Below are 57,071 nucleotides of genomic sequence, written 5' to 3' on the forward strand. Positions count from 1 at the left end.
AATCCGCCGTGCCTTGAAGCAGCGATTGCGGCAGCAGCACCTTCACAGCGCGAGCACGCAGCTTCTTCAAGCTTTTCGCCGCAGATGCCCCCAGATCTCGAAGCTCATCGGCAGCAGCACCACCGCTGAAGCCGACTGCCAGCACACCGCTGCCTTCGTGCAGACCAAGCGTCGCGATCGCTTCCTTCTGCCCTTTCTCCCCAGTAAACAATCCTCTTGCATGCAGTCTCCGAATCTCTGCATCCAGCTGCGGCTGAATGAATGCTGCATCATTCTCCAGCTGTGTCCGCGAAATAAATTTTACGACTACGTCCGGCGCCTGCGCCGAATTCGCCCCGTATGTAAACTGGAATTTCATTCTCTATCATCCTTTCATTCCCTATAAGAGGTTGCGGAGTCCGGAGGTTATGCTTCCGATGTAGGTTTCCGCTGGAAACCTTGTACATGTAGGGTTTGCCTACACTCCGTTCCTCCTGAAGTTATTTGCGATACTTCAAGTGTTACTACCTGCGAGCAAATAACAGCTTCGTAAGCATAAGCTATTCAGGTTCTTGCAATCTTCTCGGTGCTGACAACCGAACTTTTTGAACTCGCATTATAAAAAAAGAATCGGGATCTATCTATCCCGATTCTAAGGCTTTATCCGATCAATGGCAAATGAATCGTAAACGCTGTCCCTTCGCCAGGCTTGCTGTCTACGCCTATCGAGCCGCCATGGTTGCGGATAATTCGATAGCTGACGGATAGACCAAGCCCTGTTCCCGCTTCCTTCGTCGTGAAGAACGGATCGAAAAGCCGATTCAGCGTCGCGCGATCCATCCCTTTGCCGTTGTCGCGAACGATAATTTCAACCCCGTTACTCGACCGATGAACGATAATATCGATAAGCCCGTTGCGAACACCGCTAACATCCTCAATAGCGTCGAGCGAATTTTTGACAATATTCAATATGACCTGTTTAACCTGTTTCACATCAATCGACACCATCATCGATTCTTCGTACGCTTCGAGCTGAATCATGCAGCCGCGCATGAGCGCTTCGCTCTCCGTCAGCAATATGACTTCCTTCAGCAAAGCAGTTATCGATATCTCTTGCTTCATCGGAGCGGTCGGTTTGGACGAATTAAGAAATTCATAAATAATATCGTTAGCACGGTCGATCTCAGCAACGATAATTCGCGCATACTCGTCCTTGCCCAGCTGCAGCAAATGGGGACGAAGAAGCTGGATAAACCCACGTATCGACGTTAACGGGTTACGAATTTCGTGCGCGATCGCCGCTGCGATTTTGCCAAGCATCGCAAGCTTATCGTTCTGATAAGCGGTATGTTCAATCGCTTTATATTCGGATACATCCTTGACGCTGATTAGAAAATCGCCTTCAAGCTGATCACCATATGTAATAGTCGTTAGAAAATGTCGGCCTTTATTGTCTTGGAACTCGAAATAAGGATTTCGTCTCATAATCGTCTCTTTATACAGACGAATGATCATTTTGCGCATGCTGCGCTTGAGCTTCGGATGCAGCATCAAGCCCCGCAGCGTACAGCCAACAAGTGCTTTACGCGGCAAATCCAACATACGGGCAAGCATCAAGTTGACGAATGTCAGCGTTCCGCTGCTATCGAACAACGCAATGCCAGAGTCCATATGCTGCAGCACATTCTCATATTTGCTTCGTACTCGCTCCGATGAACGATGAGACTTAAACAGCATCTCTCTCATTTCCGTAATCTTCTGCTCCGTCGATTTCTCGGTATCGTTACGGAAGCGATACGCAACCATCAATTCGATCAAGAAGCTGAATGAACGATTATGGAGCTTGCCTACATCCTCCTGCTCCATGTTCATTGCAAGCGCTTGTACACATTCGGCATGAACTGCGACGATCTCCTCTGGATGAATGTTCCCTAACATCTTGCCAAGCTCAGTTGCTTGGTACAGGGAAGCCTCACTCTCGCTGCGAATATATTCGGCAAGCGCAGGAAAATAGCGCCTACGAATCGCTTGCATAATTACTCCTCCCCGGCAGCAAGAACATACGGACCAGCCTGCTTCTCCAACCCTTTGAACGACTTCAACCATTTGCGAAATACGATCGTAGTACCTCTTGCTTCGTGATAGTGCACTTCAAAATCATCAACCCAATGCTGCAGCCAATTCGAATTGATTAGGCTCATATCTGTCGAATGATCATAAAGGCGTACCTCGACCCCTGATTCGAACCAGCTCCGATGAATCGACTTCATAACCATATGTCCGCGATGCGTGGATTCTAATAATTGATAGGCTAGCTCCGATATCGTAAATGCAATGCGAGTCTGGTCGACATTTGAAAACCCAACGCTTCTGGCAAGCTCTCTCCCCTGCTGTCTAGCTTTGATTGCATCTATCAGCTCATTCATGAGGAACATGTCCATCATTGCATCGCTCTCCCGTCTAATTCGTCACTCCTGCACCGCTTCAGACAGACGATTACATCCTGCGACTTGTACTCATATGATGTATGAAACTGGAATACTTGTCAATCAGAGATCTTGTCGAAAATTGGTGCGCCGCGCGCTTACAGGGACCGATTATCGCTCCATTTTCGAAAACGTTTACATATTTATAAAGGAGTCGACAGAGCACTCCCTAATCAGACGGAAAGAGAAACGATGCCGCTCGCTGTGCTTGCGACCTGGAATCCTTTCTCTCTCCCTCCTAATTCAGTCCTTGCTGTTATCGCTCTGGCCTTTATCATTGTTGTTGCTATTGCTGTTTTTGCTGTTATTACTGTTATTACTGCTATTACCATTACTATTACCATTATTCTTGTTGCTATTATTGTCTTTATTGTTGTTCTGACTGCTGTTGTTGTTCTTGCTGCTGTCATTATTCTTGTTGTCACTGTCTTTGCTGGTGTTCTTATTATCATTGGTTTTATTGTCACTGTTCTTGCTGTTCGTGCTATCGGTGCTTTTGCCATTGTTGTTCTTGCTGCTATTACTGCCATTGTTAGTGCTGCTCTTGCTGTCGTCGTTCTTGTCGCTGCTGCTGTTGCCGCTATTGCTTCCGCTGTTCGAAGAATTACTTGTATTGTTGTTCTGTTTACCGCTGCTGCTATTGTTAACCCCGTTATTATTTATAGAGTTGTTAGGATTGTTGTTCCCCTTATTGTAACCGGGCTTTACAGTTGGGCGACTATCCTTGCCTTGCTCGTTTTGCTTCAATCCAGACTGTTCGTTTCCGGATGGTTTCGGTGGGTTAGGTTTAATATTTTCGTGCTTCCCGCCGTTTTTCTTCGCCGCACGTTCAGCTCTTGCCTTAGCCCGCTTCTCCCGTTCCAGCAGTGCCTTCAGCGCTTCCTTCTCCTGTTTATTGGAGGCAGCCTTATCCTTCAATTCCGACTGCTTATCGTCTGTACTCGCAGCTTCAGGTTCAGGCGTCGATGTTGTTGCTCCAGTTGCTCCAGTTGCTTCAGTTGCTGCAGTTTTCTTCTGCTTCGAAGACACGATCGACTGAACGCCGCCCTCTGATGCCGTCCATTCTTGAATCGATTGATCCTTGAGTGAATCAAGCTTCATCTCTGGATTTTGGCTCTTCGCCATCAAATAAACAGCCATTTTCCCTGTCGATACACCATTCTTCTTCGCCTCTTCCCGAACCTCCTTCGGTACAGAGAGCACTGTTACATTCTCGATAGACGGAACAACCTTATTAACAGCTTCATGAATATCCGACTCCAGCTGAACCTCGAACTGATCCGGATCATCCAGCTTATCGCCAACGACGACGCTCGCAATGACGATATCATGATCTTCTGCAGCCAGAGCGTCTGCGTTGCTTGCCGCCGTCTTCTCAACGAGTGACGCTACGACATCAGCCGCTTTCTCTCCCTTGTAAGCAATACCGCTCGCAAGCTGCTTCCCTTCCTCGTTAAGTCCACGTAGCTCACGTACTTCCTCTTCATCGTTAATACCTAACTCAATGCTCGGATTAACATCAAGCGTGACATACGCAACAATGGGCTCCGCCTTTGAGGTTGGCACCATGACGATTGGAAACAGGAGCAGAACAACAAGTGCCGCTGCTGACCATGTCCACGCACGACGTGGTACACGCCGCCTGCTTACAAGCTCAATCTCATCGCCGATATCGATGTCAGCTCGACCGGAACGCGGCACACGCCGAAACTCGCCGCTTGGCGTTAGAACAATGAGATGCTTCTCGCTCATCTCCATTACGATTGCTCGTCTGCTCACCATTTCACCTCCTGTGCTGTATGCTGCTTGATTGCCTGTGGTGGCGTTTGTTGAACATAAGCCTGTATATAGGGGTAGTTGCCCTTATGAATCACGGCGAGTGCAATAATATACTTACGATTGCGTTCAATGGTCTTGCGTGAAACGCCGGCTTGCTCGGCCAGCTCTGTAACCGGAAGCCTCCCTTTGTCCATAATGGAATCGTAGAAACGAGCTTCAGTCGCCATGCGTCCTATGCCGAACAACATCGCGCGCGTGTCCGTATGCTTCGGAGCTTGGTCAACCAAATCCGAGAACGCAATGCCAAACTGCTGCAGCTTAGCGGACAACTCCAAAATTTCCTGCTTCCGCTCTTCCTTCTCTCGATCGCGAGAATATTGCTGCTGCGCCTGACTTGTCTCGATCGGGTTCGTAACCGTCTGCTCGTCATCCTCCATATCGAATGCACTGTATGGAACCGACTGCGTGTGACGCTGCTCCTTACGCACATAGTCAATGAGCCGTCTGCGTATGACCGTTTCGGCGAAGCCCAAAAACGACCGGCCTGCGGATGAAGAAAAACCGTCAATCGCTTCATTAAAAGCGATAAGTGCAACGCTGTACTCATCATCCTGAACCGGATCGATATAGCGCTTGCTGAATTGGCTCGTTACTTTGAGGATGTAGGGCTCGTATTGCGCAATAAGCTCCGCTCTAGCCTGCTCATCGCCACTGCGAATCCGCTCGATTGTTTGCTCCGGCGTGTCAGCCGTCTGCTTCTTTGAAGACCGTTCGCCGCTTACTTTGCTGATGAACCTTTTGAAGAGTACAAGCAGCAACCGTGTCACCTCACTTACATCATTCGTTTGCCCCTCAATAAATGAGGGGGTTCTCATAATTGTTTTGAGAAACCTTTTTTCAAAGGCTCTCGAATTAGTTATCGGAATCTATGCTATGTAAAAAGAGCCCCCGAAACCGGAGGCTCACGATCCAACCTTACAAGTTTTCCGTTAAGACAATAGTCGTTGGCGCAGCTTCGTACGTCTTGCGCTTAATACGCCGAGCCGTTTCTTTAGGTCATTTTCCCAATCTGAATCGTCGATTTGCTTGGCAACAGAAAGAAGATCAAGCGCCATATCAATCTGACTGACAACGATGTCGAGAGGATCTTCATTCTCATTGTTCACGCAATTCTCGAAGAGCACCTTCACGTCTTTATCGACGTAATCCTGGAAATCGATTTCGGACGCGCCGTCACCATGTGCAAAATCAGCCAACACTTCGTACTCATTCTCAACCATATGATGAACCTCAACCCGTTGGCATACCGGACAGAACGTAATCGGAACGTTATGAATGTGTGTGCGGAAATGTTTGAGTGTTCCTTTCGCGCCGATCATGCTTGCTCCACAGCAAAAACTCATCGACTCTCACCTCTTCGCGTTCGTCCAATTTATGGACGATCATTAAGGCTTTAAGGTTGCACAAATAGAAATCTACCCTAAACGTATTCGCTTCCGCCGCACGAAATTCCTGCCAACTTTACATTCCAATTATAGGAAAGCAAGAAATGGCCTTCTTAGAATTAAAAAAACGGCATTGTCCGCGTAGTTGCAGACGATGCCGTTCTTCTCTATCCATGCATTAATTCGTACTCAGCGTACTCTGACCAGGCTTCCAGTTGATCGGACATAAGCCGCCAGACTGCAGTGCTTGCAGCACCCGCAGCGTCTCATCGACACTACGTCCCACATTGTTGTGGTTCACAACCTGATACATCATTTCCCCTTCCGGGTTCATAATGAACAGGCCACGAAGCGCTACACCCTCTTCTTCGATCAACACGCCATACGCCCGAGCAACATTCTTCGTAATGTCCGAGGCAAGCGGAAAGTTTAACTTCCCGACGCCGTTATCGCCGGGGTCGGTACGAATCCAAGCACGATGGCTGTGGATGCTGTCCGTACTGACGCCAAGCACTTCGGTGTTCAGACTTTGGAATTGCGGATAGGCCACGCTCAATGCTGTAATTTCCGTCGGACAGACGAACGTGAAATCAAGCGGGTAAAAAAACAGGACGAGCCATTTGCCTCGGTAATCAGCTAAAGACACTTTGCCAAATCGCTCGCCGTCTCCAGATGCCGTCTCCATGTTAAAAGGTGGCGCCTGTCGGCCTACCAGTCGTTCCGCCATCATCGAACAACCTCCTTGTTGCCACGATTCCCCCGTCAACAAGAATGGTATCATCCCGATTAGAAGCCGGTCAATGCGAGTGCCTGTACGAAATTACGATTGCATTCAATCGATTACTTCACCATTGCAGCAACGATCAGATCGCCCATTGCCGTCGTGCCGATTGCTTTGCTCTTATCGACAGCGATATCGCCCGTGCGGTGACCAGCATCGAGAACGGACTTAACAGCGTCTTCGATGAGTTGTGCTGCTTCATGGTAGCCGAACGTCAGGCGGTACATGAGCGCAACCGACAGAATCGTTGCGATTGGGTTCGAGATGCCTTGACCTGCGATGTCAGGAGCGGAACCGTGTACTGGCTCGTACAGGCCGAAGCTGCCTTCGCCCATCGATGCGGAAGACAACATGCCGATCGAGCCCGTCAGCATTGCTGCTTCGTCGCTCAGGATGTCGCCGAACATGTTCTCCGTTACGATAACGTCGAAGCTTGCAGGACGGCGGAGCAATTGCATTGCGCAGTTGTCTACAAGCACGTGCTCGAGCTCAACGTCCGGATACTCAGGAGCGATCCGGTTTACAACTTCACGCCACAGACGGGACGTCTCAAGAACGTTCGCTTTGTCAACCGACGCCAGCTTTTTGCGGCGCGTTTGTGCGATTTCGAACGCTTGGCGAACGATACGCTCAACTTCTTGTACATTGTATACGCAAGTATCAACTGCTTCTTGACCGTTCGCGCCTTCACGACGGAACTTCTCGCCGAAGTAGATACCGCCCGTCAGCTCACGAACAACGATCAGGTCCGTGCCTTCGAGAACTTCTGGCTTCAGTGTCGAAGCATCCATCAAGCAGTCAAATACGTTAGCTGGACGAATGTTGGAGAACAGGCCGAGTGCTTTGCGAATGCCGAGCAGACCCGTTTCTGGACGAAGCTCTTTGGAGTTGTTGTCCCATTTAGGACCGCCAACTGCGCCAAGCAGAACAGCGTCAGCTGCTTTACAAATATCAAGCGTTTCTTGCGGAAGCGGCGTGCCTTTCTCGTCGATAGCGATACCGCCGAACAGGCCATGTTCGAACTCGAATTGGTAGCCGAACAGCTCCTCCGTCTTCTTCATTACTTTAAGCGCTTCGCCGACAACCTCTGGTCCGATGCCGTCACCGGCGATAACCGCGATTTTTTTCACGTCTGCCATAATCGTATAGACACTCCTCTTCTAATTTACACTATGAAAATTTCATGCTCCCTACAGTTTACCCTAAACCACTGCTCTGAGGAAAGATATAAAAGCTATCGCGTTTATAGTCTGTGCCTATCACGCCTTCAGCTTCGCTTTCCACTTCGCATTAATCCAGCTAATGCTCATCGAAATAATGCCCAGCGCCAGGAACACGATGATTTTGTAGATGGAGTCTTCGCCGCTCAGGTCGAGCAGGATTGCCTTCAATGCAACGATTACAAGGACAGCCGATCCGAACCAGCGGAAAATGCGTTGGCTGCTATATGCCCCCCAGACAAAGAGCAGCAGCGCATGAATGGCCCATACAACCGACAGGAACAAGTCTACATGACCTGACCAGTGATATTCATCGAACCAATCCATGACTTGGATCGTCAGCAAACCGCCAACAATCAAATGACCTGCAATGGCGTATACGACCGAGATAAATGACTGGAATTCTGGCGTTGGTGCAACTGCCGCATAGGTTACTTTCCTCGACATATAGAAGCCAAGTGCTGCAAGAGCAATCCAAGCCAATGCACCTCCGTTGAGGAATGGCACATACATATCGCCAAACCAATTGAGCCGCGGAACATCCCACGCAGTGCTGAACCAGTACAAGCCTGTCACGAGCCAGATGAATGTGCCGGAAGCAAGCAGCCAATCGTTGCGAAGGCGGCGGCCCAGCCATACCACTACGGCAGCGATCGCAACCCAGATGAATACGGCAACGAGCGGACGGTACAATGAGCCGGTGCCAAGGCCAGAAGCGCCGATAAGCAATGCAATGGCGCCGAGCGCCCCATGGATATAGCCAGCGGCAGCAGGTTTCGCTGCCGTGCCTTTAATGCGGTATAGCAGCAATGCCAGCGATCCATATGCCACGCCGATCACGAGCATTAGGGTGGTCATGCTGGCGTGACTTTGCAGCAAACCTGCCGCCCACGCTCCGAACAAAACCGTATTCGCGAAGCTGATGTAGATATCCGTGCAGAGGAAGCTGTTATGCGTCCGCCAGGCAGCAGCGTAGAATGCAATCAAATAGAAGACGAAGGCAGCGATCAAGTAGCGCATCGGCATGCTCCACCAGCCATCCGAAATCGGATCGAAGTGGACATAATAAACCGCGTACAGCAGCCAAGTGAATCCGAATGATGTCCAGCGAAGTTCTACCCAGCTTTTCGCGATGCTGACAGCAAACATAACCGCATTGATGACTAGCAAGTACAGAAACAGCTGCAGCACTTGATCCGATTCCGGACGCATAACGAGTGGTGCCATCATAGCTCCGGCAAGCGATACGATCATCAACATGCGGGAATTGCGCACATAGGCGTAGGATGCAATCGCAACTGTAATGATCGACATCACGATAAGGACGAGCATCGGTTCCCACAATCCGGTGTAGATACCCGCGTATGCCGACGTGGAGTACCAAACCGCCGCGCCAAGGCCGGCGCCGATTTCGCCTGCCAGCGCTATAGATCCGCCTCTTCTATGGAGCGCGAGTCCAACGCCCCCTGCCGCTGCTCCAACGAGCAGTCCAGCACCAATCTTGATCGGATCCGTGATCCAGCCTTGATCCGAACCATATTTTAACAGCGTAATGAATGACACAAGAACGAATACAGCACCCAGTACCGTCGTCCAATGCTTCTTCCATGCTTCCATCCTGCAAGCGCCCCCTACTTGGGAAGATTGTTTAGGATCAGGTCCTAACAACCTTAATTTACCTTGCGGATGGAAGATGGAATAGTACCATCTTTGTATGGTACCGCGCCTAGGTCCTCCCTCTAGGGAGAACTCCAGGGGCTCGGCTCCTGGAACCCCGGTTTTGAATAATTATTAATTTCTGCCAAAATAAAGAGTTTCTACCCGCCTAAATCAACATTTCTACCCACCTAAATCCTCCCTGCTAGGGAGGACCCCATGGGTTTCCCAACCCCTGGACCCCGGAAGGAGAAACGTGAGATGAATAGAGGCGCGGATAAGTAACTGTCTGCTGGGAGTCGCGTGCCCCGTTGGGGCAAGCTTACTTTGGGTTGTGATAGAAAGCGTGTAGAGGGAAGAGTGCATGTAAGTATCTTAACTACCTATATACCTTCTGCTCGCCAACGTGCCAGTTAGGGTACTTTTTTGTATCCTAACCACCCGTCGTCCGATCATCGTGCATGATAGTGTATTTGTAAATATTCTAACTACCTTCCGCTCGCCAAGCGTGCCAGTTAGGATACTTTTTTGTATCCTAACCACCCGTCGTCCGATCATCGTGCATGATAGTGTATTTGTAAGTATCCTAAGCTTCTTGGAATCTAGGAATCTAGAATAAACCCATGTCCTTGGCCTTATCGGCTGCTTCTTTGCTGCTGCCGACGCCGAGTTTCTTTAGGATGTTGCCGACGTGGTTCTTTACTGTACGAATGGATAAGAAGGAGCGCTCGGCTATCTGTGATTGGCTGTGGCCGTCGTAGATCATGGATAGTACTTGCACTTCGGCCGGTGTGACTTGACGCTTGAACTGATCGACCTCATAGTCGCGCTCAACGCCGCGCAGACGCCGCAGCTCCTCCAACACCAGCTTTGCTGCTGACGCATCAATCTCGGAGCGGTCTGCTGCTGCGCGGCGTACGGCTGTAGGAATACCCGCGAAATCTGACTTCACTATATAGTTCACCGCACCTGCCCGCAGCGCATCGGATACGAAGCTGCCGTTTTCCATCGAGGTGAGCATAATAATCCGAGCAGATGACTGAACGGATAGCTGCTCTGCCAACTGCAAGCCTGCCGGGCTATCCGCCATCATAATATCGAGCAAAATAACAGACGGCTGCGAACTCGCGCACAGCGCCGCTGCTTGCTGCGGGTCACCTGTTTCAGCCACGACGGTCATGTCAAGCTCTGCATTGAGATAGGCTGACAGCCCTCTCCGCCAATCCTCATCATCCTCCACGAGCATGATGCGAATCGGAGTCTGCTGTTGTTCCAATACTCCTCACTCCTTACATCAGGATCTTTGAACGGAGTTCAAAGTCACTCCGCTTTACATCAGGACCTTTGAACGGAGTTCAAAGATCCTCTACTTAGCATTTTGCTATTTTCTTTGAACCTCACTGCCAGCAGGCATATTACTTGCTTTGTAAGCATGCATATCCCAAGACACCTGCATCGATCGCTTAACGGCTGGAAAAGCAAACGTAACCGACGTCCCTTGTCCCCGTTCGCTTCGAATTCGAAGCTCTCCGCCCTGACGGTTCATAAGCTGACTGCTATACGCAAGGCCTAGCCCGAAATTCATCGTTTTGCTGCTGCCCTTCGTCGTAAAGAACGGCTCTGTTACTTTATGCAAATGGCTTCGCTCAATACCGTGGCCCGTATCACTGATCTCAAGGATCGATCCGCGTTTGCCGCCTGTAAGCGTGATGGTTAGCTGCCCGCCACCAGGCATCGCCTCGATTGCATTGTTCAGGACGTTGCGAATAGCCTCCTCTGTCTGAGCAGCGTCAGCCAGAATTAAGATTGGGCCTGACTGTTCCGGAATGTTCAGAATTACGCTTACTTTCGACGTTGTCGCAGCGGACTCGATCATGGATGCCTGTCCACATACTACATCGGTTAAATTAACCGCAGCTGCTCGAAGCACAAGCTCCTGTGTCCGTTCATGCACACTGCGAATCATCGCTTCAATATGTTCAGCCGAGCGGATAATAACAGCAGCATCCTGCTGCAAATCTGCACCTTCCGCTCCAGCGCGCTTTATTTTATCAGCGAACAGCTTGATCTTCGCCATGTCGTTCTTGATCGCATGGTTCAACATCGCCGTTCCGCTTGTAATTGCCCGCATCGAATAGTCCAAACGGCGCCGCTCGATCATCAATTGAACGCCCATGAAGCCATATTTGAACAGTGAAATAATAAAAATGAGGAAAGCAATCGGAATCGACCATACGTTATAGCGCCACAGCCGATACACGCCGAACAGCGGCATCGCATAGTTCATCGCCAGCGCAAACAAGACAGCAGGCAGCACAGCTGCAGTCACGATCAAATGCGCACGCCGCTCCGCCGGATGATTCACCCGCTTCGTCAGCACAAGCACTGTACCGATCAGCATATAAGGAAGCGCCCAACAAGCCAGCGGGATGTAGGATACCGGATATCCACCTTCGATCGGAAGAGCAAACATGACCAATACCGGAATCAACGCCACCCACGGCAGCAGCTTGCTCAGCCGAGCAGGAATCACATTCGGATGATACCCTGCGCCGAATAACAAGTACGCATAAGGAAGCCCATAATAGCTCGTCCACGAACAACCTTGTTGGATATGCCGCAGCACAGCTGCCGTATGTACACCATCAGGGTCTATCTCATACCCCGTGATCCAGCCCTCCATTACAGACGCCAAAGCACCCGTCCCACCGCAAAATGCGACCAGCCCAAGCCACCGAAACGCCGCACTGTGTCGATTTATCACCACTAACAGCAGCGCCGCGATCCACAATACCGCCCAGACGATAAGCATCCCTGTTCTTCCTCTCTTAACTAGATAATATGCTATTCCATGAAGTCCCGGTATGCACAATTGTAAAGCGTGTCCCGAAGGGACGTAAGCGAGTATCTGCTCGCAAGATGTATTCGCTCGAACAAGTACGCAGACGAACAAAACGTACCTAGTCACAATCAACATTAAGCGTGTCCCGCAGGGACGACAAGCGAGCACACGTTCCACCGTACCTAGACCAGTCCTGCGGGTGTCCAGAGGGTGCAACCCTTGGGGCCCTCCCTCACAGGGAGGGTTTGGGTGGGTGAAGATTCACCCTGAGGGTTTGGGTGGGTAAAGACTCCCCCTCGAGGGGGACTAGGGAGTAAAACAAACAAAAAACTGCCAATCAATCATCATATAGATCATTGATCGGCAGTTCGAGTATTACTTATTATAGCTAATAGTTTCCGAGCAATCGGAAGCTATTACTTCTTGATCCAGTGCATAAGTTCACGGAGTTGACCGCCAACTTGCTCGATTGGATGCTCAGCTTCGCGGCGACGCGTAGCCGTCATCATTGCTTTGTTGGATTGGTTCTCGAGGATGAAGTCGCGTGCGAAGCGGCCGGATTGGATGTCATCCAGAACTGCTTTCATCGCTTTCTTCGTCTCGTCCGTTACAACGCGTGGGCCTGTAACGTAGTCGCCGTATTCAGCTGTGTTGGAGATGGAGTCACGCATCGAAGCGAGACCGCCTTCATACATCATGTCAACGATCAGCTTCAGCTCGTGCAAGCACTCGAAGTAAGCCATTTCTGGAGCATAGCCAGCTTCTGTAAGCGTTTCGAAGCCTGCTTTAACGAGTGCCGTAGCACCGCCGCAAAGTACAGCTTGCTCGCCGAACAGATCCGTTTCCGTCTCTTCGCGGAACGAAGTTTCGATAACGCCTGCACGCGTACAGCCGATACCTTTTGCATAAGCAAGGCCGATTGCTTTAGCGTTGCCCGTAGCGTCTTGCTCGATTGCGATCAGACCAGGAACGCCGAAGCCTTCAACATACGTACGACGAACCATGTGGCCCGGCGATTTTGGAGCTACGAGCAGAACGTCCGTGTCTTTGCTAGGAACGATTTGGCCGTAGTGAACGTTGAAGCCGTGGGAGAACATGAGCGCTGCGCCTTTTTTGAGGTTAGGCTCGATTTCTTCTTTGTATACTTTTGCTTGCGTTTCGTCTGGCATCAGGATTTGAACAACGTCAGCCACTTTAACTGCTTCACCAACAGTAAGTACTTCGAAACCGTCGTTTTTCGCTTTGTCAGCGGATTTACCAGGACGGAGGCCGATAATAACTTTCAGGCCGCTGTCGCGAAGGTTTTGTGCTTGTGCGTGACCTTGGGAGCCGTAGCCGATAACTGCGATTGTTTTGCCTGCGAGAACGCTTTGATCTGCGTCTTTTTCATAGTACAAAGTAACTGCCATTGTAGAATTGCCTCCTTTAAATTAAACCCTCATTGAGCGGGTGTTTAAACGGAGAAGCGGCGTTTGACGCATGAGCGTCCCGTCGTATTCCCTGCTTAAACACCCGCCCAAAGCGGGAATTTGCATAAATGGGTCCGATGCGGCTTGTCCCACATTCGGCTCTGGATTGAATACGATTATTGCTCGATAACTTGCGTCTGCCTATCTCTATTGTCTAGGATAAGCAGAATGATTTCAAACACCAAAACGTGGTGATTCGATGCTTACTTCACGCTGCCGCGAACCATCGCCGTAACGCCTGTGCGAGTCAGCTCACGGATGCCGTAAGGCTTGAGAAGCTCAACCATTGCGTCGATTTTCTCCGTATCGCCAACAACTTGTACGATCATCGACTGCGGGCCGATATCAACAACTGCCGCACGGAACGTCTCAACAACGCCAAGAATTTCTGGGCGAGCCGCAGGCTCCGCGCTCACTTTAATGAGCGCGAGCTCGCGGGCAACCATTGGGTTGCTGCTGACGTCGACAACTTTGATTACGTCGATCAGCTTATACAGCTGCTTCGTGATTTGCTCCAGCGTATTGCCATCGCCTGTTGTGACGATAACCATGCGGGACAGGCCTGGCTCTTCGCTGGAACCAACCGTAATGCTCTCGATATTAAAGCCGCGGCGACCGAACAAGCCAGATACACGCTGCAGAACGCCGGGCTGATCGTTGACGAGAATTGCTATTGTATGTTTTTTCATTCCGCATCCCCCAAGATCATGTCGTCGATCGTGTTTCCTTGCGTTACCATCGGATACACGTTCTCACCTTTACGGACGACGAATTCAACGACCGCAGGACCTGGATGACGAAGCGCCGCTTCCCATGCTTCACGCGCTTCTTCCTTGTTCGTAGCACGGAAGCCTTTTACCCCGTATGCATCCGCAAGCTTCACGAAATCCGGGCTGCCTGCCAGGTCGATGTGGCTGTAACGGTTGTCATAAATAATTTCCTGCCATTGACGAACCATGCCCAGCACTTGGTTGTTAATAATCGCGACTTTAACCGGAATGTTGTTGATGGCACAAATCGCGAGCTCTTGCGCGCACATCTGCATGCCGCCGTCACCGTTAATAGAGACAACTACGCGATCCGGATTCGCCATCTGAGCACCAATTGCCGACGGGAAGCCGAAGCCCATCGTACCGAGACCGCCCGATGTAACGAAAGAACGCGGTTTGTTGAATTTGTAATATTGAGCAGCCCACATCTGGTGCTGACCTACGTCTGTCGTGACGATCGCATCGCCGTTCGTCGTCTCGTGCAGCATTTCGATTACCCATTGTGGTTTGAGCTCTGTGTTCGAATCCACATACGTCATCGGGAATTCCGCCTTGAGCGCTGTGAGATGTTCACGCCATGCAGCAGCCTTAGCAGCCGGCTTCGCTTCAGCGTTTGCAGTCTCGAGCACCGTCTTCACATCGCCAACGATCGGAATGTCTGTCGGCACGTTCTTGCCGATCTCCGCTGGGTCAATATCAATGTGAACGATCTTCGCATTCGGAGCAAACCCGTCCAGCTTCATCGTTACGCGGTCGTCGAAACGTGCGCCGATGTTAATGAGCAGGTCCGAGCCTTGGATCGCTTTGTTCGAAGCGTAAGCGCCGTGCATACCTGGCATGCCTACCCACAGATCGTTGCCGCTTGGGAAACCGCCAAGACCAAGAAGCGTCGTCACAACTGGAATACCCGTCTTCGTTGCGAATTCAAGCAGTTCTTCATGAGCGCCGGAGTATACAACGCCGCCGCCTGCAAGAATGAGCGGACGTTCTGCTTCTTCGATTGCTTTGAGCATTTTGTCCACTTGCTGCTTCTTCGGCGCTACCGTTGGGTTATAGCCGCGCATGCTTACTTCGCCACTAGCTGGTTTGAAGAGCGTCTTCGCTGCGGATACGTCCTTCGGAATGTCGATCAGAACGGGACCTTTGCGACCCGTGTTCGCAATGTGGAATGCCTCATGAATGATGCGCGGCAGATCTTCAGCGTTGCGTACCAGGTAGCTGTGCTTTGTGATTGGCATCGTGATGCCAACGATGTCCGCTTCTTGGAATGCGTCCGTACCCATAGCGGATTGAACAACGTTACCCGTAATAACAACGAGAGGAACGGAATCCATATATGCCGTTGCGATACCCGTTACCAGGTTCGTTGCCCCTGGACCTGACGTTGCGATACATACGCCAACATTGCCGCTTGCACGAGCATAACCGTCCGCTGCGTGAATAGCGCCTTGTTCGTGGCGTGTCAGGATGTGATGGAAATCATCAAATCCGTGCATCGCATCGTAAATATATAAGACGGCGCCGCCCGGGTAGCCGAATACACACTCGACACCTTCAAGCACCAGACTACGAAGCAATATTTCGGAACCGGTAATGACCTCCGGTTTGCTCATTTTCTCGATCAGTTCTTGTTTCGAACGCAGTGTTGCGCCTTGCGTCGCCATCCTTCATCTCTCCTTTCATTAAACCAAACAACAAAACAACAAAAAAGCCTTCCGTCTCCGTCTACTCATATTCTGAGCTACGGGACGAAAGGCATTATCTTCCGTGGTACCACCCAATTTCGTTACGTACTTCGCAGTACGCAACCTCGGCAGGTAAAAACGGCGTGCACGCAAAACGCTTTTACCTTCAGCACAGTAACGTGTGCCACGCGATGCCCCCTAATACGCGAATCTGAATTCGCTTTTCAAGGGAATAGCTCCGAGGTGAGCTCGTCGAAAAGGGATTTTGGCGATGGTTGCAGCAAGTTCCATCCGCTCTCTGAGCAAAAGAGCCCTTAACACTTCGTCCTCATCATTGCCGATAACGTATTAGCTTAGAACCTATTATATGCTTGCGGTTACGGTTCGTCAAGCCTCGGATTCCCGCTTACGAAATCTTATGTATCGGATGCGCCGCAGGCGATCATACCGCATACACTACCGTAGCACAGTTAAGGAGGCTTTCATGGCCGTGAGCGTGTCCATTCGTCCAAGATCGCCGCGTCAGGATGATTCCGCAATTCTTCAACTCATCCGTGACGAGATCATTCCGTACTCTTACCTTTACTCCCTTCAGGACGCCCCTACGCAAGATGAGCTGCGCAAACGGCTTGATCTGGGAGCAACTTATTCCGCCGTCTTCCCATCGACAAGCAAGCCGTACGGCTTCGTCCATGCAGTAGCTCAGGGCCACCTTTTATATGTTGACCTACTTGCCGTACTTCCATCCTGCCGAAAACGTGGCGCGGGAAGGCTTCTGATGGAAAATGCGGAGTCTTATGGCATTGCAGTCGGCTGCCAGGAGGCACTTCTGTTCGTCGATGAAGGCAATGACGCGGCGCGGCGCTTCTATGAGAAGCTTGGCTACCGCGTCACCGGATTCTCAGACCGTGTACGCTGTTATGAGATGCGCAAGCCGTTCAGTGGGTTTGGCGTGCTAGGCATGAGTAGGCGTACAAGAAGAGGTTAATAATACCCGCCGCTCTTTGGTCCATACGGTCCGCCGCCGTATGGACCATACTGTCCACCTCCGTAAGGGCCGCCACCGCCATAGCCTTGGCCCTGACCACCGCCGTAGCCGCCATAGCCAGGGCCGCCGCCGTAGCCGCCGCCATACGGCGGGCAGCATTTTCCACCGCCGCCGCCCCAACCCCAGCCGCCGCCAGCAAACAAACCGATCGCCAGCAGATCAAACAAAATGAGCGGCAAAATCGCCCGCGTCTGCACGCCACCGCTATTGTTGCCAATTGTCTCTACATAAAGTGTATGATCATCAACACGCATGAGCCTGCCAACGACAGTCGTCCCGTCACGCTTCGTTGCGTAAATCGTTTTGCCAACCAGTTGCTTCGCCTCATACTCGGAAACATTGCGTTTCATAAAGAACACCCTCCCTTCCCGTAGTCCTGTAGACTATGTGAGGGGAGTACATTGTGCTTGTACGTTTGTACCGTTTCACCCCACCCAAACCCTTCCCTCGTAAGGGAGGGCTCCAAGGGCTCTGCCCTCTGGACACCCGAAGGACTGGTCTAGATACGCTGGTACGTATGCTTGCTTTTGTCCCTTTGGGACACGCTCTACGTTATATGGGACTAGGTACGGTTGTGTAATTGCACCATGTTCGAGATGGTGCATCATACGAGCGGGTACTCGCTTTTCGTCCCTGCGGGACACGCTTTACGTGTAGCAATCGAGTGACAAGAGAAGCAATTAACTGGTGGTCTTCAACATAGGAATCAATTCAGTTAAGGAATATACGATGTAGTCCGGGGTGCAATGCTCTGGGTGAGGTTTGTTTTTGCGATTAATCCATGCTGCCTTGATGCCGACGTTATGGGCACCTATGATGTCGTTGGTGAAGGAATCGCCGATGTGAAGAACTTCGAAGGGCTGCAGATTATAAGCAATCAATGCTTCTTGAAAGATATCAGCTCTTGGCTTATAGGATCTTACTTCTTCACTTGTAATGATTGAATTGAGTTGCATGTTGTTATGTTGTATAGCAGCCTCTATATCTCCACGATCAATGTTGGACACAATGACAGTCGGGACCTGAATAGCTCCCAAGAACTCGATCGTATCCTCGAACAGAGCTGGTGTTTGCCAATGCTCAAATAATATTTCACTTAATTCTCTAGGATTTTCACTCGATTGAACAAATGCAATTGTATCCTCAAGCGATGCGATCTCGATATCACGCTGCGTCTTGAAATCATGTCCATAGGCCAGATCAAGCCGACTCGAGAATGCATGCCACCAGTATCGCCCTATCTCCTTTGTGCTTGTAAGAACGGTTGACGAAGCCAGAATCCTATCGCATATCTCCTCAATAAACAGATCATCCTCATGAACGAGCGTTCCATAAAAATCTAGAAAAACAGCCTTATACATCTTGTTTTATCTCCCGTGATAAGAGCTTAGATTCAGAGCTTAGGCATTTCCAACTTTAGCCCCTCCTACGTTAGATGCATGTTTAGAAATGAAAGAGACTTTAGAATAAGAACTGGAAGCGCTTTAATATTCTTTCACTTCCCCTGCTCTATCAGCAAAGGAGGAACTATTATAATTTCAACATCTCACGGCCTGATGCTTCCCATTAGCCAGCCGCCAATAGCCTCGTGGGCAAATCAAGCTCATCTTATGTCCATCATTCTTCGGCAGCCTGCCAGTCTGGAATGGATCTACTCGCACTATATTCAGCTGGAGCTTCTTCAAGGCTTGTCCGGAGTAGATTATCTCATCAATTACACTTTTCCAGATGCACCTGAAGCCGTATGTCCCTGGCTGGAAGTCCGTCATGTTCCAAGGACAAGCATCGAGGGCAATATTGTGCCATGGCTGCAAGAACGCCTTATGGAAGGATACTACATCTACTTATTCCTAAATACCTATCACTTGCCCAGCTACTCCTCCTATCACGAAAGCGATTATGCACACGATCCACTTATCGTTGGTTTTGACAGCAGTGCCCACACCTTCGCTATCCGAGATTTCCATTCCAACCCCAAAGGCTATTTCAAATACGAAACATTTAACGTCGATTTTGCTTCACTGGAGAGGTCATATAACACGATGTCGGAGGACATGGATAAGCTCGGCGGTGTTCAGTTGCTCCGTGTCAACGCTAATTGCACGTATCAATTCGATTCAAAGCTTGCAGCTAACTCGATTGCAGACTATCTAGAAAGCAGGTGCTCCTATCCCAAAGTCCGCAACTGGCTCACCACACCTGTGTTTTCTTACGGTTTACAGCTATACGCCCATCTTTCTGAGCATTTTCGCAGCGTAGCAGAAGGCAAGGCCTCACCAGACTTCCGCCTGCTTCACGTGTTCCACGATCACAAGCTGCTCATGCGGCATAGACTCCACTTCATGGCGTACCAGAAGCACCTTATTCCCGAGCATCTTGCAGTTAATTACGACCAAGTACTCACAACCAGCCTGCGTCTACGAAGCATCGCCCTCAAATACTACCTCACCCGAGACACAAAATATCTTCATAAATGCGACCCACTCCTATCTGATTTACAAAATAAAGAGCACCAAACGCTGCTCGCCATCATCGACGCTCTCCGCTCCTGAAAAACAAAGGTAGCTGTAGCTCCACCACTAAAGTAAAGCGTGTCCCACAGGGACGTAAGCGAGTACCCGCACGTATGACGCGCCCGTCGAACTAGTCTGCAGACCCACAACCCTATCAAGTCTCCGTCAACATAAAGCGTATCCCGCAGGGACGACAAGCGAGCGCACGCTCCGACGTACCTAGACCAGTCCTGCGGGGTCCAGGGGGCCAGCCCCCGGAGCCCTCCCTCTAGAGGGAGGGTTTGGGTGGGTGCCTCACTCCCCCTTGAGGGGGCCAGTTGGGGTGAAACAAAAACGAGCCTCGCTCCACTTAAGGAACAAGGCTCGTACATCGCGTATATGACTACGCGTTGATTTTTTGTTTTGCTACGCCTGCAAGCGAGTTGAACGCGTTGATGTCGTTGACTGCGAGGTCAGCGAGGATCTTACGGTTAACTTCGATGCCAGCCAGCTTCAGGCCGTACATGAATTTGTTGTACGACAGACCGTTTTGACGCGCTGCTGCGTTGATACGAACGATCCACAGTTTGCGGAAGTCGCGTTTAACTTGGCGACGGTCGCGGTATGCATACAGCAACGATTTCATTACTTGCTCTTTAGCTGTTTTAAACAGGCGATGTTTCGAACCGAAGTAACCTTTCGCCAGCTTCAAAATCCGTTTACGACGACGAGCGCGGACGAAGCCGCCTTTAACTCTTGCCATGAGTGAAGACCTCCTGTAGGTTGTTTTAGTTTATAAAGTGCATCGCGAGTGCTCGCGATTATAGACTATTTCAGGTTAGCCAAACCTTGTTGAATACGACGAACGTCGCCAGCAGCCATGAGTGGTTGGCCAGCGAGAACGCGTTTTTGACGACCGGATTTGTGCGAAAGCAGGTGATTTCTGTACGCTTTGTAGCGTTTTACTTTGCCCGTACCAGTAATTTTGAAGCGGTCTTTCAGACTGCTGTGCGTTTTCATCTTAGGCATTCGAGTGTTCCTCCTTGAATTTATGTTAGCTTGTAGTTTTTGGCGCCAAAATCATGATCATACTGCGGCCTTCCAATTTAGGGAAACGCTCAACGCTGCATAATTCGGCGACTGCAACTTCTTTCGCAAGGCGGTCAAGGATACGCTGTCCGATCGCTGCGTGCGCGATTTCGCGACCGCGGTAACGAACAGAGCATTTGACTTTGTCGCCTTCCTTCAGAAACTTCACAACATTGCGCAGTTTCGTCTGGTAGTCGTTTTCTTCAATGTTCGAGCGGAACCATACTTCCTTCAGATCAACGATCTTCTGGTTCTTACGGGCTTCCTTCTCTTTCTTCTGCTGCTCATACCGGAACTTGCCGTAATCCATGATCCGACAAACTGGCGGTTTCGCCTGCGGTGCGACATTGACAAGATCCATGCTTGCATCGACTGCCAGTTGAAGAGCTTCGCGAATCGACATAACGCCGAGCTGCTCTCCCTCTGCTCCAACTACGCGAACCTCGCGAGCGCGGATTTCGTCATTGATCTGATGTTCTCTGCTAATAACGTGCCACCTCCAAATATTAGTTTCCACGCAATAAAAATGCGGGCCCATCAGGACCCGCATGCCATAACCATTCGTAAATGCATCTTCGTCATCATCGACGGTTGCAATGTTATCGATCGGTCGCATATAACCAGCCGGCGCGTAGCCATTAGGTGAGAAGCGGGTGCCTCTTCTTATTGCGATAAGTTTTAAATGTTACCGACTTACTATATCACAGCGGTGCAGATGAAGTCAACAACTTCGTGATGAAGCGATTAGCCCTGCTTGCTCTGCACTTCTTCCAGACGAATAACGCGTGTATGCTGCGTGTGGCTCCATTGCTTGTTGTTCTGCGTGAAGAACGCGTAGAACGTAATTGGCCACCACGACAACAGGAAGAACGGCAGCGTTAGCATATGTGCATACATTCTCCAGTTGCGTACATTCTCCAGAATGAGCGCCAGCGGGAACATGATTACAGATGCAGCAATTGCGACGATAGGCACCCACACTGGCAGGTGTTCATAGATCGACCCAAAGATGTTATCCGCCGGGATGATATTGTCGCCCCACAGAAGCGCCGTCAGCACGAAGCCAAGCAGCGTGTTGTATACCGAGATCGAGTACAGCGCCGCGTCAAACTTAATGAAGCTGCGTTCCTTGATGCTCGCCCACAGCAGCGGGAAGAAATAGTTGCGTGCAACATTGAAGTGACCTTGCATCCAACGCAGACGCTGGCGTGCAGAAGCACGGAACGATACCGGCTTCTCGTCATACACTTTCGCATCGTAGTTCAGTACCGGATGCACACCGCGTTTAATGCAGCGCATCGTAAATTCCAAGTCTTCGACGAGGCTCGTTGCGCCCCATCCCATATCCTTCAGCAGCTTCGAATCGAAGCACATACCTGTACCGCCGAGGAAGTTCGCCATCCGCAGATTGCGGCGCGACAGCTGCCACAGACGGTTGCAGTACCAGTACGTAATACCGTAAGCAGCCGTAACCCATGAGTCGTTCGGGTTTTTCGTATCGAGGTAACCTTGAATCACTTGGTGGCCTTCGCACAGATCGTCATTCATCAAATGCAGGAAGTCGCTGTTGCACAGGTTATCCGCATCAAACATAACGACGGCATCATATTGCTTTGGCATATTCCACAGTTCTTTGAGCATCCATTCAATCGCATAGCCTTTACCGCGCAGCGTCGAGTGGTTACGGACACATGCATGAACGCCTTCATAGCCGCGAACAACGTCGGCTGTGCCGTCCGTGCAGTTATCGCAAATTACAAAAATATCGTACAGTTCTCTCGGATAATCAAGCTTCAGCAAATTTTCAACCAGTGCGCCTACGACCTGCTCTTCATTGTGTGCAGCGACGAGTACAGCGAACGATTTTTTCGGTTCATGACGACGTTGTGTCTTCTTCCGATAAATTCCAAACAAAGCGAGTACAAACTGATAGACACCGATGAACACCAGCAAAATCTGGAACGCCATCATCAAAACATTCAACATTCTTGGTATTGCCCCCTTGAGACCCCATTTTTTGAATACAGCCCTTTTTTCTTTTTCTCTCTATTGTTTTCATTTTTCAACTTCCAGCACGATTGACAACCATTCCAAGCCCGTCTTTTCTCTCTTTATGCGGCACTTAGTGCATTTTGCACCGTACGGTCAGCTTTGTCAAAAACGGTTTGAGCGCCCATATCGTCATGAGCGCCAAGTAAAACGCTTCCATGGCGAGCAATTAACGACATTGCCTCATTTTCCGTCTGCATCCCTCTTATTTTCATCCATTTGCACCGTTTTTAATGCTTACGTCCGGCAAAATTGATCATGAATCCGCCACCATACGAAAAATTGTACAGTTTACGTTATAAAACGTTGCACCATTGTCTCTGTGTTTCCAGACTCAGCCTCCAGAAATTGCGACAGCAATCGTCCGAATATCGCGTCCCATGACTGATTCCGGCTATATGCGAGCCCTCTCGCGGAGAGACGTCCGCGCTCCTCTGGATCATGGTACAGGCGCTCCAACGCGTCTACGAATGAATCAACATGACCAGGGTCGCACAGTAAGCCGTTGACGCCATGCGTCACTGTGTCCGCAACACCTCCTGCTCTTGCGCCGATCACCGGCGCCCCGCACGCCATCGCCTCGAGCACGACATTACCGAACGTCTCCGTTGCAGAAGGGAACATGAATGCGTCTGCTGCTGCATACAGTTCCCGAAGAGCCGGCATCGATTGAAACCCGAGAAAATGAATCGGCAGCTGCTCGCGCGTAACGCGAGCGGCAAGCTCGCTTGCTGAAGGGCCGTCGCCGGCGATTAGCATGACCGCATCCGGATGGGATCGACGGAACTTGTCAAAGGCATCGATGGCAATCCCCACATCTTTTTCCGGCGACAGCCGTCCGACATACAATACCACGAATTGCTCTGGTGTAATCGTGCAGGAAGCAGGCAGCTCGAGCTCGCTCCGGTTGACACCTGGATAGAACTGATCTGCCTTGATTCCTCTAGGCCATACGAGAAGACGTTCTCCGCGCCATCCACGTCCGACAAGCTGCGCCTTCGTAGAAGGAGAGGGAACGAAGATCATCCTGCATTCGTGGTGAAACCATTCCATATATCTCCATAACAGCTTTGCCATCCATTGCAAATTGTAATACGGCAAGTAACGATCAAAATGTGTATGGTAGGAAGCAACGAGAGGAATTCGATATTTCTTGGCGTAGTGGATTCCGAACAGTCCCATATTGAATGGGGTGGCAACATGAATCAACGTTGGCTGGAACAGTTGAAGAGCACGGCGTACGGGAACGGGGTTAGGCACGGCCAGCCTGCATTCGGGGTATAAGAAGAATGGAAACGAGGTGAACCGCTGCACTTGAATAGACGTCTGCTGCGAGGTATGATCCATGGCTGGATCGGGGGCAAATACCATAACCTCAATACCTTGCCTTCGCAAAAAATCGGTCCAACGACCCAATGTTCGCGCAACTCCGTTCACTTCTGGCTCATACGTATCTGTAAATATCGCTAACCGCATCCTCGCTCCCCCATTTCCATCCGATCTGACCGCAGCTCTCAGCACTAATGTACGCTGCATAAACAGCGGCATGCCTACAATGTAACGGAATACTGTTTCCTTAGCGTCAATGGCGCATTAAGGGTTCATTAATATCAGATTTGCATCGCGATGACACAGCCGAAACAATCGGATGCTACATTGTGCGTGAGTCATATTCCACACAAAAAAACCGCTTCGCAATTTGCGAAGCGGCTTAATCTTAGCTAACGGAGGGATCGGTATGGAACGTATGATGGGGTGGCTCCGCTCTCGCGATCATCAAATGCTTATGATTGCGAACCGAAGACCCGCACACCGACTGCTGCAAGCAGGTCTTAGCCGTTGGCTTGAAACGATCACCCATATGGGCGGCGCTACATTTACACTCTGTACCGCACTGTGTGCGGCCATTGCAGGATCGGCAGCGTGGAGTATAGCAGGCTGGCAGTGCATTGCTGCCGTAGCGGTCAGCCACTTGCCCGTCGCTGTAATGAAACGACATTTTCGCAGGCTGCGGCCTTATCAGAAGCTTCCTAACATTAACGCGTGCCGTTCCCCGCTTCAGGACTCATCGTTCCCATCGGGACATACGACCGCGATCTTCGCTTGGCTTATTCCACTTATCGCTGCGGCCGGCGCTTCCGCCGTACTGCTCCTGCCCGCAGCCATCGTAGTTGGCTTGTCCGTCGCTTGGTCGCGCATGTACCTCGGATTGCATTATCCATCCGATGTGTTCGCGGGGGCCATGCTTGGTTCTGCCACAGCGGTCGGCATGCTGGAGCTATGGCCGATCCTGCTCTAATTGAATATTACTCGTCTGCCGATTCCGAGTCCTGCTCGTTATCGGCTTCTTCATTTGCTTCGACAGCTCTCGCCGCTTCTGCCGCTGCCGCATCTCGCTTCGCACTGCGATAAGCAGCAATCGCTTCATCGCCGATCAGTACCTCGATGCGATGAATATTTTGTCCACGATTAAAGAACTTCATCTCATATTCCGTCGGTACGAGGTCGTCGCGCAGCCCATCTTTATGCAGGTTCAGGGCGATATTGCGCGTGAGCAGCTCCATATCTGCGAAGCTGTTGAGCGAGTATTCGAACAACGACACCGAATCGGTCTTGAAATGAATTTCACCACGCGTATTCAATGCTTTCATATACTTGCTCACAAAACGCGGGTGCGTCAGACGACGGCGCGCATGCTTCGCCTTCGGCCACGGATCACTGAAGTTCAAATAAACGCGCTCCAGCTCATCTTCCGCAAAAATGTCTTCGACGAATTCGATGTTCGCCCGCAGCAGCGCCAGATTAGGCGGACTGTCCACGCCGCGCTCCGCCCAGATGCGGCGCGCTTTCTCGCTGGCACGGCGCACGAGTTCATCGTACATATCGACACCGATAAAATTAATGCCTGGATTACGGAAGCTCTGCGTGCTAATGAACTGTCCCTTGCCCATGCCGAGCTCGACATAAATCGGATTGTTATTGCCGAAAAATTCGTTCCAGCGTCCTTTATAGGCAGTACCGTCTAAGACGACAAGCTCCGGCTGGCTTTCTATGCTTTCCAATATTCCTTTTCTTCCACGTAAGCGCATGTTCTCTCGTCCTCCACATTGAACTAGCCCTAATTGTGCCGAAGATAAGCAAGAAAGTAAAGAGCCAGGCACAGCGGACAATGAAAAAGACAGCCCCGATGCTTCTGGACTGTCTCCATAGGAGTAAGCGTGTTCATGTGAACACCGCTTTATATTCTAGAATTCGTAAGCCGATTGGCTGCGGCCTTCGATCTCATAGGTCTGCTCCAGCACTTCATTAAGTTTCTTACGCGCTCCGACTTCAATCATATGGTTATTCGGAAAACGAGCGCCGGCCAGTACCATCAGTTCCTTAACCGTCAGTTCAACCTTCACTTTGTCTTCGCCGTGCGGAATTCTCAAATTCGTATTCATTACCCATCACCTCATCGATTTTTTCATTATAATTCCCAGAAAATCGACATTCTATATCACATGCTGCGATGTAAGGTTTCTACGAAGATTTCATTGATTTGTCGCACTTTTAATTTAACACATCATGTAAGGTTACGCAAGTGAAAACGGCTTATTTGGGCTCTTTATTTTCCAGCTGTTTTTTTGTCCAAATCGCACCTAGAACATGGAAATCGACCCCGAATTTCGATACAATGAACGGTAGCATGCGAGGGAATATACGTGTTTAAAGAGAAGGAGCTATTATGGCAGCTGCAAGCGATACCGTTGTGCCGAACTCGCCCGTAATGTGGGGAGACAAACGGTTTCATACATGGAATTATGAAATGAAGGAGCAATTCGGCGAGAAGGTGTTCAAGGTTACGTTGGACGCAGGGTTTACTTGCCCGAATCGCGACGGCTCGATAGCCAAAGGCGGCTGTACCTTCTGCAGCGCGCGGGGATCTGGCGACTTCGCTGGAAGCCGCCGAGATGATCTCGTCACGCAATTCAATAAGATTCGAGACCGTCAGCACTTGAAATGGCCAAATGCGAAGTACATCGGCTATTTCCAAGCGTATACGAATACGTATGCGCCGGTGGAGGAGCTGCGCGAATATTATGAAGTCATTTTGCAGCAGCCAGGCGTTGTTGGCCTGTCGATCGCGACGCGTCCTGACTGCCTGCCCGACGATGTAATCGACTATCTGGCCGAGCTGAACGAGCGGACGTATTTATGGCTGGAGATGGGGCTTCAGACGGTTCACGAATCGACGTCGGAGCTCATTAACCGAGCGCATGATACGGCTTGTTACGAGGATGCGGTCCGCCGTCTGCGCGCGCGGGGCATTCGCGTCTGCACGCATATTATCTACGGTCTCCCCCAGGAGACCCATGAGATGATGCTGGATACGCTGCGGGCCGTTTCTCGTATGGACGTGCAAGGGATTAAGATTCACCTGCTCCACCTCATGCGCAAGACGCCGATGGTGAAGCAGTACGAAGCCGGACTGCTGCAGTTTCTTGAGAAGGACGAATACATTAAGCTGATTGTCGATTCGCTGGAGCAGATGCCGCCGAACATGATTGTCCACCGGTTAACCGGCGACGCGCCTCGCGATCTGATTATCGGACCGATGTGGAGCATGAACAAGTGGGATGTACTCAATTCAATCGATAAGGAGCTTGTCCGCCGAGGAACGTGGCAGGGCAAGCTGTGGAAGGAGTGAGCGCATGGGCTTTCTATCCGTGCTCAGCATGGCACACCAGATGATTCGCGAACGGGTTCACCCAGGCGATATTGTGATTGATGCGACAGCAGGCAATGGCGTAGACACCCGCTTCCTCGCTGAGCTTGTTGGGCCTCGCGGCGTCGCCTATGCCTTCGATATTCAAGAAGCAGCGATTACAGCGACGCGCAAGCGGCTGGAGCCCCTTGAGGAACAGCTCCTGCTGCCCGACCTTCGACTCGTGTACGACAGCCACGAAGCGATGACCCGGCACGTGGAGGCGGATCATGCCGGGAACGTCGCAGCAGCGATGTTCAATCTCGGCTATTTGCCGGGAGCAGATCCGTCTGTTATCACGAAGACGGACAGCTCGATAGCCGCACTGGAGGCTGCGGTGTCGCTAATGAAACCGGGCGGCATCATCACCTGTGTGCTCTATCCCGGCCATCCCGGCGGCGGCGATGAAGCCGAAGCGGTGCTGCAATGGGCACAAGCGCTGCCTTCAGCAGAAGGACAAGCTGTCCTGTACCGTATGGCGCAGAAGCCCACGGCGCCGTTCCTCGTTGCGATCGAGCGAAGCCGGAAGCAATAGTGAAGTTATTTTATCCAATTCCATCGGGAGGTTTTGTTCATGGCTATTCGTAAAATCGAGCACGTAGGCGTTAGAGTAATCAATTTGGAGCAATCCATCGCATTCTACACGAAGGTGCTCGGTCTGGTGCATCGCAATACGCTCGTTCCAGGCAATGGAACTGTACGGCTTGGCTTCCTTGCATTCGCAGGCCACGAGGAAACCGAGGTTGAGCTGATCGAGAACGCGAAAGAGTTCCCAGCAGAAGGCAAAGTTCATCATCTCGCTTTCACGGTCGACGATGTGGAAGCCGAGTTCGTCCGTATCAAGGAGCTGAATGTACCGCTCCGCGACACCGAGATTACAACGCTGCCGGACGGCAGCCGCTACTTCTTCTTCTACGGTCCTGACGGCGAGCTGCTGGAGCTGTTCCAGCCTGGCGCACGCTAAGACCATATAGACGCCCCAGTACAAACATCCTGCTCATTCCGACATCATGTCTCTAACCCGAAGTGGATACTGCTATCCAATCCTTATTCCGTTCATTCAAGGAGAGAGAAACGATGACGAACACAATGATCAAACCATATCCGCTGCTGTTCCAGCCAGAGATGAAGGAACGTATTTGGGGCGGCCGAGCACTTGCACAGTTCGGGCTCGAACTGCCGGAAGGGTCAATCGGCGAAGGCTGGATGATCGGCGACCATCCGAACGGCACGACGACCGTATTGAACGGCCCGTTGGCTGGAACAGGTCTCGATGCGATACGCGAGCATTATGGCAAGGAATGGTTCGGTACGAAGGGCTTCTCCGAGCGTAACGGCCGCTTCCCGCTGCTGATCAAGCTGCTCGATTGCAACGATGATTTGTCCGTTCAGGTGCATCCGACGGATACCTATGACGGACTGCCAGAAGGCGAGCTTGGCAAGACGGAGATGTGGTACATCCTGGATGCGAAGCCTGGTGCGACGATTGTCTACGGCTTAAAAGAAGGCGTTGATCGTGCTGCCATGGAGGCTGCAATCGCAGAAGGACGCATTATGGATACGCTGCAGGTCGTTCCTGTCGAAGCTGGCGATGCGTTCTATATACCTGCCGGCACGGTTCACGCGTTGTGCTCTGGTGTTGTCGTTGCAGAGATTCAGCAAAACTCCGATACGACATACCGGCTCTACGATTACGACCGACCGGGGCTCGACGGCAAGCTTCGTGAGCTGCACGTCGAGGCTTCGCTTAATGTCATTGCCTACGAAGGCGCTGGCGCACAGCGGATGAAGACCGATGGCATTCGGCCGGGTGAATGGCTGACGATTGCGAGCTCGCCGTATTTTATCGTTGAGAAAGGCATTGTGATTGAACCGCTTGCACTAAAAACTACGCCAGAAAGCTTCGTCATTCTCGTCGTGGCCGACGGTCAAGGTACGATAAGCTGGAATGAAGGGGTTGAGCGGCTGGCGCTCCGATCAGGCCAATGCCTCCTGCTTCCCGCAAGCCTCGGCGGTTATACGGTGGATGGCAGCATGACCGTGCTGAGAAGCATGGTGCCTTAAACAAGGAGCTCATACCATACAGCAGCGGAGTACCGCCTCAGACGGCGATACCCGCTGCTGTTTTTATTTTCCACGATATAAGCCTACTGTCAGCTGCGGTTATGTCTCCCCCATTCGGAAAACAATAGGTACGATTCATTATCGACATTGTGCCTAGGGGGTCATCATGCGCACCATCCTATCCATCTACACTGCAGACGTCAGAAGCATGTTCAAGTCCCGCAGACTAACCATGCTGGTCGTAGCACTCATGCTGCTGCCTTCCGCCTACGCTTGGATTAATATTAAAGCCGTCTGGGACCCATACAGCAATACGACTGGTATTCCTGTCGCAATCGTCAATGAAGATACAGGCGCACAGATCGAAGGTAAAGCGATCAATGTCGGGGATGAAACCGTCAATGGACTGAAGAGCAATCCCAAGCTGGGCTGGGCGTTCGTTGACCGTGCGGAGGCAGAGCGTGGTGTCCATTATGGTGATTACTACGCCTACCTCATTATCCCGAGCGACTTCTCCGCGAAGCTTGCAAGCATTCTAGAAGCCGAACCCCAGCAGCCGACCATTACATACGCCATTAACGAAAAAGTGAACGCATTAGCGCCGAAGATTACCAGCTCCGGCGCAACCGGTATAACGGATCAGATCAGCAAGTCGTTCACGCAAACGGTCAGTGACGCTGTGCTTACCGCCTTTCATACAGCCGGAATCGAGCTCCAGAAGGAGCTGCCTACGATTCAAAAAGTAGAGAACGGCATCCTTGAGCTCGAGAAGGCTTTGCCTCAGATCGAAGCGCTCGGCCAAGGGGCAATCGCACTGGAAGCCAAGCTGCCGTCGATCAAGCAGAAGATTGACAAGGTGATCGCGCTGCAGCAGCATATTCCCGACCTGAATAAGGCTGGGGATGCGATTATGAAGCTGGAGACGGATTTGCCCAAAATAAAGGAAGCGTTGGATAGTCTAACCGCTCTTCGCGATAAAGCAACCAGCCTGCAAACCATTCCAACAGCCTTAACCGACATGGAAGATCGTCTGGCCACTATCGATGCCAATCTAAGAAAAGCAATTGAAGATGCGAACAAGACAGTGGCAGCGACGAATGCGAACGGCACGGATGAAGGGGCTACCATCATTGCTGGAGAGCTTCAGAAGCTGACTCCGCTCTTAGATGAGGTCGCGACACTTCGTACCCGTCTTCAAGAGACGCGAACTTCCTTGAAGGCTAAGGTAGACGAAGCGTTGAGGATGATGGATACGATCAACAGCGACTGGCCAGCGATTGAGCAGCGCGTGCAGAAAGCGGCCAACTTCGTCCGCAACGATCTGCCAGGTGTGGAGGCCGATATCAAGACCGCGACCACCCTCTTACAGGAGAAGCTGCCTGCTATGGAAGAAGCGATTCATAAGGCGGCTGATTTGGCTCGGAATGACCTGCCTGGCTTCGAGCAGAAGGTGCGAGAGGCAGCCAATAAAATCCGTACGCTGCAGAGCAGCGCCGACTTGAATGAGCTGATCAGTTATCTGCTGCACGATCCGCAGAAGAGCAGCCAGTTTCTAGCGGATCCCGTGAATCTGGAGACGGTACGTTTATTTCCTATCGACAATTACGGTACAGCCATGACACCGCTCTATACCATGCTGGCACTATGGGTTGGCGGCACGATTCTCATTACAGCGCTCCCCGTCAACGTTCGCAATCCCGAGCACAAATTCAGAAGCTATCAAGTTTACTTCGGCCGACTGGTCACTTTCTTATCGGTTGGTTTGGGACAGGCGCTTATCGCAACGCTTGGTGTGCTGTACCTGCTGCATGTACATGCCGCAAACAAGCTGTGGTTCGTATTGACCGGTGTGTTCGTTGGGGTTGTATTCGTCATTATTACGTACACGCTGCGATCCATCTTCGGCAATGTCGGCAGCGGACTTGCGATGCTGTTCCTTGTGCTCCAAATGTCGAGCTCCGGGGTGACGTTCCCGATCAGTATGACGTCCCGCTTCTTCCAAGTTGTAAGTCCGTTCATGCCGTTCACCCATGCGATCATTATGTTCCGAGAAACGATAGGTGGAATGATCGTATCCACCATGTGGAAGGAAGCAACGGTGCTGCTCTCCTTCATCCTCCTCTTCTTCGGCCTTGCGGTCCTGCTCAAGCAATCGTTCAGCAAAGATATCGAGCTGAACAGCGATGAAGAGATATAAGGAGGATTGAAACCGGAGGCGCCCGCGCCCGCCGCCGCTCTAAAGGATGCCTCAGCGGTTATACCAACGAGAAGGCTGCCACCCTCTGAACTAGCGGTTTTCCTAGAGCCTATTAGGCGTACAAACGGACTGTGGGGATGAAAAATAACCCAATAGGCTCAGCGGCAACCGCTAGCGTTTGAAAAGACAGGCTTCGAGCTGAATAAGCGCTGTTGCAATCGTTACTGCAACTGTTACTGTTACCGTGCTTGATCGCGATCAGCCAAACAGCCAATGCAAAACGAAAAACAGCGGCACGGGATTATCATCCCGTGCCGCTGTCTTCCGTTTCCGTTATACAAGCATATCGTGCGTAATCCGCAGTGCATAAGGCTTCCCTGACGAGTCGCCTTGATAGATCATCACAACGAGCGAGTCCGACGATTGGTCGATCTCTCCCTCCGCCAAGTACCGCTCCAGATCGAAAGGAACACGATCGATGACGGCATGCTTCTGCAGCTCCTTATCGGCGAAGCCAAGCGATGCGAAGCCGCCGGACACTTCCTGTGGCCGTTCGGTAAGGCGTTTCATCCAGCTGCTCCACTCGGCTTTGTCCATGGCGAAATCCCACCATACTTTACGTGGCTTGAACTTATGCTGCAGGAAGTAATCCAGCTTCATCAAGCCAAGCGTCACGTTCAAGTCGAGACGCCCTTCAGACGCTTCGACACCGCGATCGTTCAGGAACGCCCAAAGGCGCGAGAACAAATCCTCCAGCTGATGACCGATCCGCTGCCAGCCCCGCTCCTCCCAGTAATCGCCGAACGATTGGAAGAAGTCGAATGGCGACGGGAAGACACGCTCGACGAGATACAGCAGCGTATGATCCATCCGATGCGCATTCCAATATTTCTCCAGCACATCCTCGACACGTTTAATGCGGACGATGTCCGAGAATGGAAGCAGGTCATTGCCGAGAATTTCGTATGGTGCACGATCCATATAGATATAGCCATGCTTCTCTGCGTCGATCCGCATACCTGTACCGCGAAGCATCTTCAGGAAGCCGAGCTGCAGCTCCTCTGGACGAAGCGCGAATACGTCGTTGAACGTCTTGCGGAACGTGTCGTAATCTTCGTGCGGCAGGCCGGCGATCAAATCGAGATGCTGATCGATTTTGCCCGAATCCTTCACCTTCGTTACGGTACGCGTCAGCTTCGTGAAGTTCTGACGACGCTTAACCGCCTCGTTCGTCACATCATTCGTTGATTGGACACCGATCTCGAACCGGAAAACGCCCGGAGGCGCATGCTCGGCCAAATAATCAAGCACCTCTGGCCGCATAATGTCCGCTGTAATCTCGAACTGGAAGACGCAGCCTTGATGATTCTCGATAAGGAACTTGAACATCTCCAGCGCATAGTCGCGCTTAATGTTGAACGTCCGGTCGACAAACTTTATCAGCTTCGCTCCTTGGGCGATTAAGAACAGAATATCCGACTTCGTCCGCTCGATATCGAAGTAGCGTACGCCAACCTCGATGCTCGACAAACAGAACTGACAGCTGAACGGGCAGCCGCGGCTCGTCTCGAAGTAGACGACGCGATTGCCAAGCGTAGGCATGTCCTCCTTGAACCGATATGGCGATGGCAGCGTAGCAAGATCGAGCTTCGGCCGTCCGGGATTCACCAATATTTCACTGACGCCGTTACGGACCTTACGGTATGAAATACCGAATACGAGATGGAACTTGCGATCTCCCTGCAGCTCCTGCAGCAGGTGATGGAACGTCTCTTCACCTTCGCCAACAACGATGTGATCGACCTGTGGAATACGCTCCATCCAGAACTCCGTATCGTAGCTCACTTCCGGTCCGCCGAGGACGATCGTCACCTCAGGCATAATTTTGCGCAGCATGTCGATGACGACGATTGTCTCCTCGATGTTCCAGATGTAGCAGGAGAAGCCGACAACATCCGGGCGACGAGCGAAAATATCCGACACAATGTTCATCGCCGGATCCTTGATCGTATATTCCGCAATTTCTATATTCGGAAAATCCTTCTCGGCAAACGCCTTCAGGCAGCGGAGCGCGAGCGAGGTGTGTATATATTTGGCATTCAGCGTTGCCAGAACGATATTCATAGCAGTCAAACCCTCTCATCACATTGGCAAATAGTTTATTACGCCCTATTGTACCATTTTTCATGCATGAAGGAGAACTACACCCGTGAATTGCCACTGTATGCCGCAAATGTTCCAATCAGCCGACAGCACTATTCGACAGCTTATCCTTGTCGATTGCGATACGATAGAGACAAGCTCTAGGCGCGCATCATGCATCGCGTGCCGAATAACGCTGAAGGAGGCCTTGCCGTAATGGAACGTGCGTGGACGGAGAAAGAGCCGCTGGTGCCGGAGTGGTATGACCATAAAGAGGACAAGAAAGAGCAAGCCGATGGTATGCCTAAGCTTTCAATGAAGCTGTTATATGGAATGATTCAGGAATTGAAGCAGTCCAGTGAACAATTAAGTGCAAGGCTGGATGATTTCGAACATTATATGATCGAAGTCCAAGCGGCGCGGGCACAATTGGAAGCAGATGCCGCAAGAACAATAGCAAGAGCGAAAGCGCTCGCAGCCTATCATGAACGCGTTGCGTTCGCCGAGGCTGCAGCAGCAGTACCTGGTATGGCGGCTGCTCCACCAACATCAGCTGTGCCGTCATCAGACTTTGAGGATGAAGAAACCACTGTGATGGAGCTCGCTGAAGCGGTAGTTGAGCATCCAACCGCTGCTGCCGAAGAAAAGGTGGTTGAGCATCCAACCGCTGCTGCCGAAGAAAAGGTGGTTGTGACCGCAAATATGACAGCCGTCACGGCAAACGTACCTCATGCCGAAGTAGAAGTCGAATCTGTAGGGAGTATGATCGAACCAGAGCCGTCTGCTGCCCTCTCAGCAGAGGAGCATGCAGCGCTATTAAATACCGTTACTGAAATATTCAATCACTCCTCTACAGCCGTTGAGCCGATTGCCGACAACAACTCCCAAGCCGCTGAAGAACGAATCGTGATTGAAGCGATTCCGCTGCACGCCAAGCCAGGCAAGCTGGAATCGCAGCCGTCCTACCTGATGTCTCTGGCACAGGAGGTTCTCGGCTTCACCAGCTCAGATGAAGACGTGGAGGACGGACTCGATCCAGGCGAGGGCGCTAATCCGTTCGATCCAGATAGCTTCGCCGCGCACAGCATGGAGATTGCCGAAGCACAAGCAGCTCCGGCCGCTGCGCTCCCTGCTCAACACAGCGCAGCAGCGATGTCATCACCGTTCTTCACGCCGCGCTCACAGCGTCATCAATCGTCGAAGAAGACGTTTCTTAGCTTATTCGGCTTCCGGACACGCATCTCGTAATGCTGGTTAGTTCGCCGGTTTTGCACACAGAAATAAGCCCTCTGCCAGTATGAACAGGCAGAGGGCTTTATTGGTATATCGTATAGGAATAAGTGCCTATGGCTTAGCGTTGATTAATAATGGCTGATGTTTTGCCTTGGTAATCGAGTACCGTATAGTGCAGCTGCCACTTGCCATCGCCGAGTGCCGTTACTTCGCCTTGTGCATAGCCTTGTGGTTCGAAGTCAATCACACGGTTGAAATTAAGTACGATGCGAATGGTCTCATCCGGCAGACGCTTGCGGAGCTCATATCCCGCACTGAAAGCCCATAATCCCAATTCACCTTTCGTTTGCTCGCCATAAAGCGAGTAGAAAATCGGATCGATGTTTGCTTCGAATACGAGCCAGCCTTTGTCGTCCCGCTTAACGGTCCAGTCGGTCAACGCCGCGTCCATATCCGCTGTCGTATCGATTGAAGAGAAGTTCTTCTTCATAAACGAAGCGAGTTCATCCGTCGTCATATCCTTCAATGTATCTGGCAGTGTCGAAGGAATGAATTTAGGAGTTTGCTCCGGATCCGTTACATAGTTCACGATGAGATCAAGTACATCGTCAATGGATATAGCAAAGTTAATATCCATATTCACATTGTCATAACCCGCATACGTAATACCAACGAGTTCACCGTACTGGTTGAACAAGCCGCCACCGGAGCTGCCATGATCGATTGGTGCACTGAACTGGATGTATGTAGCGCTGCTGTCTCCGATAAAGTTGCTAATGATACCGTCTGTTGCCGTATTTTGCAAGCCGAGTGGGCTGCCGATTGCAACGACTGGATCGCCTTTATTGATTGTATAAGAATTCGCGAACGCAACCGGCTCGATGCCAAGGCTAGTCTTCGTCTTAATAATGACAAGGTCAGCACCTTGGTTGCTTGCTACGACGCCTTCGACCTTAAATGTACGCCCTTCCACATCCAACACTTCTGCGGAGGATGCGCCTGCCATCACGTGGTAATTCGTAATAATCTCGTTCTCTCCGATTACAACCCCGCTGCCTTGTCCAAGATCGGTAGTAATCATAACGACCTTCTCGTCATTCAGCGCCACGTTCTGGGTAGTCGTTAGAATATGACTGGCAAGCTCTTGCTCATATTCTTCTTGTTCCTTCGCATAGAGCGCCTCTTCCGACATTATGACGACTTGACGCTCAGATGCCTTCCACGCCACCTCAGCACCAAGTGCTTCACCAACGAAACGAAGTGGTACATAAGTCGTACCATTCACAATTTCAGCTGGTGCTGCAAGCGTAACCTTCTGACCGTTCAGCGTTGCCGTCTTCGAGCCAATCTGTAAGGAAATAGTTTGACTTCCCTTACGCGAAATGATCGTCTTCGTGCTCTGCTCCCACGTCACACTTGCATCCAATGCTTTGAAAATAGCAGACATCGGCACGAATGTTATCCCATTACGCAAGTAAGGTGCTTGCGTAAGCGCAAGCTTCTGGCCGTCGAGGTACACGGCAATGTCTGATTGTACGGCTGCTGCTTGTGTCGTTGCTGCGTGTGCTGTCAATGCACCGCCACTCGTTAGTGGTGCAATTGCAAGCGAGGCCGCAAGCGTCGAGGCAACTACCCATTTTGCAATATGCTGTTTCACTGCTTCGTTCCTCCAGCTCTCCTATTAATCTATCAAGACTATCCTATCATTCCAATAAACGCATTGTCCATTAATGCAAACTGAAAATTAAATAGGCCCTCCCGGCTGCCCAGATCCAGAAGGACCAGAAACGAGCCGGAAGAGCCTTATTTAGTCGTGCTTTAGTATTAATCGACGTTCTCAGTTGCGCTATCCGTTGCCGCGGAATCGCCTGCCGCTGTTCCTTGCGTTCCTGTCGTTGTACCGGATGTCGCATCGTTCGAGGACGTCGCCTTGCGAGGCGTGCCCGTCAAGCCAATTTCGTCATCATACGCGTCGAAAATTTTGCGGGCGATTGGCGCAGCACCTTTCGAACCAAAGCCGCCTTCTGGTACAACAACTGCAACAGCGAGCACAGGGTTCTCGGCCGGCGCATAAGCGATGAACACCGCGTTATCGACGAGCTTGCCGCCGACGGACTGCTGCGACGTACCCGTCTTACTTGCATACGTATAGTTTACGCCAGAGAAGGCTTCACTTACGTTAACGAGCCGCATGCCTTGCTCGACCTCTGCCCAATACTCATCCTTGAAATCAACCGTATTGAGTTCCTCCGGTTGCATCGTTTGAACCGTATGTCCGTCGGAATCCACAATCTTTTCGACGAATTGCGGCTTCATCCGATGTCCACGGTTCGCAAGCGTTGCCGCGTACTGCGCAAGCTGCAGCACAGTGTAGCGTGCCTGCTGACCGAAGGAAGCACGGATGAGCGCTGACTGTGTACTTGCACTCTCTGCTTCGTGGTAATACTCGATAATGCCTGCGTTCTCGAACGGCAGATCACTGCCTGTCTTAACGCCAAGGCCAAATTCCTTCATGTAAGCATCCCATTTGTCAACGCCTTCAAGCCCTGTATATTTCCTATACATCTTGTCCCCGATCATCGCCGCCATGAATGGGTTAGACGATTTGCCGATCGCATGCGCTGGATCCAGTGTGCCGTATGCATGGTTCGAGGCGTTCCGGATCGTAACCTCGCTACCTTTACGTCCGAATTTGAACGTCCCTGTATCATTGTACGTTGTGGAAGTCGTGAACAACTGCTCGTTCAAGCCGACCAGAACGGACAGCGGCTTCTGCGTTGAACCAAGGAACACCATCGAGTCCGCGTGACGGCCCGCTTCCTTCTCATCCTCGTAAGGAGCCAGCACCTCGCGAATCGTTCCGTTCTTCAGATAGTATTCGCTGTTATCATAATCCTCTTGGCTAATGCTGCCGCCAGACCAGACGTTTGGATTATAGTCAGGCATACTCGCCATTGCAACGACTTTGCCCGTATTGACTTCCATCGCAACCGCATAGCCCGTCTTCGGCTTCTGATTCACCTTCAGAATATCCGGGCTTGTTTTCAAGTAAGCCAGATGATCCGTAATCGCCTGTTCTGTCTGCAGCTGTACATTCTTGTTAATCGTCAGATAAAGATCGTTACCCTTCTCAGGGTTCGTGATTGTTGGTGGTCCAATGATCTTGCTGAGCGCGTTAATCGGATAAATCTTAAGTCCGTTTTTGCCGCGCAGCACATCCTGATACATCAGCTCGATGCCGTCCATGCCGACATCTTCCTGATCTAGATACTTAAGCTTCGCGTCGGTGGTGTCCTCTTTCTTGTCCTTGTAGAAATCAAGCGAGTTAACAGCCGAGTTGAATTTCTTCAAATAGCCGACTAGCTGAACCGCAATCGAGCTGTTGTCATAATGGCGGACGCTCTCTTCTACGATATCTATGCCGTCGTACAGATCGCGATTTTCCATGAAATACGCAATTTCTTCATTCGTCAGATCCGTCTTGATCCGGCGTGGCGTTGAGATCGTATTCTTCTTAAATCCAAGGTCGAGCTGGCGGAGTACATCATCTGCCGTCATCTGCTTAGCAGGGTCTCCGTACTCAGCGAAGATCGCTGAAAGCTGCTCCGCGAACGGACGCATCCGCTCCTCGATTTCCACCTGCTGCTCTTTAGCCGTCGAGCCCTTCTTCAAGTTTTTCCGAATATCGGGGTCCAGCTTAAAATAGAGCGATTGCGTCGATGTCGAATAAGCGATCGGATAACCGGTCGAATCCAGAATGTTGCCCCGGATCGGCGGAATCATAACCTTCTGTGAGCCGATATTGTTCTCCTGCGCTTTGAGATCAGGACCTTCTACGAATTGCAAAATGGCAAGCCGTATAATAAGCACGCTGAACATCAAAAAAATGATAAAAAAGTACGCGTTCAGCCGGAACGAAAAATGCCGCCGGTTCACAATATCGCGCTTTTGTGGATCGTCCTGCATGTGCTCTTGCTTCCCCTTCCTCTCCCGACCGACGGCTCAGCCGTACCGGGACTTCCAAAACATAAACGTGCTTGAAAACTGATATGTTGCTTTCGACTATGCTATCCGACATCAAACCGATGGAATATGCGTCTGCTCGAACCCAGGAGGATTAAACCAGTCGCCTGACATCGCCCAAGTTGCATCGAGCGGTACCCATATAGCATTACCCTCAGAATCGGTAATTCTAACCTCATTCCAGGCATGTGGACCAAATCCGCTTGCTTTCGTTCCACCCATCCCCGTTACTACACGTACTTCAAGCCCTACGGAGCGAGCCATTACAGCATACAGACGAGATAAGTCAATGCAAACGCCTAGTCTTGTCTGGAAGGTGTCCGCCGGTGTCTGCTCCTTCCATATGCCTTGCTCCTCATAGTTACGCGCTTTATCCCAATCATATGCAATTCGCGTACCGACCCAGCGGTATAACGCCCGCGCTTTCTCTTCGTCGGTTGACGCATCCTTCGTCACCGTCAGGGCAGCATCCGCGATATTGTCTGGTATAGCGTAATCTTGAATCTCATATTTGCGTTGAATGATTCGCTGCAGCTCGTCCCCGACTGCTTCCGTCAAGACCGGCCCGCGGTCTGCAAGCAGTTGTCCTGCCACAGGCTCCAGCAGCTGTGCGGACGCCTCGCTATAAACATCAGAAGACCGAATCTGCTCTGTGAACGGACCGCTGGGGGCCAGCGTCGCATACACGAACAAAGCAGCGATTAGCAGCAGCGAGCGAACAGCGCCATGAATAGCGCCGATCATGCCGCCGATTGCCCGGCTTGCGAGCCTGCCACCTGACAGCAGACGCTGGCCTTCATCGATATCTAGGCCTCCCCGGCCGGCTCCTCTTGTACGTCGACCGCCTAGCCGCTCCACCCATCCCTCGATAGGCGAGACTAATCGCCCAGCAACGAGACGGAAAACGGCATACAACAGCAGAATAAGAACACCATAACGGAATAAGGCGAAGTCACGCAAGCTCGTTACGAACGTATACCACAGCTGCTTGAGCGAGCCAACTTCCTCCTGAGGAGGTTGAATACCCGCCAGCAGCTTCGCTATCGTAGGAGAGAGCAGCGCAGCCGTCTTCCATGCCGCGAAGAAGGATAGAAGCATAAGAACGCCATCCCATACAAAAAAGAAAAGACGCTTCGCGGAGCCCGATGCGCCTTTGACAAGCCCTTGCACAAGCGATAAGAGCAGCAGCGCCATAATGATGATCGCCACTGGCTCGAACGTCGTTATTGCATGTATCCAGAATGCCATATCATCCGCTCCTCTTGCTGCAACACGATCCATTTACCTGTATCCGTTCAACATAGGAGCATCTGCAGCTTATGCCTGATACGCTTAGCTGTTGCTCTTGGCAGTATCAATTAAGGTCCGAATCGTATCGTCAATCTTCCAGCTGCCGATCTTCGTGCCGCGGAATTTCACTTCCACCTCGTCGGCATTCGCCTTGCCCGTCAGCTCCAAATTGTCCGTCTTCACGGTGAAGGAGCCGTCATTGTTCTTCGTATATGTTGCTTCCGATGCTTCGCCCGCCATCGCCGTGATCGCTTCCTGCTTCACGCTGTCCGCAACTTTACCGCCTAGCGACTTCACATCTTCCAGCGAGTAGCCGCTGTATGCAATAACCCCGATAACGATAATCGCAACGAGCGCCCATTTCACGACGGTGCGCACAATACCAATAATAACGAGCAAAGCTACAAGCGCAAGTGCAAGGATGAGCCAATTGTCCTCAAAAAATGTTTTCCACGTCTCTGTGTCATAGACGAAATCCATCTAGTAGATATCCTCCTTATTATACGGCGCATTCTCTTACATTTCAAAAATGACTATTATCCATTATACCCGAGGAATGACGGTCGGTAAACGGACACCGGGACCTTCTCTAGCGGACAGGCGGGCATATCCTGTCCATTCACAGCGTACTAGTACTATAGAGCAGACTTTACGAAGGAGGGCTTGGCTGCTGTGAAGACCGCTGTGTGGCTTTACTTGTTTTTGTTTATCGCCTTTTTTGACTTACATGCGCAATATCCGATTCTGACGCCGTTCGCCGTCTCTCTAGGCGCGGCCCCGTCGTTCATCGGATTGATGATGGGTATTTACTCCATCACCCACCTGCCTGGCAATCTAATTGCCGGTGTTGGTGTTGACCGATTCGGCAGCCGGCTGTTTATTGTAATGAGCCTGTTGCTAGCAGGTATTGTGTTGCTGCTGCAAGCCCATGTCACTAACCCGTGGCAGCTGCTTGCCCTTCGCTCGGTAAGCGGCTTCGTGCTCGCCTTTCTGTCTCCAGCTTGTATGGCGATGCTCGCCCGCATTGCCACAGACCGTATTCAACAAGGCAAGCTAATGGCAGGCAATGGGCTCGTTCACACGTTCGCATCCGTCTTCTCGCCTGCAGCCGGAGCGCTGCTGGTTGCTCAAATCGGCTTCACACGCGCGTTCGAATGGCTAGGATGGCTGCTCATCGCAACCGCCATCTGTGCGCTTTTATTCATCCACGAACGTAAGGTCAGTACAGCTCCCGGCTCGATCAAGATGACAAAGAATGAAGGCAGCAAGCTGCAGACAGAGAAATTATCCCCTCACCCGGAACTCGAATCACTAGAGGAAGACCGCCCACTGCCATGGCTCGTCTATGTCCTGCCGATCGCCACCAGCTGCGCACAGGGCATTCTGTCATTCGAACTGCCGCTGATGGCTGATCAACATGGCGGACATTCCATCATGACGACCGGCCTGCTGTTCTCTGTCGTCAGCTTTGGCGCGCTTGTCACATTGAGCATGCTGTTCTTGAACAAATATTCGCCATACCTCCGCACCTTGTGGGGGTCCGTGCTGCTTGCGATGATTTATTTTGCTCTTGCCGTTGGTGTCCCGTTCCCACTTGCAAGCATGCTGTTTATGCTCGGCATGGCCAAGGGGATCATCTGGCCCGCCGTCCCTACGCTTCTTATTGATCTGAGCGGGGGCAAGAAATACGGCAGAACGTTCTCCCTGTTGTCCATTGCGTATTCGGTTGGCGCCTTCCTTGGTCCGATGGCCGCAGGGATACTGCGCGATCGAATGTCGCCGTACTTCATTGCCTTCTTTGTCCTGATGACCGCAGCCGCCATATTGCCATTTCACGGTCCACGTCGCACCCCGGCTAGAACCCATTTTTCATAAATCTGGGTATTCGCACAAGGCACAGCATCCCCTTCGACATACACTACACTGTGTCACGAGATGACAGTCGTTACGGAGTGACAAACGGAATGGCAGTCGCAAGTGACCTTCATGAACAGTAAAGGGGTGACAATATAAATGAACTATGTTGATCCAGCTCACAAAGGCTGCGGACACGTTGGCGGTATCTTTACGTCCACTGGTGTAATTCTCGTACTGTTCATCCTCCTCGTAATCGTGTTCTCCGGCTGTTTCTGCTAATAACGAATAACAGTCCTTCAAACAGCTCGCTGCGCTGCAGCGGGCTGTTTTTGGGTTATTGCGACAAGAGCGATATAACGCAGTTGTGGAATTAGACGCGGCTCACGGTTACAATAAATGCAGCTAGAGCAATCGGAGGTGCCACACATGGATATCGCCATTATTGTTGAAGGCAAAAATGACCGGAGCCGGCTTCGCCGCGTTCTACAGGAAGAGGTCCCCGTCTTCTGTACATATGGAACGCCAGGCAGCAGCCAGCTGGAGACGCTTCGCAAACAAGTCGGCGATCGGCAAGTCTATTTGTTCATGGACAATGACTCGTCTGGCCGACGCATCCGCGGTCTGCTCCGCGACCTATTCCCTGATGCTGAGCATCTCTACACGCGACGCGGCTATCCTGGCGTTGAGAGTACGCCCGAGGCGTATCTGATCGAACAATTGGAGAAGGCTGGCCTCGATCCATATATCGTCTACCCAGATCCAAGTTCGGTTCCGTTTAGCAAAGAGGATTTCGATTAGGATGTGCGCTATCTGTTCACCGAACGTCGATAGATTCACCAGCTTAACGGACTGTTGTAACGTCGCAGCCATACAAAAAGCCGCTCACCAATGGTGGAGCGGCTTTCCTTTATTACATAACCGATTTGATATCTTTCATAATCGAATCCGCGGACATCGTTTCCTCATGCGCTCCATCGATATACTTCCGCACGTTACCGTCACGGTCGACAAGAATAAGCAGGTCAAGGTGGGAGAACTCGTTCGTATTCGCATCCTTGTACAGCATCATCCCGTTGAACTTCGGTATAAGCTCTGCTGTATATTTCTCATCGCCACGAAGGAATTTCCAACCTGTAAAATCAGCATGGAACTTATCGGCGTACTTCTTAATCGCCTCCGGCGTATCACGTTCCGGATCGAACGTAATCGACATCAGCTCGACGTCCGTGCCGAACTTGCCATCCGCAACCAGCTTGTCCTGTACTTGCGACATCAGCTGTGTCGTAGGCGGGCATACGTCCGGACAGTTCGCCCAATAGAAGTAGATGAGACGAACTTTGCCGTTCGAATCGGAGAAATTCACATCGCCGCCGTTAATCGCATCCTGCAGCGTAAATTCAGGCGCCGCCTGCATATTCGGAAGCTTCGGCTCCCGTTCCGAGCCACCATAAGTCAAATACAAATAAATCCCCATGAGTACAACAAGCGACCCGATGGCTAACTTGAAGGAATGCTTCAACAGAAACTGCATCGTCCGACCTCTCCTAACTCTCCCGATTAACCGATATGCGCGGTATCAATCATCATCACGATAAAAATAATCATCAAATAATTGACCGAAATAAGGAAGTTCGTCTTCGCCCACTTATCAAGATTTTTCGCCCGCAGCCCCATCAGCGTCTGAACCAGCCAGCCCCCGCTAAGCAGCGTCGAAATAATCAAGAAAGCGACACCGACGTAATCATATGCATACAGCAGTATACCCGTCGGAATAAGAAGTGCGATATACGGAATCATCTGCAGCTTCGTCCGTTCAATCCCCTTGACGACCGGAAGCAGCGGGAATCCCGCAGCGCGATACTCTTCCACCCGGCGAATAGCCAGTGACCAGAAATGAGCGGGCTGCCACAAGAACAACCAAGCGAACAGAATCCATGCACCCATATCAATCGAGTCTGTAACTGCGCAATAGCCGATTACTGGCGGCATTGCACCGGAAATCCCGCCGATTGAGGTACTCCATGTCGAAGTGCGCTTCAACCACATCGTATAAATGACTATGTAGGCGAACATTCCGACAACCGCCAATAGTCCACAGGTCGCGTTCACTAGCGTGAACAGAACCGTCAGGCCAAGCACCCCAAGAATAATACCATATACCAATACTGCGTTCGGGTTAAGACGACCGTTTGGCAGCGCGCGATGCTGGGTACGCGTCATTTTCTTATCCAGCTCACGATCCCAATAGTTATTAATCACGGTAGCGCAAGCCATAACCAGCGTCGTGCCGATCAGCATGTACAGCAGAGTCCACCAATCAAAATGCCATTTTGAAGCAACCCAAAAGCCGCCGAAAGCAGCAAAAACATTAAGCCGCAGCAGATTCGGCTTCGTTAGCTCTATCCAATCCTTCCACACAAAAAAAGCCTCCCGTTCCATTGCAGCAAGGTGAAACGCCTGCACCGTTCTTTAAATGGTTCGGCATACCTTGGCGAATCGTACTAATCATACAGAAAATTATTAGCATTGACAACGTTCGTCCCTGCTGTTCATTAATTTGACACGTTCCAATGGCAATTTGTCGAACACCGCTTAAGTTCTTGTTGCTTTCACCGCGAGTCACCATTCCATCACTTCCGCATACGATGGGTATGTAGTTGATAGCCCAGAGGGAGTGAGCGATTAACAGCATGGCAGTCATCAAAGCAAGCACCGACGATGTTAGGATGCTGGCCCGACTCATGCGTGCGGAGGCCGAAGGTGAAGGAAACCTCGGCATGTTGATGGTGGGCAATGTTGGCGTAAACCGTGTACGCGGCAACTGTCTGGACTTTAAAAACATTCGATCGATTCCACAAATGGTGTACCAAAGCCCTGGCGGCTTCGAAGCGACGCAAAAATCTTACTTTTATCAGAGAGCACGTGAAAGTGAGATCGCCTTGGCTAGACGTGTCATTAACGGCGAACGACAGCATCCGGCAGGGAATGCGCTCTGGTTCTTCCGTCCTTCAGGGGATTGTCCCGACACTTGGTATAACCAGCAGAACACTGGTCGTTACAAATCACACTGCTTCTTCGCCCCTTCTGGCGACGATTGCCCCAGCGTGTATTAATTGTTTGTCTATACTTAATTGAAAAGCGAGGAAATCAACAATGTCTTATCACAATGCAGTAAGTCCAGCATCGCAAGGTTACGGCTATTCTTATGGCTTCAGCGCAGCGACGCCAGCTCCATTCCCAGGTGCCAGCGTGAATGCACCAACAACGACGACCCTCAACGCAACGATTCCACCAATGATGGGAATGGGAGGCATGCCAACGATGATGGGTATGCCACAAATGCCGCCACTCGTACCAAGCGGCGCAGGCGTAACGCCACAAGGCACAACAATCGTGACAGCGCCAGCTACTGAAGAGTCGTATGTAGAAAACATTCTGCGTCTGAACCGCGGCAAAGTCGGTACGTTCTACATGACGTATGAGAACAACCGCGAGTGGAACGCCAAAATTTTCAAAGGCGTCATCGAGGCTGCTGGCCGCGACCACATTATTATTAGTGATCCAACAACAGGTATGCGCTACCTGCTGCTCATGCTGAACCTTGATTATGTCACGTTTGATGGTCCAATCAACTACGAGTACCCATTCGCTGGTGGTACAATTTCGAACACAACGCCTATCGCGACATCGACATCGAGATAACGGCTATTGAGGCGAAGCCGAATGGGCTGGGGCAGGAATGACAGGGCGGAAGGTCCACACATGAACCTTCTCTCTGCCTCCCTGCACCCAGCTATCGGCGCGCCGCCATGGGGAACGCTCGCTGCAGCGTTCTTTTTTGATAACCTCCGCGGCTTGTTCCGTATCCGCCGACCACAGTTCAACGAACAACGACGGCTGATCCGTTCCTTCATATACAATAAGAGCGCCATTGGCCGACTGGACAAGCTCGTCCGAGAAGGCAAGGTATGCAGCTCGGTGCTCTGGCATAATACGATATTCAGCAAAACATATGTACATGGAAGGTCGCTTCCTTTCCTGATTGGTGATCAAGTTCCGGGTATGATATTGCGTTGGCAAACCGACACTAAGGGCGATACGTCGACCCACATTATATCACAATGAAGGGGGAATCCCGATTGGATACAGGCACGCATCTGGTCATCGGACTCGGGCTGGGCGGCCTCGCTGCAGTAGATCCGGTTATCGCTGACAATGCGACGTTCCATACTGCCGTATTGATCGGCACCGTAGTCGGCTCTCAAGCGCCCGACTTCGATACGCTGCTTCGATTCAAGGGCAATGCGTCCTATATCCGCAACCATCGCGGCGCCTCGCATTCCATCCCAGCGATAATCGGCTGGACCGCGTTGATTGCGATCGTGCTTCAGCTGCTGTACCGCGGCACACTGCCATGGGCACATTTGGCTGGCTGGATACTGCTTGCCGTATGTGTGCATGTCATCACCGACTTGTTCAATGCTTACGGCACACAAGCCGTTAGGCCATTCTCGAACAAATGGATCTCGTGGAATATCATCCACATCTTCGATCCGGTTATCTTCACCACCCATGTTATCGCCATCACGCTCTGGGCGTTCGGTTTGGTGAATCCAGCAGCAACCTTTTCTTTGTTATACTGTCTGCTAGCCCTTTATTATGTGTGGCGAACGATTGTCCATCATCGACAGCGGGCACATGTCGAAGCTGTAGATAAAGAAAGAGACGAAGGCGATCGCTACTGGCTCATCCCTACGATTTCGCTTAACACCTGGAACGTGGTCAAACGCAAATCTAACGGCAGCTTCATGATTGGTGATTTGCGGTCACATACGCTGCGCTGGCAGGATCGAGTATCTTGCTCTGATCATCCGGCCGTTGATCGTTCGAAGAACGACCCTTCGATCCAATCGTTCCTCTATCTGACCAGCTTCGCATGCGCCGAAGTCAAAGTGCATACATGGGGCTATGAAGTACGTTGGAGTGACGTTCGTTACCGTCATCGCAAGCAATACCCTTTCGTTGCCGTCCTTATGATGGACCATGATTACAAGACAGTTGGTTCTTATGTCGGCTGGCTCAGCGACAAACGGCTTGAGAAGCGGCTCCGCATGAATACGTATTGACGTATTGACGCGGGGCTTTTTTTTCTGCACAATTAAATGATCGATAAACAAAAAAGCTCAAGGTTGCCCTTGAGCTTTCTTGTCTGTGTATGGTCAGCGCTTAACGATATTGGCCGGACAATTGTTGTTCGGCGATTTGCACCAGCTTCTTCGTGATATAACCGCCAAGCGAACCTGCGTCGCGAGTGGAGACGTTGCCGTAGTAGCCATCGGCAGGGATTTGCACGCCGAGAGACTGCGCAGCCTCCATTTTCAATTGTTCCAGAGCTTGGCTTGCTTGTGGTACCACCAGTTGATTGCTGCTGCGGGATTGGCTTGCCATAAGAAAAAACTCCTTTCATCCTCTGCACGTTGTGATGGGTTGCAAGCTTGCAAAGTTATTATGGCTCGTGTTTCGAATATATATGCTAGTCCACTAAAGTTTTTAAGAAAAGAATTTTGGAGCGTGATTTTCAATGTCTAAAATGCTGTCGCTGTGGTTCGCCTTATCGTCCACCATCCTCATGGGTGCTACCGCCGTCATGATCAGCCACAACGGTTGGATCGCCGTTCTTCTAGCCCTCGTGACGGTATGTAACGTAGGCTTCGGATTCGTAGTAAAAGCAAGAGCGCGTCGACGCAGTGAAGGACAAGCATAAGGGAGCTAGGGGCGTCGCCCCTTGTGACCCCATTGTTTTCTCATTTTCTACCCACCTAAGGATTTCCCTGCTAGGGAGGACCCCAGGGGACTCCCGTCCCCTGGACCCCGGAAGAGGTCGTGGGATAGGCTGAGGCGGGGATGAGATACTGCCTGCTGGGAGTCGCGTGCCCTTTGGGCAAGCTTTTGGTTTGAGCGTGGTAAAGCAAAGTCCATATATAAAGAAATGACCGCATCGGATTTCCGGTGCGGTCATTTCTTTGTTTTCTATAGAGAAGAGCTGCAGAGCAGATTAGCGTTTTGGTGCGAGGAAGCCCATGAGTTCTTTTGCGTCTGCGAGCGTTTTGTCGGCTACGACGGAAGCTTTCTCTGCGCCTTGCTTGAGAATGTCATGAATCGCGCCGGAGCTGCGGATTTCGTTGTATCTCGTTTGCAGCGGCTCGAGGACGGATACTACAGCTTCTGCAAGATCCTTCTTGAAGGCGCCATAGCCTTGGCCGTCGTATTTCGCTTCGATCTGCTCGATCGTCATACCTGCACAGTGCGAGTAGATGCTGAGCAGGTTGCTCACTTCTGGCTTATTCGCAGGGTCGAACTTCACTTCGCGGCCGGAGTCTGTCGTCGCGCGGCTGATCTTCTTGCGGACAACGTCCGGCGGATCAAGCAGTGCGATGAAGCTGCCCGGATTCGGGTTACTCTTGCTCATCTTCTTGCTTGCATCGTCGAGCGACATGATGCGCGCGCCAACTTTCGGAATATATGGCTCTGGCACTTTGAAGTAGTCGCCGTATTTCGTATTGAACCGGTGTGCGAGGTCGCGGGACAGCTCAAGATGCTGCTTCTGGTCGTCACCGACTGGTACGAGGTCTGCGTTATAGATGAGAATGTCTGCCGCCATCAACGTCGGATAAACGAACAGACCGGCGCCAACCGAATCTTTGCCTGCGGATTTGTCTTTGAACTGCGTCATACGCTCCAGCTCGCCCATGTAAGCGAGCGTTGTGAACATCCATCCCAGCTCAGCATGCGCACGTACATGGGATTGTACGAATACGTTGGACTTCGCTGGGTCAATGCCCGCTGCGATGAACAATGCGGCTACAGCTTCCGTCTGCTCACGCAGCGCCGCTGGTTCTTGAGGAACAGTGATTGCATGCAGGTCAACGACCATGAAGTAGCACTCTTCTGTCTCCTGCAGCTTCACGAAATTTTGCATAGCACCAATGTAGTTACCCAGCGTTAGTTGACCGCTTGGTTGAATACCGGAAAGAACCCGTTTCATTGATATACACTCCTTCAATTATTGTCTATTGTTGAGAATGCTCATGCAGCTTGGCCTAGCTGCTCAGCTCTCTCTTGCATCGAAATACGCAAAAAAGGCCCCCGTCGCAAGGGACGAGGAGCCGTGGTACCACCCTAATTCGCATGTCGGATCAAAGCAACCCGTCCTAGGTAGGGTCGTTGAGGATCATGCCTTACGTTCCGTAACGAGGAACAATCGGATCAATATAGGCAAGCAGCTTGCCTGTGATCGGCGCCATATGCGTCATCGATCGAGCAGCCCTGCGTTCCATTGTCCACTCCCGGATCCATTCGGTCACGCGCGCTGCACCGGTTTGCACCAACCACCGGCTCTCTGTCAGCAGCCTCGCACGCTTACTTGTTCCGTTCATCGTGTTTACAACGATTATACTCTCCAAGTATCAATTGTCAAGGTGAGACGGCTGTCGCCGTCAACAGAGGAGCAGCGTGTTTCAACCCGTAGAACGTCTTATATTTCAATAACCGTCATGATGTCCTAACGACTAGGACATGCGCATATATTGAAAATAATGTTCGAGCGCTAGTCCATCGTATTCAGGCTTTCATAGCTGCGTTTCCATCATTAATTAGGCATACTGTTAGGAGGTTCTCGCCATGCCTTTGCGTCTGCTGCTTCGCTGGTCGCCGCCTGCATTGACGGCAGGCTGTGCAGCAATGCTGCTTCTTATCGCGACCAATCGCCCCATCTATCTGCCAACGATTGGGACTGCTGAGCTGAATGCTTTCACGACGATTTTTCTCAGCGTTGTGCTAGAGGCGCTTCCGTTCATGCTGTTAGGCGTCATCGTATCCGCGTTGCTGCAAGTATTCGTCTCTGAACAAGCGATTCGGAGGCTTGCCCCGCGCCATGCGATACTTGGTTCAATATTCGGCGCATTGCTTGGGCTGCTATTCCCATTGTGCGAATGCGGAATGATTCCCGTCGTGAGGCGGCTTATTCGCAAAGGAATGCCAGCCTACATCGGAATCGTCTACATCCTTGCCGGCCCGATCGTCAATCCAATCGTGTTTGCTTCCACGTATACAGCCTTCCATGCGCAGCCAAGCATCCTGTATGGGCGCATGGCACTTGGGTTTCTCGTCGCCTTCCTCATTGGCCTTATACTCAGCCGATCTATGAAAGCCAATCCTCTCCGAGTTGAGCATGCCGCACCTATACATACTCATTCGCATGAAGCGAGTGATCACATTGGGCGGGCGCCACTCGGTACAAGACTCGCTTCTACGTTAGGTCATGCGTCCGAGGAATTTTTCGATATGGGCAAATATTTGATCGTCGGCGCAATGCTTACCGCCATAATTCAAACCGGCGTAGACCGTTCATCGCTCCATGCTATCGCCTCCCATGAGGCGCTATCTCAGCTGTTCATGATGGCATTCGCTTATTTCCTATCGCTCTGCTCGACGTCGGACGCCTTTGTAGCTGCATCTTTCAGCCATTTGTTCGCTGCTGGGCCCTTGCTTGCATTCCTTGTGTTCGGACCAATGATCGATCTGAAAAATACGCTCATGTTGTTCTCCACCTTCCGCGCTCGCATCGTCATCGCGGTGGTCGCTCTAACAGCCGTACTCGTATTCGCGCTGTCATGGCTGACAGGCCAGCTCATTACATAGCCCCCGCTCAGAAAGGAATGACGAGTTATGAAATTAGGAAGCTATGCCGCTCCGCTCATTCACTGCATGCTGCGGGCAATTGTTCTGCTCGGCTTCGCGCTGCTGATTGTCCAACTCAAACGAACGGGAGAGTTGGGGCTGTTCGTAACACCGCGCATCGAGCAAGCTGTTAAGCTATCCGCGTTAGGGCTGATTGCTGCGGGCGTGCATCAAACCTTCATGTTTTTACGTATGTTGACGAATCGTTCTCAGCCGATCGATAATCACTGCGAGTGCGGACATGATCACCATCATGACCATCATGACCAGCACCACCACGACCATGATCATGACCATACACCTTCACCAGCTCGCAGTGTGCTGCTGTACGGCCTGTTCCTGCTGCTCCTTGCAATTGGTTTCCTAATGCCACATAAACCGCTCGATTCCGATCTGAACGGCAAGCTGGGCACAACGGTTCATTCCCATGTTAAGGGTGAATAGTGGGAACCATGCATGCATCCATTATTTTATAAAAATAATTTGGCTAACTCGAATATTTCATGCCAATCCATCCATAATAAAGATCATCTACTCGATATTCATTCGGCTAGATGGTTTGTCCCACACGGAGCAAACGCTTACGATCCGGCTATCACCAAAGGAGATGAGCAGCATGGCAGGACAATCCCGGAATACGCTTGTTGTACCGCAAGCAAGAATGGCGCTAGAGCAGATGAAATTTGAAATCGCACAAGAGCTTGGCATTCAGCTTCCGCAAGACGGATACTATGGCAATATGACGACTCGTGATGTCGGCACGCTCGGCGGTAACATTACGAGACGGCTCATTCAGCTCGCCGAACAGCAGCTGTCTGGACAATCCGCGAGATTCTAATACAGACAAGAACCAACAAGGGCACCCCATCTGCTATCGATGGGGTGCCCTTACTTGATTAAACATACGATGAACTAGCCTTCATCGTACTCACGGCTGCGTGGCTTCTTCGGAACGTATTGAAACAATGCACCTGTATGATTGGACATATTGTAGTTCGATTCATACATAATGCTTGCCGACCAAGCACCGGTTCCAGGACGTACAGCGAAGTCATACGAGATGTCTCCATGTGTCCAATCACGCTTCAGCTTCAATGCTTCGATTGCCATCTTACGAAAGGCTTCGACTTGCTGTGCATTCAATCCGGCCTCCACAGGCTTGAGCTCGCCATTGCGGCTCTCGATCGGATGATGTTTCATCCCGAACTTGCCAACGGCATTGTTGCGCAGCTGAATATGTACGGTTCCAGCCGCAGCGTTCTTTAATTCACCCTCCAATTGTCTAAATACGTAATCAACTTGTCTTGCTAATGGAATATGGTCGAAATTATTCAAATTAACTCCCTCCAATTATTCATAGGTATGATTGAGCATGCTTAATAAAAAATTCATACTTAAGTCCAATAACCTTCCGCATTAATAACCCGAATCATCACTCCTTTAACGGTATGATAGATAACGCTTTCATTTTGCTGTACCAGGTGCAGCTATCCATCATAAGAACTACCTTTGTAGTCAATTAGCACCATCATATGACAAATTGTTATAAATTTCAATCAATTTGCACAGACTTTGTCGGAAAAAGGAGTATAATTTAGTTTGTTGTTGGAATTTCCCGTGACAAAATCGTGAATTAATAATATAGACCCAAATTGGGACCAGTGATATACTATGTCTAAATTTACTATAAAGGAGCGTTTACATATGCAATGGTTCTCCGCTTTATCAACTAGAAGAAAATTATTTTTTGGTTTTTATGCAATTGTTTTATTATTTTCCATTGCATCAATACTTGTAACAGCGTTCAGTGGAGGATCGATTCTAGCCGCGATAATTGTCGCAATTGTGCTGGCAATCGCTATTCTTCCTATTGTTAACTTCGTCGAGAAAGCGCTTACAGAGGCGTTTTATGAGCTGCGTTCGACAGCTTCCGGCTTGGCGAAAGGTGATTTCTCGCAAAAAGTTGAGGTGTCCGCATCAATGGGCGAACTAGGGCACTCCTTCAACAGCATGATCGATAAGCTTCGCGACATTATTACCGATACGTCCAAAATTTCACGCCAAGTTAGCGAAGCAAGCCGCAGCATTTTCGATAAGAACCAAGCAATGAAAGTTGCAATGGAACAAGTTGCAGCGTCTTCCACCGAACTGGCAACTGGCGCGAATGAAATTTCATCTGAAGTTTCATTCATGACGGATTCGATCAAAGACATTGAGGATAAGGTCGGCTCCTACGCAAGATCCGTGAAAGGGATGAACGATCGCTCCGAGCTGACGCTGCAGCTCGTTCAGCAAGGCGTACACGCAGTAGGCAACCAGAAGACGAGCATGCAGAGCAACGCCGACGCGACGGCTAAAGTATCCGAAACCGTCCGTGAGCTGGCACGTGACGCGGCTGGCATTACGAAGATTACGCGCACCATCTCCGAAATCGCAGAACAAACGAATCTGCTGTCGCTGAACGCTTCGATTGAAGCAGCACGTGCTGGTGAGCACGGCAAAGGCTTCGCAGTCGTTGCGCAAGAGGTACGCAAGCTGGCTGAAGAATCGTCTACTTCGACGAAGGAAGTATTCACACTCGTGCGCGGCATCGAACGCGGCGTTAAGCAAGCGATCGAGAACATCGTCATCAACGAACAAGCTGTACAAGTGCAAGCCGAGACAATTGAATCGGCAGAACGCATTTTCGGTGAAATGATGACGAGCATCGAGTTCATCGCAGAACAAATCGCCCGCTTCTCGGAAGAAAGCGACGTCATGTTAGAGAGCGCACAGCGCATCTCCTCGGCGATCCAGAACATCTCGGCGATTACGCAGCAATCGGCTGCTGGTACGGAGCAGATGTCTGCGTCAATGAACGAGCAGATCGGATCCGTCCAAGCCGTGGTCGAAGAAGCAGATCGCATGATGCTCAGCGTTAACCAGCTGCAAAGAACGATTCAAGTGTTCAAGCTGTAAGATAGCAGCGTCCGACACCATTCATACATACACAAATAAACCCGGCCCGAACAACGATATCCCTATCGTCGTCCAGGCCGGATTTTTATTTTCACTTAAGTTTACGCCTGCTTCGCGTAATCGAATCCGACTGCGTCCAGCAGTGCGCGAGCAAGAATCATATGACCTGCCTTGTTCGGATGAACACGGTCCCATGTCAGCTGTGCCGAATAAATATGCTCCAGCACGCGGTCGAATGCCGCTTGCGTGTCGACGAACAGCGCATCATTACGCTCTGCTACGGCACGTACAACCGCCCCGTAACGATCCATCTCCATCCGCATCCGATCTTCACGGCAAGCTTCGACGAAGAATGGCGTCATCAGTACGATCCCTTTGACAAGCGACTTCGTCTGTACAACGAGCTCCTCGAGCGTGCGCTCGTATTCATCGATCAATACATGCAGCTCTGACAGCATGGGACGGTCAAATTGGCGCCATACATCATTCGTTCCAATCATAATCGTCAGCCAGTCCGGCTTCTGATCGATAACATCGGTCTGCCAGCGTGCCTTCAGATCGCGGACCGTATGGCCGCTAGTGCCGACATTAACGACCCGAAGCTTGCGCTCAGGGTAGGTCGATTGCAAGAAAGCATCTACCAGCTCAACGTATCCGCGTCCCGCTCCGCCGTTGCCAGCTTCGCCAATTGGACGTCCCCGATCGCAGTCTGTGATCGAATCGCCGATCAGTACAATTTTGTCACCTTGTCCGAATAGCAAGTTCAACACTTCTCCTCTCGCGCGGTGCGCATCCCATGAAATAGTCGAATTAAACTTCCTGCTTCATCGTAACAGTCAGTGCGCCGAGCTTCTCGATCTCAATCGTTACAACGTCGCCGTCCTTCAGATAAACCTGCTTGTCCTCTGGGTAGCCAAGCACAACGCCTTCTGGCGTACCTGTCAGGATGATGTCGCCAGGCTCCAGCGTCATGTACTGCGAGATATAGCTGACAATCTCTTTGACGTTGAAGATCATATCCGACGTGTTGGACGATTGGCGAACTTCACCGTTTACTGTACACGAAATCGCGAGCTTGTTCGGATCGCCAACTTCATCAGCCGTTACGAGGTAAGGACCAAGCGGCGAGAAGCCGTCACAGCTCTTGCCGAGCAGCCATTGCTGCGTACGCATCTGCAGATCGCGAGCCGACAAGTCGTTCACGTTGCAATAGCCGAATACATGGCCCAGTGCCTTTTCTTCTTCAACGTCTTTCGTTTGTTTGCCGATGACGATAACGAGCTCTGCCTCGTAGTCAACCTTCGTGCTCACTTTCGGCAGCAGTACCGTATCACCATGAGCAGCGATCGTGTTGTTGAATTTATTGAACAGAATAGGATATTGCGGAATTGGCGCATTCGTTTCTTCTGCATGGCGGCGATAGTTGAGGCCAACGCAGATGATTTTGCCTGGTTTTGTTACAGCCGAGGCGTACGTAATATCCGACTCTGGAATGATGTATTCGCTGGATTTCAACTCGACCGCTTGTGCCGCAACTGCACTGGCAGCAGCCATAGCAGCCGGACCGCCTTCGATGAGCTCATGGATGTCCGATGGCGCATTGATCTCGAATACATTCGCTGCAGCAGCTACGTCTACAACACCTACCGACGTCAGTACGCCGAGCTTAACTTGTTCGTTTTGTTTGAAATTAAGAAGTTTCATAAATGAATACCAATCCTTTCTTTATGCGTTTTTGCCGAACACGACGCCGCCGTCGATATAGAGCGGCGAGCCCATCATAAACTTCGATTCATCGGATGCAAGGAACAATGCTGCGCGGGCCACATCATCCGGTCTGCCAAGCTCACCTGTCAGCTGTCTCTGCTTGATCGAAGCGAATGCCTCTTCTGGATCCGCATACGAGCTGCGAAGGTAGTTCTCAACAAATGGCGTCATGATTGTGCCCGGGAGCAAAGCGTTTACACGAATATTATAAGGTGCATAGTCAACCTGCATCGACTTCGTCAGTGCAAGAATAGCCCCTTTCGTAGCGGAATAGGATGCGCGGCGAGCGAGCCCCATCTCCGCGATGCAGGACGACATGTTAATGATATTGCCGCTATTGCGCTCCATCATATGAGGCACGATATATTTGCAAGGGAGGTAAACACCGCGAATGTTAACGTTCATTACCCGATCCCATGCATCCGGCTCAATTTCATGAATAGCGCCGACGCCGCTAATGCCTGCGTTATTGAACAATACGTCGATACGACCAAATTGCTCAATCGCCTTAGCCGTCAGCTGCTGCACCGACTCTGGATTCGTTACGTCGGCATAGATGAAAGCAGCTTTGCCGCCTGCTTCAACGATCGATGCAACCGTCTCCTCACCTTTGGCTGCATCAATATCGTTGACGATAACCTCTGCACCTTCCGATGCAAACAATTGCGCCGTACATTGACCAATGCCGGAACCGGCACCCGTAATTAGAATTGCTTTACCTTTCAAACGCGACATTACAAGACCTCCTAAAAGCAATTTGCTTTCTTCTTCGAAATGACTAACAGTAAGCAAATTGCTTACTTCGTAAGCATACGCTTAGCAATTTGCTTTCTTCCTCGAAATCACTACCTGCGAGCAAATTGCTTGCTTCGTAAGCATACGCTTAGCAATTTGCTTTCTTCATTATCCGAGCCCTGAAATACGACTCGCCGTAACGGCTACCGCTTCGCGGATCGCGTCACGTCTGCTTTCCCATTCAAACACACTTATCGAGCAGCTGATTGCTGCAACGGCATGACCGTCCGGACGAAATACAGGTGCAGCAGCACAACAAATACCAACAACACCTTCCTGCATCTCTTCCGCAATGCCAGTCTGGCGGAACAGCGCGAGCTGTTGGAAGAATGTGTCGCGATCCGTGATCGAATAAGGCGTACTCTGCTCTCCGATCGTCTGCTCCGGATACAGCTCGTTCAACGTCTGCTCGTCCAGCTTAGACAACAACGCCTTGCCAAGCGCCGTGACATGTGCAGGCAGCCGAGCA

59 protein-coding genes (2 of these 59 running past the window's edge) are annotated in these 57,071 nt (G+C 51.1%); 20 read left to right on the top strand and 39 right to left on the bottom strand.

Translation table 11 applies throughout. From position 1 onward, the window contains the following. From DFQ01_RS04600 to ilvB, 14 genes are all read right to left on the bottom strand, one after another. Positions 1-358: the start of a leucyl aminopeptidase gene (locus DFQ01_RS04600; RefSeq protein ID WP_110042693.1), read on the bottom strand. 1,154 nt of this gene lie to the left of the window's left edge; the window shows 358 of its 1,512 coding nt (coding positions 1-358); its start codon is at positions 356-358; the stop codon falls past the left edge of the window. Positions 359-639: 281 nt separating this feature from the next. Continuing rightward, on the bottom strand, positions 640-2,013 hold the full coding sequence (locus tag DFQ01_RS04605; protein WP_110042694.1) for an ATP-binding protein: 1,374 nt from the start codon (positions 2,011-2,013) through the stop codon (positions 640-642). A gap of 2 nt (positions 2,014-2,015) precedes the next feature. Beyond that, complete coding sequence (locus tag DFQ01_RS04610) at positions 2,016-2,423, bottom strand: ATP-binding protein (RefSeq protein ID WP_110042695.1); 408 nt, start codon at positions 2,421-2,423, stop codon at positions 2,016-2,018. A gap of 285 nt (positions 2,424-2,708) precedes the next feature. Beyond that, on the bottom strand, positions 2,709-4,247 hold the full coding sequence (locus DFQ01_RS04615; RefSeq protein WP_110042696.1) for an anti-sigma factor domain-containing protein: 1,539 nt from the start codon (positions 4,245-4,247) through the stop codon (positions 2,709-2,711). Next, positions 4,241-5,071: an RNA polymerase sigma factor SigI gene (gene sigI / locus DFQ01_RS04620; protein WP_342769980.1), complete on the bottom strand. Its 831-nt coding sequence runs from the start codon at positions 5,069-5,071 to the stop codon at positions 4,241-4,243. Before sigI ends, DFQ01_RS04615 begins: the two co-directional genes overlap by 7 nt. Positions 5,072-5,233: 162 nt before the next feature. Then, positions 5,234-5,647 carry a hypothetical protein gene (locus DFQ01_RS04625; RefSeq protein WP_110042698.1) on the bottom strand — a complete coding sequence of 138 codons (414 nt, stop codon included), beginning with the start codon at positions 5,645-5,647 and terminating at the stop codon, positions 5,234-5,236. A gap of 220 nt (positions 5,648-5,867) precedes the next feature. Beyond that, on the bottom strand, positions 5,868-6,416 hold the full coding sequence (locus DFQ01_RS04630; protein ID WP_110042811.1) for a peroxiredoxin: 549 nt from the start codon (positions 6,414-6,416) through the stop codon (positions 5,868-5,870). Between the two features lie 113 nt (positions 6,417-6,529). Further along, positions 6,530-7,609 (bottom strand): 3-isopropylmalate dehydrogenase, encoded by a 1,080-nt coding sequence (gene leuB, locus DFQ01_RS04635; protein ID WP_110042699.1) that lies wholly within the window; start codon positions 7,607-7,609, stop codon positions 6,530-6,532. Between the two features lie 120 nt (positions 7,610-7,729). Further along, positions 7,730-9,307: a DUF2339 domain-containing protein gene (locus DFQ01_RS04640; protein ID WP_110042700.1), complete on the bottom strand. Its 1,578-nt coding sequence runs from the start codon at positions 9,305-9,307 to the stop codon at positions 7,730-7,732. A 649-nt stretch (positions 9,308-9,956) separates the two neighbouring features. Beyond that, complete coding sequence (locus tag DFQ01_RS04645; RefSeq protein WP_245946525.1) at positions 9,957-10,622, bottom strand: response regulator; 666 nt, start codon at positions 10,620-10,622, stop codon at positions 9,957-9,959. Positions 10,623-10,727: 105 nt separating this feature from the next. After that, positions 10,728-12,158: a sensor histidine kinase gene (locus DFQ01_RS04650; protein ID WP_174812553.1), complete on the bottom strand. Its 1,431-nt coding sequence runs from the start codon at positions 12,156-12,158 to the stop codon at positions 10,728-10,730. A 446-nt stretch (positions 12,159-12,604) separates the two neighbouring features. After that, positions 12,605-13,597: a ketol-acid reductoisomerase gene (ilvC, locus tag DFQ01_RS04655; RefSeq protein ID WP_110042702.1), complete on the bottom strand. Its 993-nt coding sequence runs from the start codon at positions 13,595-13,597 to the stop codon at positions 12,605-12,607. A gap of 263 nt (positions 13,598-13,860) precedes the next feature. Continuing rightward, positions 13,861-14,346: an acetolactate synthase small subunit gene (gene ilvN / locus DFQ01_RS04660; protein WP_110042703.1), complete on the bottom strand. Its 486-nt coding sequence runs from the start codon at positions 14,344-14,346 to the stop codon at positions 13,861-13,863. Next, a complete protein-coding gene (ilvB, locus tag DFQ01_RS04665) occupies positions 14,343-16,091 on the bottom strand; it encodes a biosynthetic-type acetolactate synthase large subunit (RefSeq protein WP_110042704.1) in 1,749 nt (582 codons plus the stop codon). Before ilvB ends, ilvN begins: the two co-directional genes overlap by 4 nt. A gap of 505 nt (positions 16,092-16,596) precedes the next feature. Here ilvB and DFQ01_RS04670 point away from each other — a divergent pair. Beyond that, positions 16,597-17,100, top strand: a complete 504-nt coding sequence (locus DFQ01_RS04670; protein ID WP_174812552.1) for a GNAT family N-acetyltransferase — start codon at positions 16,597-16,599, stop codon at positions 17,098-17,100. Here the strand turns inward: DFQ01_RS04670 and DFQ01_RS04675 are convergent. Together DFQ01_RS04675 and DFQ01_RS04680 are read right to left on the bottom strand one after the other, a co-directional pair. Further along, a complete protein-coding gene (locus tag DFQ01_RS04675; protein ID WP_110042706.1) occupies positions 17,097-17,510 on the bottom strand; it encodes a hypothetical protein in 414 nt (137 codons plus the stop codon). The genes DFQ01_RS04670 and DFQ01_RS04675 overlap by 4 nt on opposite strands. 330 nt (positions 17,511-17,840) lie before the next feature. Next, a complete protein-coding gene (locus DFQ01_RS04680) occupies positions 17,841-18,521 on the bottom strand; it encodes an HAD family hydrolase (RefSeq protein ID WP_110042707.1) in 681 nt (226 codons plus the stop codon). Positions 18,522-18,770: 249 nt separating this feature from the next. On the opposite strand from DFQ01_RS04680, the gene DFQ01_RS04685 reads away from it, so the two are divergent. After that, positions 18,771-19,712 carry a hypothetical protein gene (locus DFQ01_RS04685; protein WP_174812551.1) on the top strand — a complete coding sequence of 314 codons (942 nt, stop codon included), beginning with the start codon at positions 18,771-18,773 and terminating at the stop codon, positions 19,710-19,712. Positions 19,713-20,055: 343 nt separating this feature from the next. Here the strand turns inward: DFQ01_RS04685 and rplT are convergent, their stop codons facing one another. The 5 genes from rplT to DFQ01_RS04710 all read right to left on the bottom strand — a co-directional run bounded on the left by rplT (position 20,056) and on the right by DFQ01_RS04710 (position 24,266). Then, a complete protein-coding gene (gene rplT / locus DFQ01_RS04690) occupies positions 20,056-20,415 on the bottom strand; it encodes a 50S ribosomal protein L20 (protein ID WP_110042709.1) in 360 nt (119 codons plus the stop codon). Between the two features lie 65 nt (positions 20,416-20,480). Next, positions 20,481-20,681, bottom strand: a complete 201-nt coding sequence (rpmI, locus tag DFQ01_RS04695) for a 50S ribosomal protein L35 (protein ID WP_015842912.1) — start codon at positions 20,679-20,681, stop codon at positions 20,481-20,483. Between the two features lie 25 nt (positions 20,682-20,706). Continuing rightward, a complete protein-coding gene (gene infC / locus DFQ01_RS04700) occupies positions 20,707-21,279 on the bottom strand; it encodes a translation initiation factor IF-3 (RefSeq protein ID WP_110042813.1) in 573 nt (190 codons plus the stop codon). A gap of 206 nt (positions 21,280-21,485) precedes the next feature. Next, positions 21,486-22,727 carry a glycosyltransferase family 2 protein gene (locus DFQ01_RS04705; protein WP_110042710.1) on the bottom strand — a complete coding sequence of 414 codons (1,242 nt, stop codon included), beginning with the start codon at positions 22,725-22,727 and terminating at the stop codon, positions 21,486-21,488. Between the two features lie 354 nt (positions 22,728-23,081). Beyond that, a complete protein-coding gene (locus DFQ01_RS04710) occupies positions 23,082-24,266 on the bottom strand; it encodes a glycosyltransferase family 4 protein (RefSeq protein ID WP_110042711.1) in 1,185 nt (394 codons plus the stop codon). 262 nt (positions 24,267-24,528) lie between these two features. Here DFQ01_RS04710 and DFQ01_RS04715 point away from each other — a divergent pair, with 262 nt between their 5' ends. Next, positions 24,529-25,089 carry a phosphatase PAP2 family protein gene (locus DFQ01_RS04715; protein WP_110042712.1) on the top strand — a complete coding sequence of 187 codons (561 nt, stop codon included), beginning with the start codon at positions 24,529-24,531 and terminating at the stop codon, positions 25,087-25,089. 7 nt (positions 25,090-25,096) lie between these two features. On the opposite strand, the gene trmB is transcribed toward DFQ01_RS04715, so the two are convergent. Together trmB and DFQ01_RS04725 are read right to left on the bottom strand one after the other, a co-directional pair. After that, positions 25,097-25,879 (bottom strand): tRNA (guanosine(46)-N7)-methyltransferase TrmB, encoded by a 783-nt coding sequence (trmB, locus tag DFQ01_RS04720; RefSeq protein WP_110042713.1) that lies wholly within the window; start codon positions 25,877-25,879, stop codon positions 25,097-25,099. Positions 25,880-26,035: 156 nt separating this feature from the next. After that, positions 26,036-26,233 carry a hypothetical protein gene (locus DFQ01_RS04725; RefSeq protein ID WP_110042714.1) on the bottom strand — a complete coding sequence of 66 codons (198 nt, stop codon included), beginning with the start codon at positions 26,231-26,233 and terminating at the stop codon, positions 26,036-26,038. Between the two features lie 284 nt (positions 26,234-26,517). On the opposite strand from DFQ01_RS04725, the gene mnmL reads away from it, so the two are divergent. From mnmL to DFQ01_RS04750, 5 genes are all read left to right on the top strand, one after another. Then, the gene (gene mnmL, locus DFQ01_RS04730; protein WP_110042715.1) at positions 26,518-27,480 is read left to right on the top strand and encodes a tRNA modification radical SAM protein MnmL/YtqA; all 963 of its coding nucleotides are present in this window, start codon (positions 26,518-26,520) and stop codon (positions 27,478-27,480) included. A 4-nt stretch (positions 27,481-27,484) separates the two neighbouring features. Then, complete coding sequence (gene mnmM / locus DFQ01_RS04735; RefSeq protein ID WP_110042716.1) at positions 27,485-28,072, top strand: tRNA 5-(aminomethyl)-2-thiouridylate-methyltransferase MnmM; 588 nt, start codon at positions 27,485-27,487, stop codon at positions 28,070-28,072. A 39-nt stretch (positions 28,073-28,111) separates the two neighbouring features. After that, entirely contained in the window at positions 28,112-28,501 is a 390-nt protein-coding gene (locus DFQ01_RS04740) for a VOC family protein (protein ID WP_110042717.1), read from the top strand. A 125-nt stretch (positions 28,502-28,626) separates the two neighbouring features. After that, entirely contained in the window at positions 28,627-29,601 is a 975-nt protein-coding gene (locus DFQ01_RS04745) for a type I phosphomannose isomerase catalytic subunit (protein WP_110042814.1), read from the top strand. Between the two features lie 166 nt (positions 29,602-29,767). Next, positions 29,768-31,798, top strand: a complete 2,031-nt coding sequence (locus DFQ01_RS04750) for a YhgE/Pip domain-containing protein (protein WP_110042718.1) — start codon at positions 29,768-29,770, stop codon at positions 31,796-31,798. Between the two features lie 333 nt (positions 31,799-32,131). Here DFQ01_RS04750 and DFQ01_RS04755 read toward each other — a convergent pair whose 3' ends face one another. Beyond that, entirely contained in the window at positions 32,132-33,922 is a 1,791-nt protein-coding gene (locus DFQ01_RS04755; RefSeq protein ID WP_110042719.1) for a B12-binding domain-containing radical SAM protein, read from the bottom strand. 234 nt (positions 33,923-34,156) lie between these two features. Between DFQ01_RS04755 and DFQ01_RS04760 the strand changes: the two genes are divergently transcribed. Then, entirely contained in the window at positions 34,157-35,188 is a 1,032-nt protein-coding gene (locus tag DFQ01_RS04760; RefSeq protein ID WP_110042720.1) for a hypothetical protein, read from the top strand. 103 nt (positions 35,189-35,291) lie between these two features. Here the strand turns inward: DFQ01_RS04760 and DFQ01_RS04765 are convergent, their stop codons facing one another. From DFQ01_RS04765 to DFQ01_RS04780, 4 genes are all read right to left on the bottom strand, one after another. Then, on the bottom strand, positions 35,292-36,830 hold the full coding sequence (locus tag DFQ01_RS04765; RefSeq protein ID WP_110042721.1) for a stalk domain-containing protein: 1,539 nt from the start codon (positions 36,828-36,830) through the stop codon (positions 35,292-35,294). Between the two features lie 167 nt (positions 36,831-36,997). Beyond that, positions 36,998-39,139 (bottom strand): peptidoglycan D,D-transpeptidase FtsI family protein, encoded by a 2,142-nt coding sequence (locus DFQ01_RS04770; RefSeq protein WP_110042722.1) that lies wholly within the window; start codon positions 39,137-39,139, stop codon positions 36,998-37,000. A 111-nt stretch (positions 39,140-39,250) separates the two neighbouring features. Continuing rightward, positions 39,251-40,444 carry a transglutaminase domain-containing protein gene (locus tag DFQ01_RS04775; RefSeq protein ID WP_110042723.1) on the bottom strand — a complete coding sequence of 398 codons (1,194 nt, stop codon included), beginning with the start codon at positions 40,442-40,444 and terminating at the stop codon, positions 39,251-39,253. An 84-nt stretch (positions 40,445-40,528) separates the two neighbouring features. Further along, the gene (locus DFQ01_RS04780) at positions 40,529-40,966 is read right to left on the bottom strand and encodes a hypothetical protein (RefSeq protein WP_110042724.1); all 438 of its coding nucleotides are present in this window, start codon (positions 40,964-40,966) and stop codon (positions 40,529-40,531) included. A 192-nt stretch (positions 40,967-41,158) separates the two neighbouring features. Between DFQ01_RS04780 and DFQ01_RS04785 the strand changes: the two genes are divergently transcribed. The 3 genes from DFQ01_RS04785 to DFQ01_RS04790 all read left to right on the top strand — a co-directional run bounded on the left by DFQ01_RS04785 (position 41,159) and on the right by DFQ01_RS04790 (position 43,141). Further along, entirely contained in the window at positions 41,159-42,361 is a 1,203-nt protein-coding gene (locus DFQ01_RS04785) for an MFS transporter (protein ID WP_110042725.1), read from the top strand. Between the two features lie 138 nt (positions 42,362-42,499). Next, the gene (locus DFQ01_RS31340) at positions 42,500-42,622 is read left to right on the top strand and encodes a YjcZ family sporulation protein (protein WP_217490342.1); all 123 of its coding nucleotides are present in this window, start codon (positions 42,500-42,502) and stop codon (positions 42,620-42,622) included. Between the two features lie 147 nt (positions 42,623-42,769). Beyond that, positions 42,770-43,141, top strand: a complete 372-nt coding sequence (locus tag DFQ01_RS04790) for a toprim domain-containing protein (protein WP_110042726.1) — start codon at positions 42,770-42,772, stop codon at positions 43,139-43,141. A 112-nt stretch (positions 43,142-43,253) separates the two neighbouring features. Here DFQ01_RS04790 and DFQ01_RS04795 read toward each other — a convergent pair whose 3' ends face one another. Both DFQ01_RS04795 and cyoE read right to left on the bottom strand, forming a co-directional pair. Further along, entirely contained in the window at positions 43,254-43,874 is a 621-nt protein-coding gene (locus DFQ01_RS04795; RefSeq protein ID WP_110042727.1) for an SCO family protein, read from the bottom strand. Positions 43,875-43,900: 26 nt separating this feature from the next. Then, positions 43,901-44,782, bottom strand: coding sequence for a heme o synthase (gene cyoE, locus DFQ01_RS04800; RefSeq protein WP_110042728.1), 882 nt, complete (start codon positions 44,780-44,782; stop codon positions 43,901-43,903). A 251-nt stretch (positions 44,783-45,033) separates the two neighbouring features. Here cyoE and DFQ01_RS04805 point away from each other — a divergent pair, with 251 nt between their 5' ends. Continuing rightward, positions 45,034-45,456: a cell wall hydrolase gene (locus DFQ01_RS04805; protein ID WP_110042729.1), complete on the top strand. Its 423-nt coding sequence runs from the start codon at positions 45,034-45,036 to the stop codon at positions 45,454-45,456. A gap of 40 nt (positions 45,457-45,496) precedes the next feature. Continuing rightward, positions 45,497-46,045, top strand: coding sequence for a spore coat protein GerQ (gerQ, locus tag DFQ01_RS04810; RefSeq protein WP_110042730.1), 549 nt, complete (start codon positions 45,497-45,499; stop codon positions 46,043-46,045). A gap of 3 nt (positions 46,046-46,048) precedes the next feature. Here the strand turns inward: gerQ and DFQ01_RS04815 are convergent, their stop codons facing one another. Then, positions 46,049-46,363, bottom strand: a complete 315-nt coding sequence (locus DFQ01_RS04815; protein WP_110042731.1) for a hypothetical protein — start codon at positions 46,361-46,363, stop codon at positions 46,049-46,051. A gap of 119 nt (positions 46,364-46,482) precedes the next feature. Here DFQ01_RS04815 and DFQ01_RS04820 point away from each other — a divergent pair, with 119 nt between their 5' ends. Continuing rightward, on the top strand, positions 46,483-47,469 hold the full coding sequence (locus DFQ01_RS04820) for a metal-dependent hydrolase (protein WP_110042732.1): 987 nt from the start codon (positions 46,483-46,485) through the stop codon (positions 47,467-47,469). 100 nt (positions 47,470-47,569) lie between these two features. Here the strand turns inward: DFQ01_RS04820 and DFQ01_RS04825 are convergent, their stop codons facing one another. Beyond that, positions 47,570-47,791, bottom strand: coding sequence for an alpha/beta-type small acid-soluble spore protein (locus DFQ01_RS04825; RefSeq protein ID WP_110042733.1), 222 nt, complete (start codon positions 47,789-47,791; stop codon positions 47,570-47,572). A gap of 133 nt (positions 47,792-47,924) precedes the next feature. On the opposite strand from DFQ01_RS04825, the gene DFQ01_RS04830 reads away from it, so the two are divergent. After that, entirely contained in the window at positions 47,925-48,107 is a 183-nt protein-coding gene (locus DFQ01_RS04830) for a DUF5325 family protein (RefSeq protein ID WP_110042734.1), read from the top strand. A 291-nt stretch (positions 48,108-48,398) separates the two neighbouring features. Here DFQ01_RS04830 and trpS read toward each other — a convergent pair whose 3' ends face one another. Then, the gene (gene trpS, locus DFQ01_RS04835) at positions 48,399-49,388 is read right to left on the bottom strand and encodes a tryptophan--tRNA ligase (RefSeq protein ID WP_110042735.1); all 990 of its coding nucleotides are present in this window, start codon (positions 49,386-49,388) and stop codon (positions 48,399-48,401) included. A 193-nt stretch (positions 49,389-49,581) separates the two neighbouring features. Beyond that, complete coding sequence (locus DFQ01_RS04840; protein WP_110042736.1) at positions 49,582-49,779, bottom strand: hypothetical protein; 198 nt, start codon at positions 49,777-49,779, stop codon at positions 49,582-49,584. Positions 49,780-50,023: 244 nt separating this feature from the next. Between DFQ01_RS04840 and DFQ01_RS04845 the strand changes: the two genes are divergently transcribed. The 3 genes from DFQ01_RS04845 to DFQ01_RS04855 all read left to right on the top strand — a co-directional run bounded on the left by DFQ01_RS04845 (position 50,024) and on the right by DFQ01_RS04855 (position 51,920). Then, positions 50,024-51,043, top strand: coding sequence for a permease (locus tag DFQ01_RS04845; protein ID WP_174812550.1), 1,020 nt, complete (start codon positions 50,024-50,026; stop codon positions 51,041-51,043). Between the two features lie 27 nt (positions 51,044-51,070). Beyond that, complete coding sequence (locus tag DFQ01_RS04850; RefSeq protein ID WP_110042737.1) at positions 51,071-51,526, top strand: DUF1980 domain-containing protein; 456 nt, start codon at positions 51,071-51,073, stop codon at positions 51,524-51,526. A 172-nt stretch (positions 51,527-51,698) separates the two neighbouring features. Then, positions 51,699-51,920, top strand: coding sequence for an alpha/beta-type small acid-soluble spore protein (locus DFQ01_RS04855; protein WP_110042738.1), 222 nt, complete (start codon positions 51,699-51,701; stop codon positions 51,918-51,920). Positions 51,921-51,994: 74 nt separating this feature from the next. Here DFQ01_RS04855 and DFQ01_RS04860 read toward each other — a convergent pair whose 3' ends face one another. Further along, positions 51,995-52,417 carry an O-methyltransferase gene (locus DFQ01_RS04860; protein WP_110042739.1) on the bottom strand — a complete coding sequence of 141 codons (423 nt, stop codon included), beginning with the start codon at positions 52,415-52,417 and terminating at the stop codon, positions 51,995-51,997. A 369-nt stretch (positions 52,418-52,786) separates the two neighbouring features. On the opposite strand from DFQ01_RS04860, the gene DFQ01_RS04865 reads away from it, so the two are divergent. Beyond that, positions 52,787-54,040, top strand: coding sequence for a methyl-accepting chemotaxis protein (locus tag DFQ01_RS04865; protein ID WP_110042740.1), 1,254 nt, complete (start codon positions 52,787-52,789; stop codon positions 54,038-54,040). A gap of 101 nt (positions 54,041-54,141) precedes the next feature. Here DFQ01_RS04865 and DFQ01_RS04870 read toward each other — a convergent pair whose 3' ends face one another. From DFQ01_RS04870 to DFQ01_RS04885, 4 genes are all read right to left on the bottom strand, one after another. After that, a complete protein-coding gene (locus DFQ01_RS04870) occupies positions 54,142-54,801 on the bottom strand; it encodes an SGNH/GDSL hydrolase family protein (RefSeq protein WP_110042741.1) in 660 nt (219 codons plus the stop codon). A gap of 49 nt (positions 54,802-54,850) precedes the next feature. Continuing rightward, positions 54,851-55,744 (bottom strand): fumarylacetoacetate hydrolase family protein, encoded by an 894-nt coding sequence (locus DFQ01_RS04875; RefSeq protein ID WP_110042742.1) that lies wholly within the window; start codon positions 55,742-55,744, stop codon positions 54,851-54,853. Between the two features lie 21 nt (positions 55,745-55,765). Beyond that, on the bottom strand, positions 55,766-56,542 hold the full coding sequence (locus tag DFQ01_RS04880; protein WP_110042743.1) for an SDR family NAD(P)-dependent oxidoreductase: 777 nt from the start codon (positions 56,540-56,542) through the stop codon (positions 55,766-55,768). Positions 56,543-56,710: 168 nt separating this feature from the next. After that, on the bottom strand, positions 56,711-57,071 hold the 3' portion of the coding sequence (locus DFQ01_RS04885) for an IclR family transcriptional regulator (RefSeq protein WP_110042744.1). It continues 392 nt past the right edge of the window; the window shows 361 of its 753 coding nt (coding positions 393-753); the start codon falls outside the window, past its right edge; the stop codon is at positions 56,711-56,713.

Origin of the sequence: Paenibacillus cellulosilyticus (assembly GCF_003182255.1) — a bacterium.
GTDB lineage: Bacteria > Bacillota > Bacilli > Paenibacillales > Paenibacillaceae > Paenibacillus_T > Paenibacillus_T cellulosilyticus.

Bases quoted from the DNA above. Each gene is read 5' to 3' on its own strand.
- DFQ01_RS04755 (WP_110042719.1), bottom strand. From the start codon at position 33,922: ATGAATATCGTTCTGGCAACGCTGAATGCCAAATATATACACACCTCG.
- DFQ01_RS04610 (WP_110042695.1), bottom strand. From the start codon at position 2,423: ATGATGGACATGTTCCTCATGAATGAGCTGATAGATGCAATCAAAGCT.
- mnmL (WP_110042715.1), top strand. From the start codon at position 26,518: ATGGCAGCTGCAAGCGATACCGTTGTGCCGAACTCGCCCGTAATGTGG.
- DFQ01_RS04650 (WP_174812553.1), bottom strand. From the start codon at position 12,158: ATGCTTATCGTCTGGGCGGTATTGTGGATCGCGGCGCTGCTGTTAGTG.
- DFQ01_RS04825 (WP_110042733.1), bottom strand. From the start codon at position 47,791: ATGGCAAGCCAATCCCGCAGCAGCAATCAACTGGTGGTACCACAAGCA.
- DFQ01_RS04710 (WP_110042711.1), bottom strand. From the start codon at position 24,266: ATGCGGTTAGCGATATTTACAGATACGTATGAGCCAGAAGTGAACGGA.
- DFQ01_RS04630 (WP_110042811.1), bottom strand. From the start codon at position 6,416: ATGGCGGAACGACTGGTAGGCCGACAGGCGCCACCTTTTAACATGGAG.
- DFQ01_RS04790 (WP_110042726.1), top strand. From the start codon at position 42,770: ATGGATATCGCCATTATTGTTGAAGGCAAAAATGACCGGAGCCGGCTT.
- DFQ01_RS04745 (WP_110042814.1), top strand. From the start codon at position 28,627: ATGATCAAACCATATCCGCTGCTGTTCCAGCCAGAGATGAAGGAACGT.
- DFQ01_RS04780 (WP_110042724.1), bottom strand. From the start codon at position 40,966: ATGGATTTCGTCTATGACACAGAGACGTGGAAAACATTTTTTGAGGAC.
- DFQ01_RS04830 (WP_110042734.1), top strand. From the start codon at position 47,925: ATGTCTAAAATGCTGTCGCTGTGGTTCGCCTTATCGTCCACCATCCTC.
- DFQ01_RS04615 (WP_110042696.1), bottom strand. From the start codon at position 4,247: ATGGTGAGCAGACGAGCAATCGTAATGGAGATGAGCGAGAAGCATCTC.
- rpmI (WP_015842912.1), bottom strand. From the start codon at position 20,681: ATGCCTAAGATGAAAACGCACAGCAGTCTGAAAGACCGCTTCAAAATT.
- ilvC (WP_110042702.1), bottom strand. From the start codon at position 13,597: ATGGCAGTTACTTTGTACTATGAAAAAGACGCAGATCAAAGCGTTCTC.
- trpS (WP_110042735.1), bottom strand. From the start codon at position 49,388: ATGAAACGGGTTCTTTCCGGTATTCAACCAAGCGGTCAACTAACGCTG.
- DFQ01_RS04740 (WP_110042717.1), top strand. From the start codon at position 28,112: ATGGCTATTCGTAAAATCGAGCACGTAGGCGTTAGAGTAATCAATTTG.
- DFQ01_RS04640 (WP_110042700.1), bottom strand. From the start codon at position 9,307: ATGGAAGCATGGAAGAAGCATTGGACGACGGTACTGGGTGCTGTATTC.
- DFQ01_RS04725 (WP_110042714.1), bottom strand. From the start codon at position 26,233: ATGAATACGAATTTGAGAATTCCGCACGGCGAAGACAAAGTGAAGGTT.
- DFQ01_RS31340 (WP_217490342.1), top strand. From the start codon at position 42,500: ATGAACTATGTTGATCCAGCTCACAAAGGCTGCGGACACGTTGGCGGT.
- ilvN (WP_110042703.1), bottom strand. From the start codon at position 14,346: ATGAAAAAACATACAATAGCAATTCTCGTCAACGATCAGCCCGGCGTT.
- DFQ01_RS04880 (WP_110042743.1), bottom strand. From the start codon at position 56,542: ATGTCGCGTTTGAAAGGTAAAGCAATTCTAATTACGGGTGCCGGTTCC.
- DFQ01_RS04685 (WP_174812551.1), top strand. From the start codon at position 18,771: ATGTCCATCATTCTTCGGCAGCCTGCCAGTCTGGAATGGATCTACTCG.
- DFQ01_RS04715 (WP_110042712.1), top strand. From the start codon at position 24,529: ATGGAACGTATGATGGGGTGGCTCCGCTCTCGCGATCATCAAATGCTT.
- DFQ01_RS04815 (WP_110042731.1), bottom strand. From the start codon at position 46,363: ATGTACATATGTTTTGCTGAATATCGTATTATGCCAGAGCACCGAGCT.
- ilvB (WP_110042704.1), bottom strand. From the start codon at position 16,091: ATGGCGACGCAAGGCGCAACACTGCGTTCGAAACAAGAACTGATCGAG.
- leuB (WP_110042699.1), bottom strand. From the start codon at position 7,609: ATGGCAGACGTGAAAAAAATCGCGGTTATCGCCGGTGACGGCATCGGA.
- rplT (WP_110042709.1), bottom strand. From the start codon at position 20,415: ATGGCAAGAGTTAAAGGCGGCTTCGTCCGCGCTCGTCGTCGTAAACGG.
- DFQ01_RS04805 (WP_110042729.1), top strand. From the start codon at position 45,034: ATGGCAGTCATCAAAGCAAGCACCGACGATGTTAGGATGCTGGCCCGA.
- DFQ01_RS04845 (WP_174812550.1), top strand. From the start codon at position 50,024: ATGCCTTTGCGTCTGCTGCTTCGCTGGTCGCCGCCTGCATTGACGGCA.
- cyoE (WP_110042728.1), bottom strand. From the start codon at position 44,782: ATGGAACGGGAGGCTTTTTTTGTGTGGAAGGATTGGATAGAGCTAACG.
- DFQ01_RS04670 (WP_174812552.1), top strand. From the start codon at position 16,597: ATGGCCGTGAGCGTGTCCATTCGTCCAAGATCGCCGCGTCAGGATGAT.
- DFQ01_RS04605 (WP_110042694.1), bottom strand. From the start codon at position 2,013: ATGCAAGCGATTCGTAGGCGCTATTTTCCTGCGCTTGCCGAATATATT.
- DFQ01_RS04840 (WP_110042736.1), bottom strand. From the start codon at position 49,779: ATGAACGGAACAAGTAAGCGTGCGAGGCTGCTGACAGAGAGCCGGTGG.
- DFQ01_RS04875 (WP_110042742.1), bottom strand. From the start codon at position 55,744: ATGAAACTTCTTAATTTCAAACAAAACGAACAAGTTAAGCTCGGCGTA.
- DFQ01_RS04680 (WP_110042707.1), bottom strand. From the start codon at position 18,521: ATGTATAAGGCTGTTTTTCTAGATTTTTATGGAACGCTCGTTCATGAG.
- DFQ01_RS04855 (WP_110042738.1), top strand. From the start codon at position 51,699: ATGGCAGGACAATCCCGGAATACGCTTGTTGTACCGCAAGCAAGAATG.
- DFQ01_RS04770 (WP_110042722.1), bottom strand. From the start codon at position 39,139: ATGCAGGACGATCCACAAAAGCGCGATATTGTGAACCGGCGGCATTTT.
- mnmM (WP_110042716.1), top strand. From the start codon at position 27,485: ATGGGCTTTCTATCCGTGCTCAGCATGGCACACCAGATGATTCGCGAA.
- gerQ (WP_110042730.1), top strand. From the start codon at position 45,497: ATGTCTTATCACAATGCAGTAAGTCCAGCATCGCAAGGTTACGGCTAT.
- DFQ01_RS04795 (WP_110042727.1), bottom strand. From the start codon at position 43,874: ATGCAGTTTCTGTTGAAGCATTCCTTCAAGTTAGCCATCGGGTCGCTT.
- DFQ01_RS04675 (WP_110042706.1), bottom strand. From the start codon at position 17,510: ATGAAACGCAATGTTTCCGAGTATGAGGCGAAGCAACTGGTTGGCAAA.
- trmB (WP_110042713.1), bottom strand. From the start codon at position 25,879: ATGCGCTTACGTGGAAGAAAAGGAATATTGGAAAGCATAGAAAGCCAG.
- DFQ01_RS04750 (WP_110042718.1), top strand. From the start codon at position 29,768: ATGCGCACCATCCTATCCATCTACACTGCAGACGTCAGAAGCATGTTC.
- DFQ01_RS04865 (WP_110042740.1), top strand. From the start codon at position 52,787: ATGCAATGGTTCTCCGCTTTATCAACTAGAAGAAAATTATTTTTTGGT.
- DFQ01_RS04760 (WP_110042720.1), top strand. From the start codon at position 34,157: ATGGAACGTGCGTGGACGGAGAAAGAGCCGCTGGTGCCGGAGTGGTAT.
- infC (WP_110042813.1), bottom strand. From the start codon at position 21,279: ATGGGCCCGCATTTTTATTGCGTGGAAACTAATATTTGGAGGTGGCAC.
- DFQ01_RS04705 (WP_110042710.1), bottom strand. From the start codon at position 22,727: ATGTTGAATGTTTTGATGATGGCGTTCCAGATTTTGCTGGTGTTCATC.
- DFQ01_RS04850 (WP_110042737.1), top strand. From the start codon at position 51,071: ATGAAATTAGGAAGCTATGCCGCTCCGCTCATTCACTGCATGCTGCGG.
- DFQ01_RS04625 (WP_110042698.1), bottom strand. From the start codon at position 5,647: ATGAGTTTTTGCTGTGGAGCAAGCATGATCGGCGCGAAAGGAACACTC.
- DFQ01_RS04775 (WP_110042723.1), bottom strand. From the start codon at position 40,444: ATGGCATTCTGGATACATGCAATAACGACGTTCGAGCCAGTGGCGATC.